Origin of the sequence: Sphaerotilus sulfidivorans (genome assembly GCF_013426975.1) — a bacterium.
GTDB classification, from domain to species: domain Bacteria; phylum Pseudomonadota; class Gammaproteobacteria; order Burkholderiales; family Burkholderiaceae_C; genus Sphaerotilus; species Sphaerotilus sulfidivorans.
The window spans coordinates 1-57,158 of record NZ_JACCPY010000009.1 but is presented as its reverse complement, the minus strand read 5'-3'; the positions used below and the strand labels follow the sequence as shown (position 1 = coordinate 57,158).

Below are 57,158 nucleotides of genomic sequence, written 5' to 3'. Positions count from 1 at the left end.
ACTACTGGCACGAGTGAGACAATCAATGGCGAGGTGGTCCACTATGAGACCTTCTACTCTGCCAACACCACGCAACTGCAGGCACTGGCCACCACCTACCGCCAGTCGCTTGATGGCGTGCTGAGTTCGTACTGGGAGTATTTCTGGGATTTTCTGGGCGGCGATACCTCGAGCTGGGCTGCTCTGGCAACCAAGACAGGTGATTCTCGTTTCAGCGAACTGAGTGCTGCCTTCACTGGTCAAGTCACCAAGCAGACGGCAGACGCGCTATCCCAGATGAAGGCCGATGTGTCCAGTTCGACCACCCTGGGCAACAAGCAGAAGACCCGCATTCAGGCGCTTTACACCGAACGCCAGAAGATCACGCTGGTCAGCCAAGGCGAGCAGGGTGCGCTCTTTGCAGACAAGGGCTTCGTCAGCGTCGGCTCGCCGACTGACAGCAGCGCGCTGCGCCTGTCGCTGGCAGCTCGGCCTGGTTCGGATACCTCCGAGCTGTCCGCCAAGATGGCCGCACTGATCACACCGACCAATGTGGAGAACAATCGAGGCTTTTTCACGGCCACCCTGTCGTGGACACTTCCGAGTTCAGTCCCGGGTGTGGAAAACGACTTCGACATGCACATCATCGAACCGGCTCCTGGTTCCAAGCATGTCCATTACACGGATGAGTCGAAAGCCAAGGGCGGTGGCGGAAGTCTGCAGGGTGATGCCGGGTACTTGGACAAGGACAGTACGACAACGGGCCCCGAGCACTACTACGTTACTTGCGATGAAAGCAAGCTCGTCGAGGGTGTCTATCAGATTTCCGTGACCCAGGAGGGTCTGGAGGTTCCGACGGGAACTTATGCGACGCTGCAAATTGCCACGGCGAAATCTGGGGAAATTTTCTCGAAGACTTTCCGTGGCGACACCGTGACGGGCTATATCCAGCCCGACAAGCTGGTGCCAACCGTCAAGGTGCAGGTGTCGAAGAACGCCGCGACTGGCAAGTGGAGCGCCAGCATCGCTCCCTGAGCGCGCGACGCATCACACACGCTGGACGAGGCCACACCGAGAGGTATGGCCTCTTTTTCATCAGAGATCCTGATCCAGAGCCCGTGCCACGCCCAGCAGCGCCGGCGACACGCTGGCGTCGATGACGAAGACCGGCATCTGCGCCAGATAGGCCTGGAAGCGCCCCTTGGCCTCGAAGCGGGCGCGGAAGTCCGAGCGGTCGAGAAAGTCGCCCAGGCGCGGCACGATGCCGCCGCCGATGTAGACGCCGCCCAGCGCGCCCAGCGTCAGCGCCAGATTGCCCGCGACGCTGCCCAGCAGCGCGCAGAAGCGCGAGGCCGCCTCGACGCTGCGGGCGCATTCGCCCGAGAGCGCGCGGCGGCTGACGTCGGCCGGCGTCGATGCGGCCGCGGCCACGCCGTCGAGCTGGCAGACGGCCTCGTACAGCGCCACCAGGCCGGCGCCGCAGATCGCGCGCTCGGCCGAGGCGTGGCCGTAGCGCTCGCGCAGCACCGCGATGATCGCCTCCTCGCGCGCGTCGCTGGCCGCCAGCGTCACATGGCCGCCTTCGCCGGCCAGCGCGACCCACTGGTCGCCGGCCGGCAGCAGGCCGGACACGCCCAGGCCGGTGCCCGGGCCGATCAGCGCGATCGGGGCCTGCGGGCGGGCGCTGCCGCCGCCGACCTGGCGCAGCTCGTGCGGCTGCAGCGAGGGCAGCGCCAGCGCCAGCGCGGTGAAGTCGTTGATCACCACCAGCCGCTGCAGGCCCAGCTCGGCCTGCAGGCCCGAGATCGAGAAGCCCCAGTGGTGGTTGGTCATGCGGATCTCGTCGCCGGTGACCGGATTGGCGATGCCCATCGCCATCGAGCCGGGCTGCCCCAGGCCGGTGCCGGCGAGATAGGCGCGCACCGCATCGGCCAGCGTCGCATGCTCGGCGCAGGGCAGGGTGCGGATCCGGTCGATCGCGGCGCCGTCATGCGCGATCCAGCCGAAGCGGGCGTTGGTGCCGCCGATGTCGGCCACGAGGCGGGGATAGGGCGAACGGGAGCTCATCTGCGGGGACGTCACTCGGGAATGAAGGGCAGGGAAAGAAGGACAGGCGCCGGCCGGAAACGACTGCGGCGCGCCATCGTAGCGCGCCGCAGGTTTCGTGCCCAGAACAAGCCGGCGGGCGGCGGCGGGGGGCTCAGCGGCCCAGACGCTTCTCGGTCTCGCCGTCGAACAGGTGGACCGCGTCGGTCGACCAGCTCAGATGCACCGTGTCGCCGACCTGCTCGGCCACATGGCCGGCCAGGCGAACCACCAGCGCGCCGGCGGCGGTCTTCACCGACACATAGGTCTCCGGGCCGGTCGGCTCCAGCATGGTGATCTCGCCGGCCAGGCCGCTGGCGGCGAAGCTGATCTTTTCCGGGCGCAGGCCGTAGATCACCTTGCGGCCGGCCGGGGCTGCCGCCTGGTGCTCGGCATGGGTGGCCAGCAGCGTGCCATTCACCGACACGCCGCCGGCGGCCGCGGTGCCGCGCAGCATGTTCATCGCCGGCGAGCCGATGAACTCGGCCACGAAGACGGTGGCCGGGCGGCTGTAGATGTCGTCGGGCGTGCCGAACTGCTGCACCACGCCGCCCTGCATCACCGCGATGCGGTCGCCCAGCGTCATCGCCTCGACCTGGTCGTGGGTGACGTAGACGGTGGTGGTGCGGGTGCGCTGGTGCAGCTGCTTGATCTCGGCGCGCATCTCCACGCGCAGCTTGGCGTCGAGGTTGGACAGCGGCTCGTCGAACAGGAACAGCGCCGGGTCGCGCGCCAGCGCGCGGCCCATCGCGACACGCTGGCGCTGGCCGCCGGACAGGGCGCCGGGCTTGCGCTCGAGCAGATGCTCGATCTGCAGCATCTTGGCCACCCGGGCCACCGCCTTCTCGCGCTCGGCCTTCGGCACCTTGCGCATCTCCAGGCCGAAGGCGATGTTCTCGGCCACGTTCATGTTCGGGTAGAGCGCATAGCTCTGGAACACCATCGCGATGTCGCGGTTCTTCGGCAGCTCGTGGGTGACGTCGCGCTCACCGATGTGGATGGTGCCGCTGGTGGGGCTGTCGAGGCCGGCGATCATCGACAGCAGCGTCGACTTGCCGCAGCCCGACGGGCCCACCAGGATCAGGAACTCGCCCTTCTCGATCTCGAGATCGATGCCCTTGAGGATGTGGATGTCGCCGCTGTAGGTCTTGCGGACGTTGCGGATGGAAAGTGCGCCCATGATGAGATCCTGAATCCTTCTTAACCCTTGACGGCGCCGGCGGTCAGCCCGCGCACGAAGTACTTGCCTGCGACGACATAGACGAGGAGCGTCGGCAGCGCGGCGATCATCGCGGCGGCCATGTCCACGTTGTATTCCTTGACCGAGCTGGAGGTGTTGGCCAGGTTGTTCAGGCCCACCGTGATCGGCTTGGAATCGGCGCCGGAGAACACCACGCCGAACAGGAAGTCGTTCCAGATGTTGGTGAACTGCCAGATCAGCGTGACGACCAGGATGGGCGTCGACAGCGGCAGCACGATGCGCACGAAGATGCGGAAGAAGCCGGCACCGTCGAGCATCGCCGCCTTGATCAGCTCGTCGGGCAGCCCGATGTAGTAGTTGCGGAAGAACAGCGTGGTCGAGGCCAGGCCCATCAGCACGTGCACCGTGATCAGGCCCCAGATCGAGTCCGACAGGCCGACCCAGCCCAGCACCTGCGACATCGGCAGCAGCACCACCTGCAGCGGCATGAACACGCCGAACAGCATGAAGGAGAACAGCAGCTCGCTGCCCTTGAAGCGCCACTTGGTCAGCACATAGCCGTTGAGCGCGCCCAGCGTGGTGGAGATCGCCACGGCCGGCACGATCATCGCCATCGAGTTCCAGAAGAAGGGCTGCAGGCCGTTGCAGTCGGTGCCGGTGCAGGCATTCGACCAGGCCTTGCCCCAGGCCTCGAAGTTCAGCCCGGCCGGCAGCGCCAGCAGGCTGCCGCCGCGGATCTCGCTCATGTCCTTCAGCGAGGTCACGAGCATCACGTAGAACGGCAGCAGGAAGAACAGCGCAAAGACGCCGAGCAGGCCGAAGATGATGAAGCGGTGGACGTTTTTCATGAGGGGACTCTCCGCCGGCGCCGGGTCAGCGGCGCTGCGAGCGCAGCTCGCTGTACAGATAGGGCACGACGATGGCCGCGACGGTGGCCAGCATCACGGTGGCCGAGGCCGCGCCCAGGCCGATCTGGCCGCGGGTGAAGGCGTGGGTGTACATGAAGGTCGCCGGCACGTCGGTGGCGAAGCCGGGGCCGCCGGCGGTCAGCGCCATCACCAGGTCGAAGCTCTTGATCGCGATGTGCGCCAGCACCATCAGCGTCGAGAAGAAGACCGGGCGCATGCTCGGCACGATGATGCGCCAGTAGATCTGCGGCAGCGTCGCGCCGTCGATCTGCGCCGCCTTGATGATCGAGTCGTCGATGCCGCGCAGGCCGGCCAGGAACAGCGCCATCACGAAGCCCGAGCTCTGCCAGACGCCGGCGATCACGACGGTGTAGATCGCCATGTCGGGGTCGACCAGCCAGCCGAAGCGGAAGTTCTCGAAGCCCCACTGCTGCATCAGGTGCTCCAGGCCCAGGCCGGGGTTGAGGATCCACTTCCAGGCGGTGCCGGTGACGATGAAGCTCAGCGCCATCGGGTAGAGATAGATCGTGCGCAGCAGGCCTTCGGCACGGATCTTCTGGTCGAGCAGGATCGCCAGCAGCAGGCCCAGCGCCATGCCGATGCCGATGAACAGCACCGAGAAGATGCCCAGATTCTTCAGCGCCACCATCCAGCGTTCCGACTGGAACAGGATCTCGTACTGCTGCAGGCCGACGAACTCGTAGTTCGGCAGCAGGCGCGAGGCCGAGACGGACAGGTAGCCGTTCCAGGCGATCAGGCCGTAGATGAACAGGAACGACAGGACGAAGCTGGGCGCCAGCACGAGGCGCGGCAGCCAGTGGTCCAGCCGGGCAGCGGCGGAAGGAGTGGACATGGTGGTGACGAGGCAGGGGAGCGGGCCCTGGAGCAGGGTCCGGAAAGCATCATGGCCGCCACGGCGGCCATGATCTGGGCGCACGGGCCGGTCGCGATACCGCAGCCGGCCCGGGGATCACGCAGGGATCACTTCGTCATCGCGGCCGAGGCGATCTTGGCCTTGGCATCGGCGACCGACATCTTGTCGCTGTTCCAGAACTGGCTGACCGCGTCCTGGATCGCGCCGGCCGCGGCCGACGGCACGGCCATGCCGTGCGCGACCGAGGGCACCAGCGAGGCCGACTTGGCGGTGTCGACGAAGTCCTTGCTCGAGAGCTTGGCGCAGTCGTCGAACTTGGCCAGATCCATGTTCAGGCGCACGGGAATGGAGCCCTTGTTCAGGTTGAACACTTCCTGGAAGTCGGTCGACATGATCGCGGCGGCCAGATCCTTCTGCGCCTTGACGTTGGCCTCGTTCTTCAGCTTGAACATCGCGAAGGAGTCGACGTTGAAGGTGAAGGCCTTGGCGGTGCCGGGGGCGGCGGCGCAGGTGAAGTCCTTGCCCGGGACCTTGCCGGCGGCGATGAACTCGCCCTTGGCCCAGTCGCCCATCAGCTGCATGCCGGCCTCGCCCTTGATGACCATCGCGGTCGCCAGGTTCCAGTCGCGGCCAGGAGCGTTCTTGTCGGTGTAGCCCTTGACCTTGCGGAAGGTCTCCAGGACCTTGTCCATGGTCGCGCTCTTCAGCGTGGCCTGGTCGAGCTGCACCAGGGCCTTCTTGTAGAAGTCGGTGCCGCCGACGCCGAGCGCCACGCTCTCGAAGGTGGTGAAGTCCTGCCAGGGCTGGCCGCCGTGCGCCACCGGGATGATGCCGGCCTTCTTCAGCGCCTCGGCCGAGACGAAGAACTCGTCCCAGGTGGTCGGCACCTTGGCGCCGGCCTTCTTGAACACTTCCGGGTTGGCCCACAGCCAGTTCACGCGGTGCACGTTGACCGGCGCGGCGATGTAGTTGCCCTTGTACTTCATGACGTTGGCCACGACCGGGGGCAGCACGCTGTCCCACTTCTCGGCCTTGGCGACATCGTCGATGTTGGCCAGCACGCCCTCAGAAGCCCATTCCTGCAGCGACGGGCCCTTGATCTGGGCTGCGGCCGGGGCGTTGCCCGAGACCACGCGCGACTTCAGCACCGTCATGGCCGAATCGCCGCCGCCGCCGGCGACCGCGAAGTCCTTCCAGCTGTGGCCCTTGGACTGCAGCGTGGCCTTCAGCGCCGAGGCGGCCTTGGCCTCGCCGCCGGAGGTCCACCAGTGCAGCACCTCGACCTCGCCGGCCTGCGCCAGGCCTGCCACGGTCAGGCCGGCCGCCACGGCCAGCATCTTGCGCGCGAAGCGCGTCGTCTTCTCCATCTTCTTCATGTCTGCTCCAGTCCAGGGGGTGGGTGGGTGTCTCGCGCAGGGTACGCACAGGTCCCCGCTGACAGGCATGAAGATTAATGATGCTTTAAAGGATTAACATTAGGTGAAACCCCTGATATCTGCCGTTCAGGTGCCGCGTTCCTGCGGCATCGCCGCGGGCAGCGGCAGGCTCACCGACATGCGCGTGCCCTGCGGATGCAGCCGGGCGACCTGCACCCGGCCGTGATGGCGCTCGACGATCTCGCGCACGATCGCCAGGCCCAGGCCGCAGCCGCGCCCTTCCTGGGTGCCGCGGAAGAAGCGCTCGAAGATCGCGCCGTGCAGCGCCTCCGGAATGCCGGGGCCGGTGTCGTCGACCTCGACGATCGCGCGGCGGCGGGCGCTGTCCTCGCGGACCCGCACGGTGATCTCGGCATGGCGCCCGGCGTAGCGGATCGCGTTGTCGATCAGGTTGGCGATCGCCTCGCGGATCAGCAGCGCATTGCCGTCGATGGCCAGCGCGGGCGGCTCCTCGCCTTCGGTGTCGCTCTCGGGCTCGTCCATGCCCAGATCGGCGCCTTCGGCCAGCGCGCGCGGCACCAGCTCGGCGGTCAGCTCCTGCACCAGCCGGCGCAGGTCGAAGCGGCTGCGCCCGATCTGCGCCACCGATTCCGGCTCGGCGCGCGCCAGCGTCATCAGCTGGTTGATCAGGTGGGCGCTGCGGGTGGCGCTCTCGTGCACCCGCCGCAGCCGCGCCTGCAGGGCCGGATCCGTGGTCTCCTTCAGCGCCAGCTCGGTCTGGGCCTTCAGACCGGCCAGTGGCGTGCGCAGCTGGTGCGCCGCATCGCCGATGAAGCGCTGCTGCGCCGCCACCGAGTCGCGCACCGCCGCCAGCAGGGTGTTGACCGCCGCGGCCAGATCGCGCACTTCCTCGGGCGCGGACTCCAGCTCGATCGGCGCCAGGTCATCGGGGCCGCGGCCGCTGACCGCCTCGCGCAGCCGTGCCAGCGGCGCCAGCCCGGTGCGCACGCCGGCCCAGACCAGCGCCGACATCGCCAGCACCAGCAGCGACAGCGGCAGCGCGGTGTCGACCAGCAGGTCGCGGGCCAGCGCCTCGCGGCTGATGCGGCTCTTGGCGACCTGCACCATCATGCGCTGGCCGCGGCCGGGCTCGCCGTAGCTCAGCACGATGGCGGCGACCCGCACCGTGACCTCGCCGTCGGTCGTGTCGATGCGGGCGTCGTAGAACGAGGGCCGCTCCGGCACCAGGGCCTCGATGTCGGCCGGTGGCGTCAGCTTGTGGTTGCCGAGGATGAACTCGCCCGGCGGGCTGCTGACCATGTAGTAGACCCGGTCGTCCGGGTCGGACTCGATGATGTCGCGCGCCGCGCGGGGGAAATCGATCAGCAGGCCGCTGTCGATCGGCTTGACCTGGCGCGCCAGCGCACGCGAGGACAGGTAGAGGCCATGGTCGATCGCGCGGTCGGCATAGCGGGCCGCGACATGGTGGGTGATGACCGCCGCGGCCAGCCACAGCACCAGCTGCGGCAGCAGCAGCCAGGCCAGCAGATGGCGGCGCAGCGAGCGGCTGCCGGGCGAGACGACCGGCAGGCGGTTGAGCAGGGACTGCGGCAAGACGGGCATGGCGACCGCGAGTGTCGCCGCACGGGCAAGGACGTGTCAGTCCTGGGTTTCGAGCAGATAGCCCAGGCCGCGCACGGTGCGGATGCCCACGCCCGAGCCCTCGAGCTTGCGGCGCAGGCGGTGGATGTAGACCTCCAGCGAGCTGGGGCCGCCGCTCTCGGAGACCTCGGTCGACCAGGCCTGGGCGATCTGCTCCTTGGTGATCACCTTGCGGCGCTGGCTCAGCAGCAGGTCCAGCAGCAGCCACTCGCGCGGCGACAGCTCGACCGGCTGGCCGGCGATGGTCGTGCGCCGCGCGTCGCGGTCGAACTGCAGCTGGCCGACGCTGACCGCGTCCGTGCCGGCCGGTGCAGCCGGCTGCGCTGCCGCACCCTGGCTGCGGCGCAGCACCGCGCGGATGCGCGCCTCCAGCTCGGGAAAGTCGAAGGGCTTGGTCAGGTAGTCGTCGGCACCGGCGTTCAGGCCGGCGACGCGGTTGTGCAGCCCGTCGAGCGCGGTCAGGATCAGCAGCGGCAGCCCCGGCTTGACCGCACGCACCCGCTGCACCACCGTCAGCCCGTCGACCAGCGGCAGGCCGATGTCGATGATGCCGACGTCGAAGGCCTGCTTCGTCAGCAGGTATTCGGCCACCGCGCCGTTGTCGGCGACCTCGACCTCGAAGCCGGCTGACTTCAGGTTGGTGCCGAGCGCGTCGGCGAGGATGGCATCGTCTTCGGCCAGCAGGGCGCGCATGCGGGGCTCTCCGGGATCAGGCTTCGGGCGTGCTGCCCATCATCACCTGGCTGAAGCCGCCGTCGACATAGCTGATCTCGGCCGTCATGCCCGCGGCCAGGTCCGACAGCATGAAGGCGGCGACATTGCCCACGTCCTCGATGGTGACGGTGCGGCGCAGCGGCGCGTTGCCGGCGAACTGGTTGAGCAGCTTGCCGAAGTCCTTGATGCCGCTGGCGGCCAGCGTCTTGATCGGACCGGCCGAGATGCCGTTGACCCGGATGCCCTTCGGGCCCAGGTTGGCGGCCAGGTAGCGCACGCTGGCTTCCAGCGAGGCCTTGGCCAGGCCCATCGTGTTGTAGTTCGGCACGAAGCGCACCGCACCCAGATAGCTCAGCGTCAGCAGCGAGCTGCCCGGACGCAGGTGCGGGAAGGCCGCCTTGGCCATCGCCGGGAAGCTGTAGGCCGAGATGTCGTGCGCGATGCGGAAGCTCTCGCGCGACAGGCCGTCGAGGAAGTCGCCGGCGATGGCCTCGCGCGGCGCGAAGCCGATCGAGTGCACGAAGCCGTCGAAGCCCTCCGGCCAGGCCTGCGCCAGGTCGGCGAAGACGCGCTCGATCTGCTCGTCGCTGCTGACATCGCACTCGAAGACGAGCTTCGAGTCGAACTCGGCGGCGAATTCGGTGATGCGGTCCTTGAAGCGTTCGCCGACATAGCTGAACGCGAGTTCGGCGCCTTCACGGTGGCAGGCCTTGGCGATGCCGTAGGCGATCGAGCGATTCGACAGCAGACCGGTGATCAGAAGGCGCTTGCCTGCGAGGAAACCCATGGATTCTCCGTGTGGTTACGAGCTGAGAGGAACGAGCTGAGGGCGTGGATTGTCTCTCACTTGCCCCAGCTGTCCTTCAGACCGGTGATGCGGTTGAAGACCGGGCGGCCCGGCGCATGGTCCTGGCGGTCGGCGACGAAGTAGCCGTGGCGCTCGAACTGGAACTTCTCGTCGGGCACGGCCTGGGCCAGCGAGGGCTCGACATAGGCGGTGATGACGCGGCAGCTGTCCGGGTTCAGGCTGGCCTTGAAATCCTTGCCGCCGGCGTCCGGGTGCGCGTCGGTGAACAGGCGGTCGTACAGGCGCACCTCGGCGGCCACGCCGTCGGCCACGCCGACCCAGGTGATCGCGGCCTTGACCTTGACCGCATCGGCGCCGGGCGTGCCGCTCTTGGTGTCGGGCACGACGGTGGCCAGCACGGTGGTCACGCGGCCGTCGGCGTCCTTCTCGCAGCCGGTGCACTCGACCACGAAGCCGCCCTTCAGGCGCACCTTGTTGCCGGGGAACAGGCGCTTGTAGCCCTTCGGCGGCACCTCGGCGAAGTCCTCGCGCTCGATCCAGACCTCGCGGCCGATCGTGAACTCGCGCGCCGGCGGCGGCGTCCGGCCCTCGGCGACATGCGGCAGGGCTGGCAGCGAGCAGGGCTCCAGGTGGCCGGCGCCCATCACCTCGTCCCAGTTCGTCAGCACCAGCCTGACCGGATCGAGCACCGCCATGCCGCGGTGCGCCTTGTTCTCCAGATCGTCGCGCAGCGCGATCTCCAGCGTCGAGTAGTCGATCCAGCTGTCGGCCTTGGTCACGCCGATGCGCTCGGCGAAGAGCTGGAGGCTTTCCGGCGTGTAGCCGCGCCGGCGCAGGCCGACGATGGTGGGCATGCGCGGGTCGTCCCAGCCGCTGACATGGCCCTCGTTGACCAGCTGCGCCAGCTTGCGCTTGCTGGTGATGACATAGGTCAGGTTCAGGCGCGCGAACTCGTACTGGCGAGGGAGCGGGCGGGCCAGCAGCCCCAGCTCGGCGAGTTTGTCGAGCAGCCAGTCGTAGAACGGGCGCTGGTCCTCGAACTCGAGCGTGCAGATCGAGTGGGTGATGTTCTCCAGCGCGTCCTCGATCGGGTGCGCGAAGGTGTACATCGGGTAGATGCACCAGCGGTCGCCGGTGTTGTGGTGCGTGGCGCGGCGGATGCGGTAGATGGCCGGATCGCGCAGATTGATGTTGGGCGAGGCCATGTCGATCTTCGCGCGCAGCACCATCGCGCCGTCGGCGTGCCGGCCGTCGCGCATCTCGCGGAAACGCGCGAGGTTCTCTTCGGGCGAGCGGGCGCGGAAGGGGCTGTCGGTGCCGGGCGTGGTGAAGTCGCCGCGGCTGGCGCGCATGGCTTCAGGCGTCTGCTCGTCGACATAGGCGTGGCCGGCCTGGATCAGCGCCTCGGCCGCGCGGTACATGAAGTCGAAGTAGTCGCTGGCGTAGTAGAGATGGCTCTCGGTCTTGCCGCCGAAGGACGAGTCCCAGCCGAAGCCCAGCCACTGCACCGCGTCGAGGATGGAGTCGACATATTCCTTCTCCTCCTTCTCCGGATTGGTGTCGTCGAAGCGCATGTGGCAGACGCCGCCATAGTCGCGCGCCAGGCCGAAGTTCAGGCAGATGCTCTTGGCGTGGCCGACGTGCAGGTAGCCGTTGGGCTCGGGAGGGAAGCGGGTGCGGATCTTCGCCGGATCGGGCTCGCCCTGGCCGTGGTGCGCGCCGTCGCCGGGCGTGCCGGCCCAGCGGCGGCTGGCGTAGCTGCCCTGCTCGAGATCGCGCTCGATGATCGCGCGCAGGAAGTTGCTGGTCTTGTGTTCCGGGCCGGAGCCGTCGGCGGGGGTGTGGTTCGCGTCGCTCATGAAGTGAGGCAGGCAGGACAGCGCAGGGCTGGCAGCAGGAGGCAGGGCAGGGCGGCCGCTGGGGCGCCCTTGCGGGATCGATCGATTGTAGCCAGCGCCGCCGGCCGCGACCGATGCGGTGACCGGCGCGCCCGATCCGCGCGGGATGTCCTCACCGGTGCAGGGGATGGCGGGGTCCTGCGGCGAGCCTGCGCGGCCTGCTGCGCCGTGGGGATCGAAAAAACTCGCAAATGCCCTGCCGGAAACGGTACTTTTTCAATCCCCGGTTCCGGCGGCTGTCGGTAACACGATGCACAATCGTCACAAGCACACACAGTTACCGGGAGCGGTCATGTTCAGACAGTCCTTCTTTTCGATGGTTTCCTCGCCGTCGATTCCCGGGCAAATGAACCGGATATCCGCAGGATCGCCCGGAAAAACCTCTCAGAATTCCGGAAATTTCATGTCTTCAGCCTGCGAACCTGCCCGCACGGGTCCGTCCACGCCCGTCGAGCCGGCCAGCGGCGAACGCCTGACCGTCTTTGCCACCCGCTGGCTGCAGTCGCTGCCGGTGCCGGTGCGCCCGGTGATCACCGCCCGGCGCCATCCGCACATCATCAATCGCATGGCCCTGGCCTGGGGCGACCATCATGCGGTGGCGGATTACTTCGACAGTCTGCTGATCAGTTCCCGCCCGGATCGTCGGGGTTTTGCGGTCGAGGTGCTCGACGAGCTGGTGGATCTCCAGCAGGCGTTCATGGATGGCCGCATCGGCTGATTCAGACGCCGATTCCCGAGGCTGATTCCGATATTCCCAGGAAACTGATTTTCTGCACCGCGCAGGCCGGCAGGTCTGCGCGGTGCTGTGCGTGCACATCGGCACGCCAGCGGACTTCTGTCACGAAAGCTTCATCCCGCCTGCCTACAGTCGTCATCATTCGCTGATCCAGGAGCGTTCGCATTTTTCGCGTTCGGCTCCGAACACACGGAAGATGACACCATGGGACGCATTCTTGTCGTCGAGGACGAAGCGGCGATCGCCGAGCTGCTGTCGATGAACCTGCGCTTCGAGGGCCACGAGGTGCGCATCGCCGCCACTTCCGACGAGGCGGTGCAGGCGGTGCGCGATTCGCTGCCGGATCTGGTGGTGCTCGACTGGATGCTGCCGGGCGAGCCCGGCGTGGCGCTGGCGCGGCGCTGGCGTGCCGACGCGCGCACCCGCGACCTGCCGATCATCATGCTGACCGCCCGCAGCGACGAGCGCGACCTGGTCCAGGGGCTCGACGCCGGTGCCGATGACTATCTGGCCAAGCCCTTCTCGACCACCGAGCTGATGGCGCGCATCCGCTCGGTGCTGCGCCGCCGTCTGCCGGAAGCGCTGGAGAGCGCGGTCGAGATCGGCGTGCTGCGCCTCGATCCGGTCACCCGTCGGGTGCGTGCCGGCCAGACCGAGGTGGCACTCGGGCCGACCGAGTTCCGCCTGCTGCGCTTCCTGATGACCTACCCGGAGCGGGTGCATGGCCGCCCGCAGCTGCTCGACCGGGTCTGGGGCGACCATGTGTTCATCGAGGAGCGCACCGTCGACGTGCACATCAAGCGGCTGCGTGCCGCGCTGCAGCCGGTCGGCTGCGCCGACATGATCGAGACGGTGCGCGGCGCCGGCTACCGCCTGACCTCGAGCGTTCCGGGGACCGCTGGCGGCCTGGCCGCCTGAAGCCTTCCAGCCGCTCAGTGGAGGTGGTCGCTGAGCATGATCGCCGGATAGGCGTACTCGATGCCGATGCAGGCCCGGGCATAGAGATAGTTCATCACCGCACGTTCGCTGAGCTGGTCCAGCGGCACCTCGCCGCGTTCGTCGCAGGGAAAGCTCAGGCCTCGGCCTTCGTTGTGCAGCGAGCGGAAGCGCAGTTCGTAGTGCTGGGCTTCGCAGGTCTTGGCAGGCATGACGGTACTCCTTGACGATGCTGGTACGGACCCGGGTTCTGGTGCGCGCGGGCGGGATCCCGATGAAATCCAGTCTGCGTGCTCCCGATGTCGGCAAAGGTAAGGCAGCGGCGAAGTCTCCTGCAGGACCGGACCGTGCAATAGCGTCGGTCTGTCGGTCGCAGTCGTAACAGCGGGGCGAAGAGCGGTCAGATCACCGCTTCGGCAAGAGGTGCTCGGCGTGTGAGGGGCCGGCAGGGGCGAACACGCCCACACCGCGTGTCACCGGCTCTCGGCTAGGATGCGTGAGAAATTCCCCGCCCGCGACAAGGAGAGAACCCGATGGCCGCTGCCAGCCTGCTTGCCCTGCTCGATGACATCGCCACCGTGCTCGACGATGTCGCGGTGCTGACCAAGGTCGCCGCGAAGAAGACCGCCGGGGTGCTCGGCGATGATCTGGCGCTCAATGCCCAGCAGGTCACCGGGGTGTCGGCCGACCGTGAGCTGCCGGTGGTCCTGGCCGTGGCCAAGGGGTCGCTGCTGAACAAGGCGATCCTGGTGCCGGTGGCGCTGCTGATCAGCGTGTTCGCGCCGTGGCTGATCACGCCGCTGCTGATGGTCGGCGGTGCCTTCCTGTGCTTCGAGGGCTTCGAGAAGCTGGCGCACCGCTGGCTGCACAGCGCCGAGGAGGACCGGAGCCACCATGCCGAGCTGACGGCCGCGCTGGCCGATCCGGCGGTCGATCTGGTGGCCTTCGAGCGCGAGCGCATTCGCGGCGCGATCCGCACCGACTTCATCCTGTCGGCCGAGATCATCGCCATCACGCTGGGTGCGGCGGCCGGGGCGCCGCTGATGACGCAGGCGATGGTGCTCTCCGGCGTGTCGGTGGCGATGACGGTAGGCGTCTATGGTCTGGTCGCCGGCATCGTCAAGATGGATGACGCCGGAGCCTGGATGGTGCGCACCGGCCGGGGTGCGGCCTTCGGCGAGCTGCTGCTGCGGGCCGCGCCGCTGCTGATGAAGCTGCTGGCGGTGGTCGGCACTGCGGCGATGTTCCTGGTCGGCGGCGGCATCCTGGTGCACGGCGTGCCGGCGCTGCACCACCTGATCGAGCCGCTGGCCGCCGCGGCCGGCACGCTGGCGCCGCTGGTGTCGGTGCTGGCCGACGGTCTGGTGGGCATCGTCGCCGGCGCCCTGGTGCTGGCCGGCGTGATGCTGGTCAAGCGGCTGCGCGGCTGAGGTCAGGTCGAGCTGGCACGCCGGCCGCACGCAGCCAGCCCAGCCCCGCCGAGGTGGCGCCTGCCACCGTGCCGCGCGCCGGACGGTACTCGCAGCCGATCCAGCCCTGCCATCCGCATTGCGTCGCCACCTCGTCGATCAGCGCGAACAGGTAGGGATAGTTCAGCTCGCCCAGATCGGGCTCGTGGCGCATCGGCACGCCGGCGAGCTGGAGGTGGCCGACGCGGCCTGTGGGCAGGGTCTGGCGGATCCGGGTGGACAGGTCGCCCTCCACGATCTGGGCGTGATAGAGATCGAACTGGACCTTGAGGTTGGGCGCGCCGATGGCCTGCACGATGCGGTGCGCCTCGGCCTGATGGTTGAGGAAATAGCCGGGCATGTCGCGCGGATTGATCGGCTCGATCAGCACCTCGCGCCCCTGGGCCGCCGCCTGCGCTGCGGCCCAGGCCAGGTTGGCCTGGTAGACCTCGAGCAGTGCGGCACGCGGCAGGTCGGCCGGGGCGATGCCGGCCATCACATGGATGCGCGGGCAGTCCAGCGCCCGGGCATAGGCCAGCGCGGTGGCCAAGCCGGCGCGGAACTCGGCCTCGCGGCCGGGCAGGCAGGCCAGGCCGCGCTCGCCGGCCTCCCAGTCGCCCGGGGGCGCGTTGAACAGCACCTGCTGCAGGCCGTGGGCCTTCAGTCGCGCGGCGATCTCCTCGGCCGGGAAGGCGTAGGGGAACAGAAATTCGACACCCTCGAAGCCGTCCGCCGCGGCGGCGGCGAAGCGGTCGAGAAAGTCGTGCTCGTTGTAGAGCATGGTGAGATTGGCGGCGAAGCGGGGCATGGCGAGGCGCCGGAGTCCACCCGGGTTCAGCTCAGCGCCGCGACTGCTGGCGCAGCGCGCGCACCGTCTCGCGCAGCATCGGCTTGAGGGTGTCGAGCGTGGCCACCGGCAGGCCGGTGCGCTGGGTCAGCGATTCGGCCTGGCGCACGCTCAGGTCGGCGGCGCACAGGAGGTAGTGGGCCGGATCGATGCCCAGGCGGTCGCGCAGGTGCAGCAGCCGGTCGACATGCGGCGCCGGGTCGCCGGTCAGGCACTGCAGCGCCAGCGGCCGGCGGCTGTCGAGCAGGAACAGCGCGTCGAGCTTGTGGCCGTCGTCCTTCGGCCAGGACAGGCCGATGTCGCGGCCGACCGAGAAGTCCGCGCCGACATTGAGCAGATGGCGCAGCGCCAGCATGAAGGACCACCACTCCAGCCAGCCGCCTTCGAAGAAGCGCCGGTTCTCCACCGAGCGGTGCAGCGACAGCCGAACCACCGGATCGCCCGGCTGCGACAGGTACTTGGCCAGCAGGCCGCCCTCGGCCAGCTCCTGGCAGAAGTCGCGCAGCGCGCAGGCGTCCTCGGGGGTGCGCCGGCTCAGGTCGAGATTGATGAAGCTGTAGTCCTGCTTCTGGGCGCTGCGCACCCGCTCGATGATCTCGCCGAGCAGGCGCGGCTGCTCGGCGATCTGGCCGGCGATCGCGTCGAAGGGCCCGGAGGTGTCGAGCGCACGCGGATCCAGGTCGACGGTGGCCTGGTGCTGGCGCAGCCAGTCCAGCACCGGAGCGACCTGCACCTTGCTGCAGAAATGGTCCGAGCTGGTCGGGTCGAAGTCCATCGGCATCGAGTAGACCGACGGTGGCGCCTCCTGGCTGCCGGCCTGGGCGGCCTCGGCCGCCTGCTGGCGCAGCGTCTCGATCTCGGCGCGGGCGGCGGTCAGGTCGCGCCGGGCGGCGAAGTAGCGGGTCAGCATCGACTGCACGAAGCGCACTGTCGGATAGACCGCGTTGTCGGTCCGGCAGGACGGGCAGGGCAGCGACGAGCCGATCAGTTCATCGGCCTGCTCGGACAGGTGCCCGCAGCGGTTGCATCGGTAGAGAGCCATGGAGTTCGGTGCAGAGCGTGAAAGCGGAGCGGGTGCCGGATTATGCGCTGCGGGGTGGGCTCTTTCAGTCCGGGCCGGCCCGGCGGATCGGTCCGGTCGTGCCATCGGTGACACTCTCGGCCATGAGCGCTCCCCGACTGCTGCTGGCCCCGATGGAGGGCCTGCTGGATTTTGTTCTCCGTGACATGCTGACCCGCGCCGGTGCGATCGAGCGCTGCGTCAGCGAATTCATCCGCGTGACCGACACGCTGCTGCCCGAGCGGGTCTTCCACCGCATCGTGCCGGAGCTGCGCGACGGCGCGCGCACGCCGGCGGGCGTGCCGGTGCGCGCGCAGCTGCTCGGCTCCGATCCGGCCTGTCTGGCCGACAACGCCGCGCGCCTGGCCGGGCTGGGTCCGGCGGGCATCGACCTGAACTTCGGTTGTCCGGCCAAGGTGGTCAACCGCCACGGCGGCGGTGCGGCGCTGCTCGACCAGCCCGAGCTGATGTGGCGCATCGTTTCGGCGGTGCGCCGGGCGGTGCCGGCCTCGATGCCGGTGTCGGCCAAGATGCGCCTGGGCGTGGATGACGACGCGCAGGCGCTCGATGCGGCGCGCGCCGCCGCCGAGGGCGGCGCCTGCGAGATCGTCGTGCATGCGCGCACCAAGGCCCAGGGCTACAAGCCGCCGGCCTACTGGGACCGCATCGCCGTCCTGCGCCAGGCGCTGCCCGCGCTGCCGATCGTCGCCAATGGCGAGATCTGGACGCCGGACGATGCCCGGCGCTGCCTGCAGGAATCGGGCTGCGACGCGCTGATGCTCGGACGCGGCATCGTCGCCGATCCGGGCCTGGCGATCGCGATCGCCAGCGGCGGCGGGCGACAGCTCGACTGGCCGGAGGTGCTGGAGCTGCTGGCCGACTTCTGGGTGCTGGTGGGCCGGCATTTCGAGCCCGGCTACCGCGCCGGCCGGCTCAAGCAGTGGCTGCAGTTCCTGCGCCAGCGCCATCCGCAGGCTGCCGAGGCCTATCTGCGGCTGCGCACCGTCACCGATTCGCGGGCGATCGCCGTCGGTCTGTTCGGGGCGGAGCGGGCGCAGGCGCTGGAGCTGGCGCTGGCGGAGTCGCGCGTGGCGGCCTGAAGCCGTGGCAGGGCGGTCCGCTCGGCCAGCGGCTGATCCTGATGCGTGGCGATGATCTCCCCGACATCGTTGGCGGGCAGCAGAAAAGCGGTCGAGCTGCTGCCGCGTCGGCGCAGCACCGCCGCCACCCGCGCCAGCAGCTCGCGCGGCGCGTAGGGACGCGAGAGGCAGTCGTCGGCGCCGGCGTCGAGCGCCTCGATGCGCGAGCGTGCGTCCGTGCCGTCGACCAGGCAGATGCGTGCTGGCCGGCTCGGCAGCCGGCTCATGCTCTCGAGCTGGGCCAGATGCTCGCTGCCGTGCAGCAGCACATCGATCTCGTCGTCGGCCAGCCGGGCCTGCACCTGCGCCAGGCCATGGACCACGCTGACGCGGTGGCCGTGGCCGCGCATCAGCGTCTGCAGTCGGGTGGTGTCGCTGAACGGCAGGCCGGCCAGCAGAAGATGCCAGGAGGCGGTGGCCGCGCCCGGGGTCAGAGCGGGCAGCGGCGACAGCGCGAAGTCATGCGTGACGGGTCGTTCCATGGCGATCGAGCCTATCGAGACGTTGACGTGACCATGCCTCGAACAGGGCCGCCCGGACCGCCCGGTTTACCTGCACTTACCTTTGCTTCACCCATGCCTGGGAGTGGGTTACGCTCGCGCCCCTTCCGTCACCGATCGATACCGGATCCGCAGCCGATGAACAACGCCGCCACCTCTCCCGTTCCGCCCGATGCCGCCGCGCTGGCGGCGCTGCAGGCCTTCCTGACGGACCTGCCGGCCGGCGCGATGACGCTGGAGCGGCTCGACGGCTTCCTGTCCGCGCTGAACTGCGCGGCCAGTCCGCCCGGGCCCTCGGTCTGGCTGGCGCAGGTCTGGGGCGAATCGGCCGAGGCCCAGGTCTCCTTCGAGAACGAGGCCCAGGCGCGTGCGATCGCCGGCACGCTGATGAAGCTGCACGAGTCGATCGGCGCGGCGCTGGAGCGTGGCGGGCGCGGCGGCGCCTCGCATCGCCCGCGTCTGGCCCTGCGGCCGGACGGCCTGCCCGGCGGCAACGACTGGGCCTCGGGCTTCGTGCTGGGCATGCAGATCGCGCCGGAGGGCTGGCAGCCGCTGCTGGCCGACGACGAGGCCGGCCAGGCGCTGGTGCCGATCATGATGCTGCACCACGAGCACGACGAGGACGAGGCGCTGCGCCCGCCGCCGATCGATGCCGCGATGCGCGCCGAGCTGCCCGAGGTGCTGGCCGATGTGCTGCTGCAGCTGCACCAGCAGCTCGCCCCGGCGCGGCGCGAGCTGCAGCGCAGCGAGCGCCAGGCGCTGACCTTCCGCCGCAGCGCGCCGAAGGTCGGCCGCAACGACCCGTGCCCTTGCGGCAGCGGGCGCAAGTACAAGGCCTGCTGCGCGCTGCAGGCCGGCTGAAGCGCCGGCCGCGCGTCAGGCCGCCGAGCGCCCCCGGGCGGCCACCAGCGTCTCCAGGCTCTGCGTGCGGATGCCGTAGAAGTCCTTGATCGCGGCGATCTGCGCGCGCACCGCCTCGGCGTGGCCGGCCGGCGTGTGGCGGCGGCGCACCGCCAGCAGCATCTTGTTCTTGTTGGTGTGCTCCAGCGAGATGAACTCGAACACCTGGGTGTCGTAGCCCTCGGCGTCGAGCAGCAGCGCGCGCAGGCCGTCGGTGACCATCTCGGCCTCCTGGCCCAGGTGCACGCCGTGCTGCAGCACCGGGCGCAGGAGCGCCGGCATCGTCATCTGCGGGCGCACTTCCTTGTGGCAGCACGGCGAGCACAGGATGACGGACGCCCCGGCGCGCAGGCCGTAGTCGATCGCGTAGTCGGTGGCGATGTCGCAGGCGTGCAGCGCGATCATCACGTCCAGGCCGGCGGGCGTGTAGTCGCGCACGTCGCCGGCGTCGAAGCGCAGGCCGCCGAGCTGGTGGCGCTCGGCCGCGGCATTGCACAGGTCCACCAGCGGCTGGCGCAGCTCCACGCCGGTGACCTCGGCGCGGCGTCCCTGGCCGGCGAGCCAGTCGTGCACCGCGAAGGTCAGGTAGCCCTTGCCGCAGCCGAAGTCGTGCACCCGCACCGGCTCGGCCGGATCGCGCCCGCCCAGGCCGGCGTCGGCCAGCGCCGAGGAGAACACCTCGACGAAGCGGTTGATCTGGCGCCACTTGCGCGACATCGCCGGGATCAGCCGCTGCTGCGCGTCGGTCACGCCCAGGTCGTGCCAGAAGGGGCGCTCCAGCGACAGCAGGCGATGCTTCTCGCGGTTGTGCTCCTCGGCGGCCGTGTCTGAGGCGGCGTCCGTGCCCTCGTCGTCGGCGGGCGCGCTGTTGCGGCCCACCCGCAGCAGGCTGCGGTCGCGGCCGCCCTTGGTCTTGACGGTGAACTGCGCCTCCTGGGTGCGGGTGTGCAGGTGCGCGTTCTCGAAGGCACCGGTGGCGATCAGGCCGTCCAGCAGCGCCGGCACCTCGGTCAGCGGGTGGTTCTTGGTGATGTCGCGGGTGGCGTGGCGCCAGACCAGCTGCAGATGCGGCTCGCCGCGCAGCAGCACCGGGCGGGCCAGCACCTTCTCGAGATCGGCCTCGGGGCCGCGGTAGCGGCCCAGCGTCAGGCGCACCAGCTGGCGCGCGGCCAGCGCGGTCTCGATCAGGCGGAAGAATCGCTCGCGTGCGGTGGGCTCCGGTGCGGGCTGCGGCGCGGCGCCGGGAATCAGGTCGGTGAACATGGGGCGGATTGTCGACGATGGCGCATCTTGATGCGGCGCAGGCTCCGTGCAAGCCGGGCCGGACAGAATCGTCCGACGTGTCCGACAACGACAGGCCCCGCCCCGCAGGAGACATCGCCCCGTGCCCAGCGCCTTCAACTTTGCCGCCTCGCCCTTCGACTGCCTGGACGCCGACGAGCGCGACCGGGTGCGCCGCAGCGTCGACATCGAGTATTTCCGCGAGGGCGCGGTCATCCTGGCGCCCGGTCAGGAGCCGACCCATCTGTTTGTGCTGATCAAGGGCCATGTCCAGCAGTGGGACGGCGACGAGCAGCAGGGCAGCTACGGCCCCGACGACTGCTTCGACGGCCGTGCGCTGGTGGCCGGCCGCGCCAGCAGCCGCTTCGTCGCCGCCGAGGAGGTGGTGACCTACCGGCTCGCGAAGGAGGCGGTCTCGGCGCTGATCGCCTCGAACGTCACCTTCGGCGCGCTGCTGTTTTCCGACCTGTCGAACAAGCTGGGGGCGCTGGCCGAGCGCAGCAGCCAGCACGAGCTGCAGTCGCTGACGATGGCCCGCGTCGACCAGGCCTTCCTGCGCCCGGCGCATTTCGTCGATGGCCAGGCCTCGATCACCGAGGTCGCGCGGGTCTTCCAGACCCAGCGCACCACCAATGTGCTGGTCGAGGACCGGGCGGGCGACGCTCCTGGCGACGGTCCGGTGCGGCTGGGCATCTTCACCGTCACCAGCCTGCCCAAGGCCATCCTGCACGGCACGCCGCTGGATCGGCTGCCGGTGCGCGAGCTGGCGAACTTCGACCTGGTGACGGTGCGTCCGGACATGCCGCTGTTCGATGCGCTGGCGCTGATGATCCGCCACCGCATCCACCGCCTGGTGGTGGCCGAGGGCGAGGGCCCGGATCGGCGCATCGTCGGCTTCCTGCAGCAGCTCGACCTGCTGAGCTATCTCTCCAACCACTCCTACCTGATCACGCTGCAGATCCTGCAGGCCGAGAGCATCGAGACGCTGAAGGAGGCCGCCGGCCAGATCACCCGGCTGATCGGGGTGCTGCACCGCAGCGGCACCCGGGTCGGCATGATCGCGCGGCTGGTGCAGGAGCTGAACGCGACGCTGTTCGAGCGCGCCTGGCAGCTGATCGCGCCGCCGGAGCTTGTCGCCAACAGCTGCCTGTTCGTCATGGGCAGCGAGGGCCGCGGCGAGCAGCTGCTCAAGACCGACCAGGACAACGGTCTGGTGCTGCGCCAGGGCTGGACGCCGCCGCCGGAGCTGGATCTTGCGGCCGTCTGCGCGCGCTTCTCGGCGGCGCTGGCCGACTTCGGCTATCCGCCCTGTGCCGGCGGCATCATGATCAGCAACCCCGAGTGGCGCGACGACGAGCAGGCCTTCGCGCGGCGGGTGCGGCGCTGGCTGCTCGAGCCCACGCCCGACCACCTGATGGCGCTGGCGATCTTTCTCGACGCCCACCCGGTCAGCGGGGATGCGGCGCTGCTGCACGGCCTGCGCGAGCAGGTCTGGGCCTTTGCCAGCGACAACGCCGGCGTGCTGGCGCGCTTTGCCGGCGCGGTCGAGGCCTTTGCGCAGCACGGCAGCGGCTGGTGGAGCCGCATTCTCGGTCTGGGCCTGGGCGAGGGCGCACGCGAGCAGCTCGACCTGAAGAAGGCCGGCATCTTTCCGCTGGTGCACGGCGTGCGCAGCCTGGCCTTCGAGCACCGCCTGACCGAGACCGGCACGGTGGCGCGCATCGAGGCGCTGATGGCCGGCGGCCACCTCGAGCCCCGGCTGGGCGCCGAGCTGATCGAGAGCCTGCACTTCTTCATGGACCTGAAGCTCAAGGCCGGGCTGCAGGCGATCGAGCAGGGGCGGGCGGCCGGCTCCGGCATCGCGGTCGAGCGGCTCGGCAGCCTGGACCGCGATCTGCTGAAGGACACGCTGGCGGTGGTCAAGCGCTTCCGTGTCCATCTGCATCACCACTACCGCCTGGAGATGCTGTGATGCTGCCCGACCTGATGGGGCGCGGCTGGCGCCAGCTCTCGCGTGAATGGCAGCGCCGGCGACTGCGCGATCCGGCGCTGGCCTTTCTCTACGAGAGCGCGCCGCCGCAGGAGTGGGTCTCGATCGACTGCGAGACCACCGGGCTGGACCGGCGCCGCGACGAGATCATCTCGATCGGCGCGGTACGCATCGTCGGCGACCGGCTGATGACCAGCGAGGCGCTGTCGCTGCTGGTGCGCCCGAGCCGGGCGATCTCGGCCGACAGCGTGCGGGTGCACCGGCTGCGCGAGCGCGATGTCGCGCAGGGGCTGGCGCCCGAGGAGGCGATGCACCGGCTGCTGCGCTTCATCGGGGCGCGGCCGCTGGTGGGCTACTACCTGGAGTTCGATGTGGCGATGCTCGAGCGCATCCTGCTGCCGATGGCCGGCGTGCCGCTGCCGCAGGAGCGCATCGAGGTCTCGGCGCTCTATCACGACTTCAAGTTCCGCCAGCTGCGCGGCCATGAGCAGGACCGCAACATCGACCTGCGCTTCGACACGCTGATGCATGACCTGGGCCTGCCGCGGCGCGATGCCCATGACGCGCTCAACGATGCGGTGATGGCCGGGCTGGCCTTCGTCAAGCTGCGCCATCTGGTGGGTCTGCCGGGCTGAAACGACGACACCCGGCCGAGGCCGGGTGTCGCGGGGGACCGGGCCGGAGGTCCGCGGACCTCGGGCGGTCAGTGCAAGGCGATCAGTGACCCGAGGCGCCGGCGGCACCCAGGCCGGTTTCCGAGCGGACCTGCTGGGCTTCGAAGGCCGCACGTTCCTGCTGGGCCTGCTTGCTGCGGTCGAGCAGCGAGAAGATCCAGATGCCGACGAAGGCGATGGTCATCGAGAACAGCGCGGGCGAGCTGTACTGGAACCAGGCCGAGCCCTTCGGATTGCCCAGCGTGACTTCCCACACCGAGGGCGACACCACGGTCAGGCCGACCGAGCTGATCAGGCCCAGGAAGCCGCCGATCACGGCGCCCTTGGTGGTGCAGTCCTTCCACAGCACGCTCATGAAGAGCACGGGGAAGTTGGCCGAGGCGGCGATCGCGAAGGCCAGCGAGACCATGAACGCGATGTTCTGCTTCTCGAAGGCGATGCCCAGCACGACCGCCAGCAGGCCCAGCGACAGCGTGGTGATGCGCGAGACCTTCAGCTCGGCAGCGCTGTCGGCCTTGCCCTTCTTGATCAGCGTGGCGTAGATGTCATGCGACACCGCCGAGGCGCCCGACAGCGTCAGACCGGCCACCACCGCCAGGATGGTCGCGAAGGCCACCGCCGAGATGAAGCCGTAGAACACGTCGCCACCGACCGACTTGGCCACCAGCACCGCCGCCATGTTGGCCGTGCCCGCGCCGCCCTTGATGACACCCTTGGCGGTGTCGGCGAACTCGGGGTTGGTCAGCACCAGGGTGATCGCGCCGAAGCCGATGATGAAGATCAGGATGTAGAAGTAGCCGATCCAGGTGGTGGCCCAGAACACCGACTTGCGGGCTTCCTTCGCGTCCGGGACGGTGAAGAAGCGCATCAGGATGTGCGGCAGGCCTGCGGTGCCGAACATCAGCGCCATGCCGAAGCTGATCGCCGAGATCGGATCCTTCACGAAGCCACCCGGGGCCATCAGCGCCTGGCCGATCTTGGCCGGGTCCATCGCCTCGGCCTTCGACGCGGCAGCAGCAGCGGCAGCCACCGCTTCCGGCGTCTGCGCGACCGCCGCGCTGGCGGCAGCGGCAGCCACCGCCGCGGTCTTGGCATTGGCGGCGATCGTGGCCTTGACCTCGACGCCCTTGGCGAAGAGTGCCTCCGGCGAGAAGCCGAACTGCGCCATCACCATGAAGGCCATGAAGGTCACGCCCGACAGCAGCAGCACCGCCTTGATGATCTGCACCCAGGTGGTGGCGGTCATGCCGCCGAACAGCACGTAGACCATCATCAGCGCGCCGACGATGACCACCGCCAGCCAGTAGTCGAGGCCGAACAGCAGCTTGATCAGCTGGCCGGCGCCCACCATCTGCGCGATCAGGTAGAACGCGACCACCACCAGCGTGCCCGAGGCCGCGAAGGCGCGGATCGGGGTCTGCTGGAAGCGGTAGCCGGCCACGTCGGCGAAGGTGAACTTGCCGAGGTTGCGCAGCCGCTCGGCCATCAGGAAGGTGATGACCGGCCAGCCGACCAGGAAGCCGATCGAGAAGATCAGGCCGTCGTAGCCGCTGGCCATCACCGCGGCGGAAATGCCCAGGAAGGAGGCGGCCGACATGTAGTCGCCCGCGATCGCCAGGCCGTTCTGGAAGCCGGTGATGCCACCGCCGCCGGTGTAGAAGTCGGCGGCCGACTTGGTCTTGGCCGCCGCCCACTTGGTGATGTAGAGCGTGCCCGCCACGAACAGGGCGAACATCGCGATGGCGGTCCAGTTGGTCGCCTGCTTGGCGGCGGTGCCCATGTCGGCACCGGCTGCCAGCGCGGCGCCGGCACCGAGGGTGCCCGCCAGCGCGAGGAGAGTCTTCAGCGTGCGGCTCACTTGGAGACCTCCTGCATGATTTCCTTGGTCAGACGATCGAACTCGTCATTGGCCCGGCGCACATAGATGCCGGTGATCACGATGGTGAAGATGATCACGCCCATGCCGATTGGCACGCCCAGCGTGGTCACGCCTTCGCCCATGCGCTGGCCAAGGAACTCCTTGTTGAAGGCGATCAGCGAGATGTAGCCGTAGTACACGACCATCATCAGCAGCGTCAGCCACCAGCCGAAGCTGCTGCGCTTGCTCTTCAGTTCCGCATACTTCGGGTTTGCCCTGATGCGGGCGACCACAGGATCTGACATTTGGTGCTCCGGATTGGAATGGTTGTTGAATATCCGGATTTCAGTCTAGGAAGTGATACTGACCAAATACTGACCGTTTGTTGATATTGATCTTGCTGGCCGGTTTAATGAGTGCTAGGGTTTTTACTAACTATTGATGGGGATCAATGGTTTTGGGGGGTCGATAGTGGCCGCGTAGTTTCTGACATTTTTCTTACTGAAATTGGTGTTTATTGGTACCGCTTTGTGTGTGGTATCTGACCTACTTCTGACAAGCCGCGCCAGCGTCGAGGAAGTCGCGGCGTCACCACGCTGGCGTGGTGGTGCGGCTCTGCCGGATCGTGCTTTTTGCACACATCATGGGGTATGTGATCGCCCCCTTGAGGTCGACCCGGATCCTTGGGCTGTCCACGGACATCTTGCTCCGCTAAAAGAGACTGTTTTTCCATTTCAGGGCGATGCTCGCGCGCCAGCATGGGGGCCTGCATCGCCTGCGGGGTGACCGAGGACGGGAAATTCTCGGTCGGTGACAGGATCAATAACAGGGTTAACCCTCATGAGCGGATTCAAGATCTCGAGTTTGGCGGGTGCCGTCAATGTGATTTCCGGCAAGGAATCAGCAGAAACCCTGACGGGTGGTGATGGCGCTGATGAAGTGTTCGGCTACGGCAGTGCCGATTCCCTGGCCGGTGGTGGCGGGGAAGACACGGTCTGGGGCGGCTGGGGCAACGACACCCTGCTGGGCGGCGCCGGTGCCGATCTGCTGGTCGGCGAGCTGGGCGACGATCTGCTCGACGGTGGCCAGGACGGTGACACCTACCGGGTCAGCGGCAACAGCACGACCGGTTTTCACGGCCACGACACCTACAAGGACAGCGGCACCGACGGCATCGACCGCATCGTGGTGCTGGGCACCGGCGACGTCGACATCGGCATCAAGGGCTTTGCGGCCACCGGCATCGAGGAGATCGACGCCCGGGGCGCGACCGGCACGGTGAGGCTGCTCGACACCAGCGCAGCCAGCCTGATCGATCTGCGCGGCGTGACGATCACCGGCACGAACCTGGTGATCGACGGCGGCAACGGCAACGACACGATCTTCGGCAGTGCAGCGGCCGACACGTTCGTGGCTGGCAGCGGCGACGATGTGCTCGACGGCGCGGGCGGCGGCGATACCTACCGGGTGACGGGCAACACCACGACTGGCTTCCAGGGCTACGACACCTACAAGGACACTGGGACCGAGGGCATCGACCGCATCGTGGCGGTGGGCACCGGCAACGTCGACATCGGCGTGCGGGGCTTCTCGGCCACCGGCATCGAGGAGATCGACGCCCGGGGCACGACCGGCACGGTGCGGCTGCTCGACACCGGCGATGCCAACCTGATCGACCTGCGCGGGGTGACGGTGCTGGGCACGAACCTGGTGATCGACACCGGCAGCGGCAACGACACCGTCTTCGGCAGCGCGGCGGCCGACCTCATCGTGGCGGGCAGCGGCGAGGATGTGCTCGACGGCGCGGGCGACGGCGACACCTGGCGGGTGAGCGGCAATACCACCAGCGGTTTCCAGGGCCACGACACCTACAAGGACACCGGCACCAGCGGTGTCGACCGCATCGCCGCCACCGGCACCGGCAACGTCGACATCGGCCTGAAGGGCAACTTCAGCGCGGCTGCCTCCGGCATCGAGGTGATCGACGGCAGCGGTGCGACCGGCACGGTGCGCATCCTGGGCGAGAGCAGCGCCAACCTGATCGACCTGCGTGGCATCACGATCACCGGCACGAACGTGGTGATCGACGGCGGCAACGGCAACGACACGATCTTCGGCAGCGCGGCGGCCGACACTCTGGTCAGCCACAACGGCGAGGATGTGGTCGACGGCGCGGGTGGCGGGGACACCTATCGGGTGACGGGCAACACCACGACCGGCTTCCACGGCTACGACACCTTCAAGGACAGCGGCACCAGCGGCACCGACCGCATCGTGGCCACCGGCACCGGCCCTGTCGACATCGGCCTGGCCGGTGCGTTCAATGCCGCGGCCACCGGCATCGAGGTGATCGACGGCAGCGGGGCGACGGGCACGGTGCGCATCCTGGGAGACAGCACAGCCAGCGTGATCGACCTGCGCGGCATCACGATCACCGGCACGAACGTGGTGATCGACGGCGGCAACGGCAACGACACGATCTTCGGCAGCGCGGCGGCCGACACCCTGGTCAGCCACAACGGCGAGGATGTGGTCGACGGCGCGGGTGGCGGGGACACCTATCGGGTGACGGGCAACACCACGACCGGCTTCCACGGCTACGACACCTTCAAGGACAGCGGCACCGAGGGCATCGACCGCATTGTGGCGCTGGGCACCGGCAACGTCGACATCGGCGTGCGGGGCTTCGCGGCCACCGGCATCGAGGAGATCGACGCCCGGGGTGCGACCGGCACGGTGCGGCTGCTCGACACCGGCGATGCCAACCTGATCGACCTGCGCGGCGTGACGGTGCTGGGCACGAACCTGGTGATCGACACCGGCAGCGGCAACGACACCGTCTTCGGCAGCGCGGCGGCCGACCTCATCGTGGCGGGCAGCGGCGACGACGTGCTCGACGGCGCGGGCGACGGCGACACCTGGCGGGTGAGCGGCAACGCCACCAGCGGTTTCCAGGGCCACGACACCTACAAGGACACCGGCACCAGCGGTGTCGATCGCATCGAGGCCATCGGCACCGGCAACGTCGACATCGGCGTGCGGGGCTTCTCGGCCAGTGGCGTCGAGCAGATCGATGGCCGTGGCGCGACCGGCACGGTGCGGCTGCTCGACACCGACGCGGCCAACCTGATCGACCTGCGCGGGGTGAGCGTGGTCGGCACGAACGTGGTGATCGACGCGAACTTCGGCAACGACACGATCCACGGCAGCGCGGGCGCGGACACGATCGTCGGTGCCGGCGGCAACGACTGGATCGACGGCGGCGAGGGCGGCGACACCTACCGCGTCACCGGCAACGAGGCCGGTGGCTGGTCGAGCTTCCACAACCACGACACCTGGCGCGACAGCGGAACGACCGGCGTCGACCGCATCGTGGCGGTGGGCACCGGCAACGTCGACATCGGCGTGGCGGGCAACTTCAGCGCGGGGCTCAGCGGCATCGAGGAGATCGATGCACGTGGCGCGACCGGCACGGTGCGCCTCTACGGGGACGGCAGCGCGACGCTGCTGGACTTCCGCGGTGTGACGCTGCAGGGCACGAACATCGTCATCGACTCGAGCCATGGCAATGACACGGTCTACGGCAGCGCGGCGGCCGACACGCTGCTGGCGAGCTGGGGCGAGGATGTGCTCGACGGCGCCGGCGGCGGCGATACCTACCGGGTGACGGGCAACACCACGGCCAGCTTCCAGGGCCACGACACCTACAAGGACAGCGGCACCAGCGACATCGACCGCATCGCTGCCACCGGCACCGGCCATGTCGACATCGGCCTGAAGGGCAACTTCAGCGCCGCGGCCTCCGGCATCGAGGTGATCGACGGCAGCGGTGCGACCGGCACGGTGCGCATCCTGGGCGAGAGCAGCGCCAACGTGCTGGACCTGCGCGGCATCACGATCACCGGCACGAACGTGGTGATCGACGGCGGCAACGGCAACGACACGATCTTCGGCAGCGCCGCGGCCGACACCCTGGTCAGCCACAACGGCGAGGATGTGATCGACGGCGCGGGTGGCGGTGACACGTTCCGGGTGACGGGCAACCTCACCACCGGCTTCCACGGCTACGACACCTTCAAGGACAGCGGCACCGAGGGCATCGACCGCATCGTTGCCGTGGGCACGGGCAATGTCGACATCGGGGTGCGGGGCTTCTCGGCCACCGGCATCGAGGAGATCGACACCCGGGGCGCGACCGGCACGGTGCGGCTGCTCGACACCGGTGACGCCAACCTGATCGACCTGCGCGGGGTGACGGTGCTGGGCGCGAACCTGGTGATCGACACCGGCAGTGGCAATGACACCGTCTTCGGCAGCGCAGCGGCCGACCTCATCGTGGCGGGCAGCGGCGACGACGTGCTCGACGGCGCGGGCGACGGCGACACCTGGCGGGTGAGCGGCAACACCACGACCGGCTTCCAGGGCTACGACACCTACAAGGACACCGGCACCAGCGGTGTCGATCGCATCGAGGCCATCGGCACCGGCAATGTCGACATCGGGGTGCGCGGCTTCTCGGCCACCGGCATCGAGGTGATCGACGGCAGCGGCGCGACCGGCACGGTGCGGCTGCTCGACACCGACGCGGCCAACCTGATCGACCTGCGCGGGGTGAGCGTGGTCGGCACGAACGTGGTGATCGACGCGAACTTCGGCAACGACACGATCTTCGGCAGCGCGGGCGCGGACACGATCGTCGGCGCCGGCGGCAACGACTGGATCGACGGCGGCGAGGGCGGCGACACCTATCGCGTCACCGGCAACGAGGCCGGCGGCTGGTCGAGCTTCCACAACCACGACACCTGGCGCGACAGCGGCACGACCGGCGTCGACCGCATCGTGGCGCTGGGCGCCGGCCATGTCGACATCGGCGTGGCGGGCAACTTCAGCGCCGCGGCCTCCGGCATCGAGGTGATCGACGGCAGCGGTGCGACCGGCACGGTGCGCATCCTGGGCGAGAGCAGTGCCAACCTGATCGACCTGCGTGGCATCACGATCACCGGCACGAACGTGGTGATCGACGGCGGCAACGGCAACGACACCATCTACGGCAGCGCGGCGGCCGACACGCTGCTGGCGGGCAACGGCGATGATGTGCTCGACGGCGCAGGCGGTGGCGACACCTACCGGGTGACAGGCAACACCACGGCCAGCTTCCAGGGGTACGACACCTACAAGGACACTGGCACCAGCGGTGTCGACCGTATCGCCGCCACCGGCACCGGCAACGTCGACATCGGCGTGCGGGGCTTCTCGGCCACCGGCATCGAGGAGATCGATACCCGGGGCGCGACCGGCACGGTGCGCTTGCTCGACACCGGCGACGCCAACCTGATTGACCTGCGCGGTGTGACGGTGCTGGGCACGAACCTGGTGATCGACACCGGCAGCGGCAATGACACCGTCTTCGGCAGCGCAGCGGCCGACCTCATCGTGGCGGGCAACGGCGAGGATGTGCTCGACGGCGCGGGCGACGGCGACACCTGGCGGGTGAGCGGCAACACCACCAGCGGTTTCCAGGGCCACGACACCTACAAGGACACCGGCACCAGCGGTGTCGACCGCATCGCAGCCACCGGCACCGGCAACGTCGACATCGGCCTGAAGGGCAACTTCAGCGCCGCGGCCTCCGGCATCGAGGTGATCGACGGCAGCGGTGCGACCGGCACGGTGCGCATCCTGGGCGAGAGCAGCGCCAACCTGATCGACCTGCGTGGCATCACGATCACCGGCGCGAACGTGGTGATCGACGGCGGCAACGGCAACGACACGATCTTCGGCAGTGATGGTGCGGACACCTTCGTCAGCCACAACGGCGAGGATGTGATGGATGGGGCAGGTGGCGGCGACACCTACCGGGTGACGGGCAACACCACGACTGGCTTCCACGGCTACGACACCTTCAAGGACAGCGGCACCAGCGGCACCGACCGCATCGTGGCCACCGGCACCGGCCCTGTCGACATCGGCCTGGCCGGTGCGTTCAATGCCGCGGCCTCCGGCATCGAGGTGATCGACGGCAGCGGGGCGACGGGCACGGTGCGCATCCTGGGAGACAGCACAGCCAGCGTGATCGACCTGCGCGGCATCACGATCACCGGCACGAACGTGGTGATCGACGGCGGCAACGGCAACGACACGATCTTCGGCAGCGCCGCGGCCGACACCCTCGTCAGCCACAACGGCGAGGATGTGATCGACGGCGCGGGCGGCGGCGACACGTTCCGGGTGACGGGCAACCTCACCACCGGCTTCCACGGCTACGACACCTTCAAGGACAGCGGCACCGAGGGCATCGACCGCATCGTGGCGCTGGGCACGGGCAATGTCGACATCGGCGTGCGGGGCTTCGCGGCCACCGGCATCGAGGAGATCGACGCCCGGGGTGCGACCGGCACGGTGCGGCTGCTCGACACCGGCGATGCCAACCTGATCGACCTGCGTGGCGTGACGGTGCTGGGCACGAACCTGGTGATCGACACCGGACACGGCAATGACACCGTCTTGGGCAGCGCGGGCGCGGACACGATCGTCGGCGGCGCAGCGGACGACCTGCTCGACGGCGGCGAGGGCGGCGATACCTTCCAGATCAGCGGCAACGAGGCGGGGGGCTGGTCCGGCTTCCATGGCTACGACACCTTCAAGGACAGCGGCGCCGGCGGCACCGATCGCATCGTGGCGCTGGGCAGCGGGCCGGTCGACATCGGCCTGCGCTCCTGGGTCGACACCGGCATCGAGCAGATCGATGCCAGCGGCGCCGCCGGCACCGTCCGGCTGCTGGGCGACACCGGCAACAATCTGTTCGACTTCCGCAGCACGACGCTGACCGGCGCCAATCTGGTCATCGATGCGAACCGGGGCCATGACACCGTCTTCGGCAGCGCCGGCGACGACACCATCGTGGCCGGTGCGGGCGACGATCTGCTCGACGGTGGCGACGGCAGCGACACCTACCGCGTCACCGGCGGCGTCTACGGCAGCACCGAGTTCATGGGCTGGGACACCTGGGCCGACACCGGCCTGGATGGCACCGATCGCATCGTCGCGATCAGCGCCGGCAGCATGGACATCGGTGTGCGCGACCTGTCGGCCGGCGGCATCGAGATCCTGGATGTCCAGGGGGTTGCGGGGCAGGCCCGGCTGCTGGGCACCAGTTCCGACGACATCATCGATCTGAGCGGCACGACGGTGCAGGGCAGTCTGCTGATCGACGCCGGTGGCGGGACCGACCTGGTGCTGGGCTCGTCCGGCAACGACACCCTCCTGGGCAGCGGTGGCGCCGATTCGCTGGCCGGCGGGGCAGGCAACGATGTCTATCGCATCGGCCGCGATACCAGCCTGGACGTGATCTGGGATTGGGACGACACCGAGGGCAACCAGGATGTGATCGAGTTCGATGCCGGCATCAGCGCCGAGCAGCTCTGGTTCCAGCGCCTGGACGGCTTCCTCGAGGTCACGATCCTGGGCACCTGGAACCGCATCTACCTGATGGACTGGGACACCGATCCGGCCGCGCGCATCGAGGTCTTCCGCACCGCCGATGGCCGCACGCTGCAGGCCGCGCAGGTCGACACGCTGATCGAGGCGATGTCGGCCTTCGCGATGCCCTCGATCGGCACGACCACGCTGCCGGCTGACCATCAGACGGCGCTGCAGCCGGTGATTGCGGGTACCTGGTCTTCCTGAATGTAAAAACCATGTCCTGAGTGATGCATGTCAGGCAGATGTTCGCCGGGCGGTCCAAGATGTCCGTGACAAACGGACGCAAGGACCGGCCGCAGGCGGCATCTGACCGCTCTTCGCGCGCTGGCCGCAAACCCCCTCGGGAGAGAAGGAGACAAGCACATGGCAGCACTCGTGCATGACGAACCCTGGGTGGACTGGATGCAGTCCTGGTCCCCGGCCGGCTGGCTGGGCATGGCGAACCGGGCACCGGCCGCCTCCGCCGATCTGGTGCGCCGGCGCCAGCGCGACCTGCTCGAGCATGCCCGTGCGCACAGCCAGTTCTACCGGCGCCATCACGGCCGCCATCCCGGCGCGCTGATGCCGGCCTGGCAGGATCTGCCGCCGGTCGACAAGACCACGCTGATGGCGAACTTCGACCAGTGGGTCACCGATCCGGCGATCACCCGCGCCGGGGTCGAGGACTTCCTGGCCGACCGCTCGCGCATCGGCGAGGACTTCCTGCGTCGCTACGCGATCTGGACCAGCTCCGGCACCAGCGGCGAGCCGGGCATCTTCATCCAGGACAGCGGCGCGCTGGCGGTCTACACCTCGCTGCTCGAGAGCCGCATGGATCGCCGCTTCGCGACCCAGCGCTGGTGGCCGATGGCCGCCAGCGGCGCCTTCGGTCCGTGGGGGCTGCAGCCGCGCAGCGCGCTGGTGGCCGCGCTCGACGGCCATTACGCCAGCGTCTCGTTCTGGCGCCGGCAGTGCCGCTTCAATCCGGTCTCCGGCAGCGCCTCGCGCGCCTTCTCGGTGACGCAGCCGATCGAGGAGATCTGCGCCGGCCTGCAGGAATGGCGGCCCGCCTTCCTGGCCAGCTATCCCAGCATGCTGGCCGAGCTGGCGCGCCAGCAGCAGGCCGGGCGGCTGCGGCTCACGCCCCTGGCGCTGTGGGCTGGCGGCGAGGGCCTGCCGGCGAGCACCCGCGACTGGATCGAGTCGGTCTTCGGCGCGCCGGTCATCAACGACTACGGCGCCTCCGAGTGCCTGAGCATCGCCTTCGAATGCCCGCACGGTCGCATGCACCTGAACGACGACTGGGTCGTGATGGAGCCGGTCGACGCCGATGACCGGCCGGTTGAACCCGGCACGCCGTCGAAGGCGGTGCTGCTGACCAATCTGGCCAACCGGGTGCAGCCGCTGATCCGCTACCGCCTGGGCGACAGCGTCACGATGCATCCGGACGACTGCCCCTGCGGCAACCACCGGCCGTCCTTCACCATCGAGGGCCGCGGCGACGACACGCTGCGGCTGCGCGACGCGCGCTCGGCCGAGGTGCGGCTGTCGCCGCTGGCGGTGACCACCGTGCTGGAGGAGGGGGCCGACCTGCACCGCTTCCAGCTGCTGCAGACCTCGGCCGATGCGCTGTCGCTGCGGCTCGACGACAGCCTGAGCAGCGATCCGGCGCGCCTGCGCGAGCGGGCGCTGGCGGTGCTGCGCGACTATCTGCGCCGCCAGGGCCTGCCCGAGATCAAGCTCAGCGTCGATGCCGCGCCGCCCAGTGTCGACCCGGCCAGCGGCAAGCTGCGCCAGGTCATCGTGATGGCGGACTGATCAGTCGCCCTTGAAGCCGCTGCTGCGCACCACGCCTGCCCAGCGGCGCGCCTCGGCCACCAGCAGCCGCTCGGCTTCGGGCCGCGAGCTGCCGGTGATCGAGAAGCCCGCCTCGCCCAGCTTCGTGCGGGTCTCCGGATGCTGGAGCGCGCCGACCGTCTGGCGCTGCAGCAGGTCGAGCAGCGCGGCCGGCGTGCCGGCGGGCGCCATCAGCATGAACCAGGCCGAGACATCCAGCGCCGGCCAGCCGGCTTCAGCGAAGGTCGGCACCTCCGGCAGCGCGGCCAGGCGCGCGGGCGCGGTGGTGGCCAGCGCGCGCATGCGGCCGCCGCGGATCTGCGCCAGGCCCAGCGCGGTCGACACGAAGGCACCGGCCACATCCCCGGCGATGACCGCGGTCACCGCGTCGCCGGTGGCCCGGTAGTGGACCGGCTCGACCGTGAAGCCGGCGGCCTCGCCGAGCATGTCGGCGGCGAAATGGCCCGGCGTGCCGGCGCCGAAGGTCGCCAGGTTGGTGCGGTCGCCCCGCGAGCGTGCAGCCTTGACGAAGGCGGCCATCGTGGCGTGCGGCGAGCTGGCCGGCACCACGAACAGGAAGTCCGAGCGCACCGCCTCGCTGATGCCCGCCAGCTCGCGGGCCGGCGCATAGGGCAGCTTCTCGAAGGCGGCCGGCGCGATCGCGATCGAGCCGACCTCGCCCAGCAGCAGCGTCGTGCCGTCGGGCGCTGCCCGCGCGACGGCCTGGGCGGCGATCTGGCCGCCGGCGCCGGCGCGGTTGTCGACGATCACCTGCTGACGCAGCTGCTCGGCCAGACGCTGCGCCAGCAGGCGCGCGACCATGTCCGGGCCGGTGCCGGGCGGAAAGCCGACGATCAGCCGGATCGGCCGGTCCGGCAGACCCTGGGCCGAAGCGATCGGCCCCCAGGCGGCGAGCGGGGTCAGGGCTGCGGCCGCCAGCAGGCGGCGGCGGGCGAGAGCGGTCATGCGCGGGTCTCCTCGGTCTGGACAGGACCGGAGTCTGTGCGCCGTGCCGCCGTCCTCCTGTCGTCCGGGAGGTCGACAGGGTCAACCCGCAGCGGCCGGTGCGGGTTCAGTGCGGCGAGTGACCGAAGCGGGCGAACAGCTCGCTGCGGAAATGCAGCCCCAGCCGCTCGAAGGCGCGCGCCCGGTAGGTCTTGACGGTCGACAGCGTGAGCCCCAGGTCGGCGGCGATGCCGTCGTGGCTCCAGCCGCGCAGCAGCCGCTCGCAGACATCGAGTTCGCGCGGGGTCAGGGCCGCGCAGGCCTGCAGCAGCCGCTGGCGCGGATCGGCGGCCGATGCCGGTGCATGGGGGCGGCGCGCCAGCGCGAGATGGCGCTGCACGCTGGAGCGCACCAGCGGCGCCAGCATGGCCAGCGTGTCCTGCTCGGTCGGCGTGAAGCGGCCCTGGTGCTCATGGTGGTAGAGATTGATCGCCAGCAGCGAGCCGTCGGGCTCGACGCTGGCCACCGACAGCCGCTCGACCACCCGGTGGCGGCGGTAGATCAGTTCGCGGTGCGCCGGGCTCGGGGCCTCGTCGCCGTGCATGCGCAGCACCTGCGGCCCTGTGGGCGATCCGCCGGGACGCAGCCGCGCGAAGCTGCGGTCCTGCCGGTACAGGCCGGCGTCCCGGTAGGCGCGAAAGCAGTCCTGCGTCGCGTCCTCCACGCCCCGGCTGGCCGACAGGTGCAGTTCGGGCGGCAAGTCCTGCGGATGCAGCCGGTAGACCGACCAGGAGGCCGCCCGCACCGTCTCGTTCAGGGCGGCCAGCGCGCGGGCGGCGAAGTCCTCGCGGCCGATCGCGTCGATCAGGCCGGTCAGGGCGGTCTGCACATGCGGGGCGGAGAGATCGGTCAAGCGCTGTCATCCTCAGGGTGGACACAAGGCCGGGGCCGGGCGACCGATGATCGGATCCCCGCCCGGACCGGAGCCCGATGATGACACCCGCCCCCTTTGCCTGCCCACCCGGCCTGACCCCGATGGCGCATCTGCGCTGCGAGGTGGGCGCCCTGGCCAGCCTCGGTGCCGCGCCGGCCGGCGAGCGGCGTTTTGTTCCGCTGGGCGCCGGCGAGGTCAGCGGGCCGGAGCTGTCGGGCACGCTGGTCGAGGGCGGCATCGACTGGCAATGGATGCGCAGCGACGGCGTGCTCGAGATCGCCGCGCACTACGTGATCCGCGCCGACGACGGCGCGCTGATCGAGGTCCGCAGCGAGGGCCTGCGCCACGGCCCCGCCGAGGTCATGGCCCGGCTGGCCGCCGGCGAGGCGGTGCCGCGCCAGGACTATTTCTTCCGCACGCTGGTGCGCTTCACCACCGGCGCGCCCGCCTGGGCGCATCTGAACCGGGTGATGGCGCTGGCCACCGGCGAGCGCCGCGCCCGCCAGGTGCTGCTGGACCTCTACCGCATCAGCTGAGCGGGCCGAGGCGCTCGGGCCCGCCAATGACATCGTCGGCGCGCAGCCGCGCGATCTCGTCCTCGCCGTAGCCCAGCTCGCGCAGCAGCGCCGGCCCGTGCTCGCCGATCGAGGGCGGCGCGTGGCGCAGCGGCAGGCGCTGGCCGTCGAGCGCAAGCGGCAGCAGCGGCAGGCGCGTCTCGACCGGCTGGCCGGCGCCGCTGGCATCGGCCGGCAGCGTGACCGGCGCCAGGCCGCCGGTGGCCGCCAGGTGCGGATCGTCGAAGAGCTCGTGCGGGCGCACGATCGGCGCGTAGGGCAGGCCGATGCGCTCGAAGCGCGCCGACAGCTCGGCCGCGTCGAAGCCGCCGAAGCGCTCGCGCAGCAGCGGCAGCAGCCACTCGCGCGCGCGCACCCGGTCGTTGTTGCCAGCCAGGCGGGCGTCGTCCTTCAGGTCGCTCCAGCCGAAGGCCTCGCACAGCAGCGTCCACTGGGTGTCGCTGACCGCGGCCAGGAAGATCTGCTCGCCCCCGGCGACCTCGAACACGTCGTACAGCCCCCAGGCGCTGATGCGCGCGGGCATCGGCGCGGCCGGGCGGCCGGTCACCGCGAACTGCATCATGTGCTGCGCCATCAGCAGCACGTTGTTCTCGAACAGCGCGCTCTGCACCTGGCGGCCGCGGCCGGTGCGCTCGCGCTGGGCCAGCGCCGCCAGCACGCCGATGGCGCCGAACAGCCCGCCCATGATGTCGTTGACCGAGCTGCCCGCGCGCAGCGGCCGCCCCGGCGGGCCGGTCATGTAGGCCAGGCCGCCCATCATCTGCACCACCTCGTCCAGCGCGGTGCGGTGCTCGTAGGGGCCGGGCAGGAATCCCTTGTGCGAGACATGGATCAGCCGCGGATTGAGCCGCTCCAGCACCTCGAAGCCCAGGCCGAGCCGCTCCATCGTGCCGCTCTTGAAGTTCTCGCTGAAGACATCGGCGCCGGCGGCCAGCCGCAGCACGATCTCGCGGCCGCGCGCGCTCTTCATGTCGAGCGCGATGCTCTTTTTGTTGCGGTTGAACATGCCGAAGAAGCCCGCGCCCGAGCCCAGCAGCCGGCGGGTGTTGTCGCCGGCCAGCGGCTCGACCTTGATCACCTCGGCGCCCAGGTCGGCCAGCACCATGCCGCAGCTCGGGCCCATCACCATGTGGGTGAACTCGATGACCCGCACGCCGGCCAGCGGCAGCGCGTCGTCGTGGCCCGGGGTCGGGGCCGCGCTCATGCGGCCTCCGGTGCGGTGGTGACGCCGGCCGGCCGGCGGCCGTCGGCGTAGACGAAGCCCGGGGGCAGTCCGGCCTCGGGCGTCATGCCGTGCAGCGGCTCGCCCGGCAGACCGGCGCGCAGCACCTCGCGCGCGGCCATCAGCCGCTCCAGGTCGATGCCGGTGTCCAGGCCCATGGCCTCGAGCATGAAGACCAGGTCCTCGGTGACCACATTGCCCGAGGCGCCCGGTGCGTAGGGGCAGCCGCCCAGCCCGCCCTGCGAGCTGTCGAAGGTGCGCACGCCCGCATCCAGTGCCGCCAGCACATTGGCCAGGCCCAGCCCGCGAGTGTTGTGCAGATGCGCGGCGCCCAGATGCCGGCCGATCGCCGCATGGACCTGGCGGAAGCGCCGGCGCACCTGCGCCGGGTCGGCCATGCCGGTGGTGTCGGACAGGCCGACCTCGTCGGCGCCGGCCTCGACCGCGGCGGCGGCCAGCCGCACCACCTCGTCCTCGGCCACCGGGCCCTGCAGCGTGCAGCCGAAGGCGGTCGACATGCCGACCTCCAGCGCCACGCCGGGCGCGACGCGGTCGCGCAGCCGGGCGATGGCGCGCAGCTCCTCGAGCATCTGCGCGCGGCTGCGGCGCACATTGGCCTGCGAGTGCGCCTCGCTGGCCGACAGCGGCAGCGTCAGCTTGTGGGCGCCGGCGGCCAGCGCCGCCTCGGCGCCGCGCAGATTGGGCACCAGTGCCATCACCGTCCAGCCGGGGCGCGTGACCGCATGGCGCACCACCTCGGCCACGTCGGCCATCTGCGGCAGGCGCGAGGCCGGCACGAAGGAGCCGACCTCGATCTCGCGCACCCCGGCGGCGTGCAGCGCGTCGATCCAGGCCAGCTTGGCGGCGGTCGGCATCACCGCGGCGAGGCTCTGCAGGCCGTCGCGCGGGCCGACCTCGCTGATCAGCACCGCCGGAGCGGCGGGAGACAGGAGGGGCATCGGGAATCCTTCGGTTGTTCTGTAGAATGAAACATGCGTTTCAATGAACGATCAGGATCATAGCCGATGCCCCGCAAGTCCACGAACCCGTCGGTGGCCGACGAGGGCGCCGCACCCGGCGGCACCGCGGCGGTCGACCGCGCGCTCAGCCTGCTGTCGGCCTTCCGGCCGGGCGACCGCGCGCTGGGCGTGACCGAGCTGGCCGAGCGCACCCGGCTGCACAAGAGCACCGCGCTGCGGCTGCTGAACTCGCTGGCGCATGCCGGGCTGCTGGTGCGCGACGAGACGGGCGGCTGGTCGCCGGGGCCGGAGATCGACCGGCTGGCGCAGGTGCGCGCGGCGGCCTTTCCGCTGGAGGCGGTGGCGCTGCCGCTGATGCGCGCGCTGGTGGCCGCCACCCAGGAGAGCGTGGCGCTGCATGTGCGCTCCGGCGCGCAGCGGCTGTGCCTGCTGCGGGTGGATTCGCCGCATCTGCTGCGCGACCATGTGCGCGCCGGCGACCTGCTGCCGCTGGAGCGCGGCGCCGGCGGCCGGGTGCTGCTGGCCTTTGCCGGCGAACCCGGCGCGCTGCACGAGCAGATCCGCCGGGAGGGCTATCTGCTGCGCACCGGCGACCGGGTGGCCGGGCTCACCGGCATCTCGGCGCCGGTGTGGCGCTCAGGCGCGGCCGGCGCCGCGCCGGTGCTGGTGGGGGCGCTGACGCTGACGGTGCCCGAGCCGCGCATGCGCCCCGAGCTGGTCGGCGCGCTGCGCGAGACGGCCGCGCGGCTGAGCGCGGCGCTGGGCGCGGGCTGAGCTTGGGAGGTGGGCGTGCAGGGCCGGCCTCAGCCGGCCACGGCCGGCCGCACCTCGATCACCCGGCGCGCGGGCCGCTCCGGTCGCTCGGCGCGGGCGCGCAGCTGGCCGCAGCCGGCGTCGACGTCCTGGCCGGCGGAGCGGCGCAGGCGGGTGAGCACGCCGCGCTGGTTGAGCCAGCGCGCCATCTCGGCGGCGCGCTCCCAGCTCGGGCGGCGGAAGCCGCTGCCCTCGACGCTGTTGAACGGGATCAGGTTCATCATCGCGTACTTGCCCGCCAGCAGCTCGGCGATGCCTTCGAGCTCGTCGTCGCCGTCGTTGACGCCCTCGAGCAGCGTCCACTGGTACTGGATCGGGTACTGGGTGGCGCGCGCGTAGTCCTCGGCCAGGCGCACCAGCTCGGCCGGGGCCAGGGCCGGTGCGCGCGGCAGCAGCTCGGCACGCAGCGCGGGCCGCGTGGTGTGCAGCGACAGCGCCAGCGCCGGCTTCACGCGCCCCTGCGGCAGGCGCTCGAACACCCGCAGGTCGCCGACGGTGGAGAACACCAGCTCCTTGTGGCCGATGTTGCCGGCGGTGCCGAGCAGCTCGATGGCGTCCATCACCTCGTCGAGGTTGTGCGCCGGCTCGCCCATGCCCATGAAGACCACGCGGCGCACGCCCTTCAGGCCGGGGCGCTGCTGCCGCGCCAGCGCCACCTGCGCGACGATCTCGGCGCTGCCGAGCTGGCGCACCAGGCCGCCCTGGCCGGTCATGCAGAAGCGGCAGCCCACCGCGCAGCCCACCTGGGTGGACACGCACACGCCGCCGCCCTTGGGCCCCGCCGGCAGCAGCACGCTCTCGACCATCTGCCCGTCGCCCAGCCGCACCAGCAGCCGCGCCGAGCCGTCCTCGCCCGGATGGCTGGCCTGCAGCCGCGCCAGCCCGGCCAGCTCCTCGCGCAGCGCGGGCAGCGCTTCGAGCAGCGGCTTCGGATAGAAATGCTCGGGCGCATGGGCGCCCCGGTCATGCGGGTGGGCCTGCGCCCAGTGGCGCAGCACGCGCTGCACATGGGTCGGTCCGGCGCCCAGGGCGTGCAGTCGGGAGGTGAGGTCGGGGAGGCGCATGGGCGTGATTGTCGATGATGCCGGGCCGCCGCCGGACCGGCGGGCACACCGGCATCAAGGACCGGTCTCGGAGCCTGCGCCTCGCAGGCTTCACTTTAAATAGAAGCCGAACAGGTTCTGAGGCGTTGCCGAATCACCGTTTGGTGCAGCGGCCGAGGGTATCTGGGTATAAGGCGTGCGAACCACCATCAGGCCCAGGCCTTGCACCGACAATTCCATGGTTCCGCCGAAGTTGTAACCTCCGCGCGGATCCTTGGCGACTCCAAGGAGATAATCGGCCGACACAGGCGTGGAACCCGGGATGGCCTTGATCATGCGATTGGTGGCTACATCATAGGAACGCCACAGGCTGGAGCCGGAATTCATCGCGATATAGTTGCCGTTGCGGTCCATCGCCCACAGGCCAGAAAACTCCGACGAACTGTTCAGGCCGCAATCGGCGGGCAGATCGACCCGGGGCAGCCACTGGCCCGAACGGCGACTGGCGAGCGTGCAGCCGCTGAACAGCAGCACGTCCCCGCTGGTGCCGTCCGGCACACGCAGCGCCCAGTTGCTGGACAGCGCCGCGCCCAGATCCGCCGAGACATCGCGGGCTGCCGCCCAGGTGCCCGAATCAGGGGACCAGACCGACAGCAGCGTGGCTCGGGTGACCGTGGCGGTCGTCTGCTGGAACGCGGCCGCGACAGTGCCGTCCAGACCGACGGTGATTCCATGCAGCGTGGCGCTTGAGGATCGGTCTTCCAGGGCCTCGGCCACGGGGGTGGCGCCGAAACCTGCCGCGACCGTGCCGCGATAGGCCACAAGGTCGGACGTGTCGCTTGTGTTGGTCTGCTCGCCGACCAGCGTGATGCGGCCCGCCTTGTCCATGCCCATCTGCACTTGCTGACCGAGCTTGCGCATCGTGCCGATCGGCCACCCGGTGAAGGACTGCACTCGGTAGCCGGCTTCGCTGGCTTGGCGCATGGCCACAGCCACATGGCCGGTGCTCACCGCTGCTTGCTGCCCGTTGAACAAGATGGCGACGTCGCCGCGGTCATTGATGACCGGAATCGCGTCACGGGCGGCGTTCTTCGACTCCAGGATCGCCACGGGCGCTTCCCATGCCGTGCTGCCCGACAGGCGGCGGGACACGTTCAGGATGTACATCGAGAGACAGCCCTCGCTCCCGGTGCAGTCACGGGAACTGGACCAGAGCACGACCGCCTGCCCATTCGGTGACACGGCCAGAGCCGGCAACTGGATGCCGGTCATGCTCGTGGAGGGCACCGTCTTCGCCGCACTGTCGATGGCCACAGGTGCGGACCAGACCGGCGCACTTCCTGCTGGGCCGGCTGCACCGTCCACGACCTGCAGCGACTCGCCGCCCGAGCCGTCCTCTTGCAGGAAGGCGAGCACCGCCGCGCCGGTATCCGACAGACCGACCCGATAACGGCTGTACAGCGTGCCGCCAATGACATCGCCGACACTCGACTCCAGCAACTGGCCTGGCTGCCATGTGCGTCCGCTCAGCACGCTGGTCGCGCTGGCTGCACAGGTGACACGCACGGAGGTCACTGCCTCCGAGGCGACGGTGCCGTTGCCCCCTGCGACGGTGCAGTTCTGGCCGGCGGGCTGCGTGCCCACCGTCACCGCATAACGGGCGCCGCTGGCCAGCCGGGTCGGGAAGCTGAAGGAGCCGCTGGTCGTGAGCGACAGCGCATCGTCACCATTGTTTTTCAGCGTGAGACTGCCTGACAGGCCCGATACCGTGCCGCCAATCGCATACGTAGTGATTCCGGGGGCAGGATTGGTGGAGTCACCGCTGCCGTCTTCGCTGTCCCCTCCGCCGCAGGCGACCAGTATTCCGGCAGATCCGGCCAAAAGGACCGTGGCCCACGAACGGAAAGCAGGATTCTTTTGATCGGACATACTGTACATTCTGCACTCCATGAAAATGCTCGCGCCTGAATTTTCGAGCAGGGGCATGTCTGACTTGCAATAGTCAGTTCATCGACTTGGCTGAAAACCTGCCGAGCTCTTGAATGCGGCCGTGATGCGAAAATAATAATTGCGGGCGGCTGGTGTGACAATGTACCGGGGAAGCAACCTGAGACCAGGAATGCACTGCCTTGGTGCAGTGGTGTGCGTTTTGACGGACTGTGAGTTACATCGTCGGCAATTTTTCTTGAAATTGAAATTCTGCGCACATCAGATCTTTCGTCATTGATGCGCATGGTGTTGTTCGAGTGAATATTCACATGGCGAGGACAAGGCTGGTAACAATCAGGCTGGAAGCGCCGCGACAGACCGCCTGCGCAGACCGCTGGCACAGCGCAGGTCGTGCATTTGTACAAGCGACCTGAGTGCTGCCTGCCGCTCTTGGCCGAGCCACTTACAACTTCATCTCCAGCCTCACCGCCCACGCCGTGCTGCTGCGGCCCCAGGTGGTCGCGGTCTGGCGGGTGGTGGCGCCGTCCACCGTGGTGGTCGAGACGCTGTCGCGGGCGGCGAGGTTGCTGGCGGAGACGCGCAGCTTCAGGTCCGGCGCGAAGGTCCACAGCGCGTAGGCGTCGATGACCTGGCGGGTGTCGACGGTGGCGGTGCGGCTGGCGTCGAGCTGCACCGCGTAGCCGGGCGTGAAGCTGATGCTGCCGCCCAGCGTCAGCGGCGTGCCGCGCACCCGCCAGTCGGCGCCGGCGCCGGCGCTCCAGCCGGGCTGGCTGTCGAGGCGGTTGTCGGGGCCGGAGAGCGATTCCACCCGCGAGCGGTAGACGCTGAGGTTGGCGCGCAGATCGACGGCGGGCAAGGGCGGGGCGTTTTCGGCGCGCGGGCCGAGCAGGGCGGCCAGCTCGGCGGCCCGGGCCTTGGCCTCCAGCTCCAGCCCGCGCGAGCGTGCGCGGCCGATGTTCTGCGGCCGCGAGACCCAGCGCAGCGCCTCGTCGCCGGTGTTCTCCAGCGTGACCTGGCTGCGGATCAGGTCGTCGATGCGGCGCTCGAAGACGCCGACGCTGAACACGCCGCCCTGCGCCAGATGCTGCTCCCAGGCCAGGTCCAGGCCGGTGGCCAGCTCCGGGCGCAGCGCCGGGTTGCCGCCGCGGTCGGGGTTGATCTCCAGATTGCTGCCGCTGGCGCGGGTGCTGCGGGCGATCATCTGCGTCAGCGTCGGCGCCTTGTAGCTGCGGGTCAGGCCGGCGCGGATCAGGCTGCGTCCGCCTTCCTCCAGCCGGTAGACCGCATGCAGCATCGGCGCGGTGACCCGGCTGCGGTTGACCCCCTCGGCCTGGCCGGCGGTGCCGGTGCTGCCGCGGGTGTCGATGCGCTCATGGCGCAGACCGGCCTGGACGGACCACTGCGGCGTGGGCGTCCATTCGTCCTGGATCCACAGCGAGGTGCGGCGGCTGCGCGACTGCAGCGCGTCGCCGAAGTCGCCGTCGAGCACGCGGGTGCTGCCGTCGGCTTCGGTCTGCAGCGTGCTGCGGCTCTCGTCGCGGCGGCCGCTCTCCAGCTCCCAGCCCAGCGCGAGCAGATGGCGGCCTTCCACCAGCGGCCGGCTGGCCTTGCCGCCGGTGCTCAGCCAGCGGTCGCGGCCGTCGCGCTCCTCGTCGATGCGGCGCAGCGGGCTGCCGGCGGCATCGGCCTCGGTGCGCCGGCTGCTGCCGTCCGAGCGCGAGCCGGTGGCGCCGGCGCGCAGCTCCAGCCGCAGGCCGTCCGCCAGCCGGGTCTGCCACTGCGCGTTGAGCCGCGCCAGCGAGAAGCCGCTCTCGCCGGAGGTGGCCGCCTGGGCATAGTCGGCGCTGCCGGCGCGGGTGAGCAGCGTGCGGCTGCCTTCGCTGACACTCTCGGAGCGCAGCAGGAAGGGCATCAGCGCGAAGCTCTCGCCCGCGCCCAGCCGCCACTGCACCCGCCCGCCGGCATGCAGCGAGCGGCGCCGCGAGCGGCTGTCGTCCACCCGGTCCTGGTCGCGCGCGAGCTGGCCGTCGGCCTGCGTGGTCTCGACGGTGCGCAGCAGGCTGCCGTCATCGCTGCGGCTCTCGCGCAGATGCACCGAGAGGTTGTAGGACAGATCCTCGATCTGCTCGGCGCGGGTCCAGCTCAGGCCCGGCTGCCATTGCCCGTCGTCGCGGCCCAGGCTCAGGTGCAGATCGTTCAGGCGCTGGCGCACATCCTCGCGCAGCACGATGTTGATGGTGCCGGCCACCGCCTGCGCGCCGGTCTCGGCGGTCGGGCCGCGGGTGATCTCGATGCGCTCGACCTGGCCCGGGGTGAGCGCGTCCAGGCTCATGCCCATCGGCATGCGCTCGCCGTTGATCAGGATCTGCGTGTAGCCGCTGCCCAGGCCGCGCAGGCGCGGATTGCCGCCGCGTCCCGGGCGGCCGTCGAGCGTCACGCCGGGCTGGCGCTTGAGCACCTCGGTCACGGTGGCGTCGCCCTGGCGTTCCAGCTCCTCGCGGCCGATGACGGTCCTGGCGGCGGTGGCCTGGCGGCGCTCGCGGCTCTCGTCGGGCCGGCTGGCACGGATCTCGACCCGCTCCAGCGTGGCCTGCGGCGGCGGCACCGGTGCGGCCGGCGCGCTGCTCTCCTGCGCCTGGACCTGCGCGGCGGCCAGCGCGGCGACCGAGGCCAGCGGCAGCAGCAGGCGCACGCCTCGCTGGCCTGGGGCCTTCGTCCGGGCGGTCGTTCGAGCGTTCCTGGGGACCTTCTTCGGAGTGTTCATACGTGGAGGGGTAGATTTTTCGGACACGGCGTTCATTGTCTGCCGCGTTGCTCGCCCGTATAGACTCGCGGCCCATGACCGAATCCACGCTCATGACCCTCGCTCCGTCCGCCCCGGGCCCCCGGGCCGATCTCGCCGGCCGCCGCATCGTGCTCGGCCTGAGCGGCGGCATCGCCTGCTACAAGAGCGCGGAGCTCGCGCGCCTGCTGGTCAAGGCTGGCGCCGAGGTGCGGGTCGCGATGACCGCCGGCGCGCTGCATTTCATGACCGCCGAGACGATGCAGGCGCTCTCCGGCCATCCGGTCGCGCTGGACACCTGGGACGCCCGCGAGCCCAACGGCATGCCGCACATCAACCTGACCCGCGGCGCCGACGCGGTGCTGGTGGCGCCGGCCAGCGCCGACTTCATCGCCCGTCTGGCGCAGGGCCGCGCCGACGACCTGCTCAGCCTGACCTGCCTGGCGCGTCCGCTGGCCAGCGGTGCGGCGGACGCGCGTCCGGTGCCGCTGATCGTGGCACCCGCGATGAACCGCGAGATGTGGGCGCACCCGGCCACGCAGCGCAACCTGCGCCAGGTGGTGGCCGACGGCGCGCTGGTGCTGGGCGTCGACGCCGGTGCGCAGGCCTGCGGCGAGATCGGCGACGGCCGCATGATCGAGCCCGAGGCGATCGTCGAGGAACTGGTGGCGGCGCTGTCGCCGAAACCGCTGGCCGGTCGGCGCCTGCTGATCACCGCCGGTCCGACCTTCGAGGCGATCGACCCGGTGCGCGGCATCACCAATCTGTCCAGCGGCAAGATGGGCTTCGCGATCGCACGCGCCGCCCGCGAGGCCGGCGCCGACGTGACGCTGGTGGCCGGCCCGGTGCACCTGGACACGCCGCGCGGGGTGACCCGCATCGATGTGCGCTCGGCACAGCAGATGCTCGACGCGGTGATGCCGCGCGCGCCGCTGCACGATCTCTTCGTCGCCACCGCCGCGGTGGCCGACTGGCGCCCGGCCTCGCTGTCGGAGCACAAGATCAAGAAGGACGGCAAGAAGGTCGCCCCGAGCTTCGAGCTGGCCGAGAACCCCGACATCCTGGCCGCGGTGGCGCGCCTGCCCGAGGACCAGCGCCCGTTCTGCGTCGGCTTTGCCGCCGAGAGCGAGAAGCTCGAGCAGCACGCGCGCGAAAAGCTTCAGAGAAAGAACATTCCGCTGATCGTCGGCAACCTGGGCCCGGCCACCTTCGGCCGCGACGACAACGCGCTGCTGCTGGTCGATGCCGAGCACAGTCGCCCGCTGCCCGAGGACGGCCGCGCCTGCGACAAGCAGACGCTGGCGCGTGCGCTGGTGGCGGAGATCGCGCGACGGCTTCACCCGTCGGCGTGATGTATCCGCAACGAAGTGAAAAATAACAGTTGCTTGACATATAGTTAATAACTATCGGTACGTTAAGATTTGTCGAGTTGGGTTTCCGATCGACAACATCCTTGACGGACTGAAATGAAGAAGAACACCAGGCTGGCGGCCGCCGCCGCACTGGCGCTGCTGCCAGTGGCCGCCGCTGCCGCCGAAGCCCTCGAGCTTTCCCGGGTCGAGGTGACCGGCAGCCGGATGCTGCGCAGCGTGGGCGAGGGCAGTGCGCCGCTGCGCACCCTGCAGCGCGCCGAGATCGAGCGCTCCGGCGCCAGCACCGTGGCCGAGTTGCTCGAGCGGCTGCCGCAGATGCAGGGCATGCTGGCGCTGTCGGAGAGCGTCGGCAATGACGGCAACGGCGTGACCGCGGCCTCCATTCACGGCCTGGGCGCGCGCTACACGCTGGTGCTGCTCGACGGCCAGCGCCTGGCACCGGCCGATTCCGGCTCGGTGGTCGATCTGGGCACGCTGCCGCTGGCCGCGCTCGAGCGCATCGAGATCCTGGGCGACGGTGCCTCGGCGCTGTACGGCGCCGACGCGATCGGCGGCGTGGTCAACCTGATCCTGCGCCGTGGCGAGCGGCCGCTGGCGCTCTCGGCGCGCGCGCTGCGGCCGCAGCAGGCGGGCGGACGCGGCTGGAGCGCCGCGCTGTCGCAGGGCCTGGGCGACGAGCTGCGCGACGGCGGCACGCTGTCGTGGACGCTGGAGCTGGCGCGCACCGAGGCGGTCCGCGCCTCGCAGCGCCCCTTCGCCTCGACCGGCCTGATCCGCTTCCGCGACGCGCAGGGGCGCGATCTGCTGTTCTTCAACGGCTCGATGCGCACCGTGCCGGCCAACGCCACCGTCAGCTACACCGACGCCGCCGGCGAGGCCGCCACCGCCTGGATCAATCCGGGCCTGCAGGCCAGCGGCAGCTGCGGCAGCCGCCACATCGAGGCCGGCGGGCTGTGCTACTACGACTACGCCTCGACGGTGGATGTGGCGCCGCAGACCCAGAGCGCCGGCCTGACGCTGGACGGCGCGCGCCGGCTCGACGCCGGCTGGACGCTGCGCGGCACCGCGCTGTGGCGCGACACCCTGACCCGCGCGACGGTGGCGCCGTATCCGGCCGATGTCTCGCTCGAGGCCGGCTCGGCCGCCTTCGCCCGCAGCCTGGCGCCGTGGCTGACCCAGGAGCAGATCGACGGCCATGACAGCACCGTGGTGAGCTGGCGCCTGCAGGACGCCGGGCCGCGGGTGGTCGACTACCGCAACCGCCGCATGCATGTCAGCGCCGGGCTCGACGGCGAGGCCGGCGGCTGGCAGCTGCGCACCCGCGCGCTGCTGTCGCTGCACGAGCAGCGCCAGAACCTGCATGATGGCTGGCTGCTGGCGGCACCCTTCCAGGCGGCGCTGGCCGACGGCCGGCTCGACCCGTTTGCCGCGCGCCAGGACGCGAGCGGTCTGGCGGCGCTGTCGGCCTCGGGCTGGCGCGGCCGCTACGACACCACGCGCACCCATCTGGCCGGCCTGGAGGCGGGCGGATCGACCACGCTGTTCGAGCTGCCGGGCGGCCCGGCCCAGCTCGGTCTGGGCGCGGAGTGGCGGCGCAGCGGCTGGAGCCGCACGCTGTCGGACACCGCGCGCAGCGGCGCGCTGCTGTCGAGCGACGCGCAGACCGCCGCTGACCTGAGCCGCGACAGCGCCGGCGCCTACGGCGAGCTGGCGCTGCCGCTGCGGCGCGACATGCGCCTGGATGCCTCGCTGCGCGCCGACCGCATCGGCCCGGTGCAGGATCATCTGGCCGACCGCAGCATCGGCCGCTCGGCCAGCGAGGCCACCGGCCGCATCGGCTGGCGCTGGCAGCCCTCGGCCGGGCTGATGTGGCGCGCCGCGGCCGGCACCGGCTTCCGGGCGCCTGATCTGCTGCAGGTCGCCCGCGCCGAGCAGGACTACGGCGTGACCGCCGGCAGCTACGCCTGCCCCTTCACCGCCGCCAACGGCCTGGGCTCGCATCCCTATGCCGCGCTGTGCTGGCCGGGCAGCAACCAGATCGACCTGCTCAAGGGCGGCAACCCGGACCTGAAGCCGGAGCGCTCCAGCCACTGGTCGGCCGGCCTGCGTCTGGAGCCCTCGGCCGATCTGGGCTTCGGCGCCGATCTGTGGTCGGTGCGCATCCGCGATGCGGTGCAGGAGATCAGCGAGCAGCTGATCCTCAACGACCCGGTGCGCTACGCCAGCCTCTACACCCGCAAGACCAGCGCCGCCACCGGCACCGAGGTGCTGGCGCTGCGGCAGCTGCCGGTCAACATCGGCCGGGTCGAGCAGCGCGGCCTGGACTGGCAGGCACACCTGCGCCACGGCTCGCCCTGGGGGCGTGTCACCCACCGCATCGAGGGCACCTGGCTGCTGCATTCGCGCTACACCGTGCCGGGCAGCGATGGCGAATGGGCCTCCAGCCTGGGCCGCTTCGGCCTCGACGACCGGGTGGCCTTCCGTCATGTGGTGGCGCTGTCGGCGGCGCTCGAGCGTGGCCGCTGGTCGCATCAGGCGCGGGTGAACTGGCGCAGCGGCTACCAGGACATGGTGCAGACCGAGGCCGGCTGCGCGGTCACCAGCGCCGACGGTCTGAGCTGCATGGCCGTCGAGCGCCGGGTGCCCTCGCACTGGACGCTGGACTGGACCAGCCGCTGGCAGCCGCGCGCCGACCTGACGCTGACGCTGTCGGTGCTCAACCTGCTCGACCGCGATCCGCCGCTGACGCTGCGCACCAGCGGCGCGCACATGATCGGCTTCGATCCGCGCTATGCCAGCGGCCAGGGCCGCACGCTGCAGCTCGGACTGGACTGGCGCTTCTGAGCCGAGGCGCCTTGGGGCCTTGGGGCCTTGGGGGGGCGGCGGATCGGCTAACCTTGCGGCATGGAACGCAATACCCGTCAGCGCATCGCCATCCGCGAGGCGATCGAGGTGGCCCGCCGGCCGCTGCTGCCCCAGGAGGTGCTCGACCAGGCCCAGTCGCTCGCGCCGGGCCTGGGCATCGCCACCGTCTACCGCAATCTGAAGGCCCTGGTCGATGACGGCACGCTGGCGGTGGTGCAGCTGCCCGGCGAGAACCCGCGCTACGAGCCGGTCAGCCGCCGCCACCATCACCATTTCCAGTGCCGACGCTGCCAGCGCGTCTTCGACGTGCACGCCTGCCCGGGCGACCTGTCCCGGCTGGCCCCGCCGGGCTTCTCGGTCGAGGACCACGACCTGACGCTGTACGGCTGCTGCGCCGACTGCGCCGGACAGGCCGCCACGCCCACCCCGGCCTGCGACGACGCCCACGCGCACGGCCACGGCCACGACAGCTGCGGCTGAACTCCCCCTCTCGTCATCCCCGCGCAGGCGGGGACCCACGCCCAGTCCCTCCGCTTCACGACCGCACAACCCCATTCCAGCAAGCTTCATTGGTAATGAAATATCATTAGCAATCGAGAATCATTCGCCGCCCGCCTTGGCGGCCCTTGCTGATGAGCCTGTCCCCTGTCGCACCGGTGTCTGCCCGGCGCCGCGGCCTGCTGGCGCTGGCCGGCCTGCTGCCTTTCACGCCCGCGCTGGCGGCCGACGAGCGACCGCTGCAGATCGTCGGCCCCTGGGAGATCACCGGCCTGCAGCCGGCGCAGAGCGGCTTTGTCTTCTCGCGGCTGCAGGTGGCCGAGACGCTGGTGGGCGCCGATGATCGCGGCGCCCTCCGGCCGGCGCTGGCGGTGCGCTGGCAGGCCGCCGCCGATGGGCTGACCTGGCGCTTCGAGCTGCGCCCGGGCGCGCGCTTCCATGACGGCTCGCCGGTGAATGCGGCGGCGGTGCTGCGCAGCCTGCAGCCGGCGCGGGTGGCGCCGGGGCTGCTGTCGAATGCACCGATCCTGGCGATGGAGACGGAGGGCGACACCACGCTGCGCATCCGCCTGAAGGAGCGCCATGCGGCGCTGCCGGCGCTGCTGGCGCATCCGAGCACGCTGGTGCTGGCGCCGGCCGCCTTCGATGCCGCCGGCCGGGTGCAGGCGCTGATCGGCAGCGGGCCCTATCGCCTGACCCGGCTGCAGCCACCGCAGCAGGCCGAGACGGTGGTGTTCGAGGGCTGGAACGGCGGGCCGCTGCCGCAGATCCGTCGGGTGGCCTATCTGGCCGCCGGTCGCGCCGAGACCCGGGCGCTGATGATCGAGAGCGGCCAGGCCGATCTGGCCTACGGCCTCGATCCGGCCAGCCTGCAGCGTCTGCGCCAGCGTCCGGCGCTGCGGGTGCAGTCGGTGATGCTTCCGCGCACCGTCTTCCTGAAGCTCAATGCCGGGCTGCCGGCGCTGGCCGATGTGCGGGTGCGCCGGGCGCTGAGCCTGCTGGTCGACCGCGCCGGCATCGCGCGGGCGCTGCTGCGCGATCCGGCGCTGGCCGCCACCCAGCTGCTGCCGCCTTCGCTGGGCGACTGGCATGACCCCTCGCTGGCACCGCTGCGCCACGATCCGGCCGCCGCGCAGCAGCTGCTGGCCCAGGCCGGCTGGCGGCGTGGCGCCGATGGCCGGCTGCAGGATGCTCGCGGCCAGGCGCTGGCGCTGCAGCTGCGCACCTTCCCGGACCGGCCGGAGCTGCCGCCGCTGGCCACCGCGCTGCAGGCGCAGTGGCGCCAGGCCGGCATCGCGCTGGAGGTCGCGGTCGGCAATGCCGGCGACATTCCACTGGGCCACCGCGACGGGCGGCTGCAGATCGGCCTGGGCGCGCGCAACTACGCCAGCACGCCCGATCCGGTCGGCACGCTGCGTCAGGACTTCGGTCCGGGCGGCGGCGACTGGGGGGCGATGGGCTGGCAGCATGCCGATGTCGGCATCGCGCTCGACACCCTGGCCCGGCTCGGGCCGGAGGCGCCGCGCGCGGCCGAGCTGCGCCGCCGGGTGGTGGCGGTGCTGCAGGACGAGCTGCCGGTCATCCCGGTCAGCTGGTACCGCCAGCAGCTGGCGGTCGGCGCGCGGGTCGACGGGGTGATGCTCGATCCGCTGGAGCTGTCCTATCGGCTGGATGCGATGCGGTGGCGGGCATGAGGGGGCTGGAGCTGCTGCTGCGTCGCCTGATGCAGGCGCTGGTGCTGGCGCTGGGCGTGGGCACGCTGTGCCTGCTGATGATGCGTGCGCTGCCGGGCGACATGGCGCTGCGGGTGGCGGCCGGGCGCTACGGCTTCGATCGGGTCGACAACGCCGCGGCCGATGCGGTGCGCGCCGAGCTGGGGCTGGACCGCTCGCTGTGGCAGGTGCTGCCGGGCTGGTGCCTCGATCTGCTGAGCCTGGACCTGGGCCGCTCGCTGGTGACGGGCGCGCCGGTGCTGGAGGAGCTGGCGCACCAGCTCGGCGCCACGCTGCAGCTGTCCGGCGCGGCGCTGGCACTGGCGCTGCCGGTCGGGCTGCTGCTGGGCCTGCGCGCCGGGCTGCGTCCGGGCGGGGCGGTCGACCGGCTGACGCTGGCGCTGGCGGTCCTGCTGCGGGTGATGCCGAGTTTCCTGCTGGCGGTGCTGCTGATGCTGGGGGTGGCGGTGGGCACCGGCGCGCTGCCGGTGGCCGGCGACCAGGGCCCGGCCAGCCTGCTGCTGCCGGCGGCCACGCTGGCGGCCGGGCTGGCCGCGGGCCTGGCGCGCATCACCCGCCAGGCGCTGCGCGGCTTTCTGGCGTCCGACGCCTGGGCCTTCGCGCGGATGAAGGGCCTGAACGAGTCCCAGGCGCTGCGGCATCACGGCCTGCGCCATGTGGCGCTGCCGGTGCTGGCCTGGCTGGGCGTGCAGGCGGTCTTTCTGGTCGAGGGCGCGGTGGTGGTGGAGTCGCTGTTCGCCTGGCCGGGCATCGGGCATGCGCTGGTGCATGCGGTCTTCGCGCGCGACGTGCCGATGATCCAGGGCACCGCGCTGTGCATGGGGCTGATGTTCGTGCTCTTCAACCTGCTGACGGATGCCGCCTCGGTCGCTGCCGATCCGCGCCGGCGTGCGCCGCAGGCCGGGGAGGGCGCATGAAGCGCGGTGCGGGCGGACTGCTGCTGGCGCTGGTGGCGCTGTTCGGGCTGGCGGGGCCGGCGCTGATCGGCATCGACGGGGCGCTGCAGGATCTCTCGGCCAGCCTGCAGCCGCCGGGCGCGGCGCATCCGCTGGGCACCGATCTGCTCGGACGCAGCGTGCTGGCCCGGCTGGCCGAGGCGACCCGGCTGTCGCTGGGCGTGGCGCTGCTGGCGACGCTGGCGGCGGCGGTGCCAGGCGTGCTGCTGGGGCTGCTGGCGGCCTGGCAGGGCGGGCGGGTCGAGCGTGCGCTGGTGCTGCTGGCCGATGCGGCGATGTCGATTCCCGGTCTGCTGCTGGTGGTGCTGTGCGCGGCCATCCTGCCCGGTCGCAAGGAGATGCTGGCGCTGGGCCTGGCGCTGGTGATGTGGGTCGAGCATTTCCGGGTCAGCCGCAGCGTCAGCCGCCCGGTGCTGGCGGGCGACGCGGTGCAGGCGGCGCGGCTGCTGGGCTTCGGGCTGCTGCATCTGCTGCGGCGTCATCTGCTGCCGGCGCTGGCGCCGCAGCTCGGCACGCTGCTGGCCTTCGGGGCGGCGCAGGCGGTGCTGGGCCTGGCGGCGCTGGGCTTCATCAGCGTCGGCGTGCAGCCGCCGGCGCCCGAGCTCGGCCTGATGATGACCGAGGCGCTGCCGCACTGGCATGAGGCGCCCTGGCTGATCGCCGCGCCGGTGGCGGTGCTGATGCTGACGGTGCTGGGCATGATGCTGCTGGTCGGCGACGAGGAGACGGGCGCATGAGCACGACATCGAGCGAGGCCCTGCTGCGGGTCGAGGACCTGACGGTGCGTGCCGGTGCCCGGATGCTGCTGAGGCCGCTGTCGCTGGCGCTGCAGGCCGGCGAGGCGCTGGTGCTGCTGGGCGAGAGCGGCGCGGGCAAGTCGCTGCTGGCGCAGGCGATCATGGGCACGCTGCCGCCGGGTCTTCAGGCGAGCGGCCAGGTGGTGATCGAGGGTCGGGCCAGCGCGGCCGACCGGCCTGCACAACGCCAGCCGCTCTGGGGACACCGCCTGGCGATGCTGCCGCAGGAGCCGGCGCAGGCGCTGGATCCGCTGATGCGGCTGCAGCCTCAGCTCGCGCTGGTGCATCGCCATCTGCGGGGCGCGGCTCCGGCCGAGGCGGCAGCCCGCGCCGAGGCCGCGCTGGCCTCGGCCGGGCTGGGGGCGGCCGCGCAGCAGTTTCCGTGGCAGGTCTCCGGCGGCATGGCGCAGCGCGCGGCGGCGGCGATCGCGCTGGCCGGCGGCGCGCGGCTGCTGCTGGTGGACGAACCGACCAAGGGGCTGGATGCGCACTGGCGCGATCGCTGCGTCGAGCTGCTGCAGCAGCTGCGCCGCGAGGGGGGCGCGGTGCTGGTCATCACGCATGACCTGCAGGTGGCGCGCGCGCTGGGCGGCCGGATGATGGTGCTGCGCGATGGCGAGTGCGTCGAGCAGGGCGACACCGCCCGGGTGCTGGCCGCGCCGGCCCATGCCTTCACCCGTGCGCTGATCGCGGCCGATCCGTCGGGCTGGCCGGACGCCCGGCTGCCGACCCGCGCCCCGGCCGGCGAGCCGGTGGTGCGCGCCGAGGCCCTGGGCAAGCAGTTCGGCGGGCGCTGGCTGTTCGACGGGCTGGATCTGGCGATCGGGCGTGGCGAGCGCCTGGCGGTGCAGGGCCCGAGCGGCTGCGGCAAGAGCACGCTGGGCAATCTGCTGCTCGGCCTGCTGGCGCCGGACCGCGGCCGGGTGCGGCGCGTCGCGGACCTCAGGCCCTGGGCGCTGCAGAAGCTCTACCAGGATCCGCAGGGCTCCTTCGCGCCGACGGTGACGCTGGCCGACGCGCTGGGCGATGTCGGCCGCCGCCACCGGCTGGACGCGGCGGCGCTGCGCCGGCTGCTCGAGGCGCTGCAGATCGATGCGGGCCTGCTGGCGCGCCGGCCGGCGCAGGTCTCCGGTGGCGAGCTGCAGCGCCTGGCGCTGGCGCGGGTGCTGTGGACCGGACCGGCGCTGCTGTTCGCCGACGAGCCGACCTCGCGCCTCGATCCGCTGACCCAGCAGCAGGCGCTGGCGCTGCTGGCGCGCGAGACCGCGCGCCTGGACTGCGCGCTGCTGCTGGTCACCCATGATGCCGACGTGGCCCGGGCGATGGCCCCGCACACCCTGCACCCGGCCCGGGCCGCGACTCCGGCGGCCTGCGCTGCGCCGGTATAGTCCGGCCCGGTTCCTTTCCTTTCCTTGTGGAGCTTCCTTCGGTGACTGAAAGCAATCCCTACGGACTGGCCGCGCTGTGGGCCGGCTCCGACCTGGTCGCCAAGCTGGTGCTGCTGATGATGGTGGTGATGTCGGCGGCGAGCTGGTATGTCATCGTCGTCAAGTGGCTGGAGCAGCAGCGCATGCTGCGCCAGGCGCGTGCGGCCGAGGCCTTCTGGCAGGCCGCCAGCATCGCCCAGGGCGCCGAGCAGCTCGAGCGCGGCAGCCCCTTGCGCTTCATCGTCCAGGCCGGCGTCGAGGCCAGCGGCAAGCACGCCGGCCTGCTCGGTCGCATCGACCTGCACACCTGGATCACGATGTCGATCCAGCGCGCGATCGAGCGGGTGCAGGGCCGGCTGCAGAACGGGCTGGCGCTGCTGGCCACCGTCGGCTCGACGGCGCCTTTCGTCGGCCTCTTCGGCACCGTCTGGGGCATCTACCACGCGCTGACCGCGATCGGCGTGGCGGGTCAGGCCTCGATCGACAAGGTGGCCGGGCCGGTGGGCGAGGCGCTGATCATGACCGCGATCGGTCTGGCGGTGGCGGTGCCGGCGGTGCTGGGCTACAACTGGCTGGTGCGCCGCAACAAGGCGGTGATGGACGAGGTGCGCGGCTTCGCCGCCGACCTGCACGCGGTGCTGCTGGCCGAGCCGCGATGACGCTGCCCCGCGGCCCCTTCGACGCGCCGCCCGAGGAGTATGCGGTGATCTCGACCATCAACACCACGCCGCTGGTCGACGTGATGCTGGTGCTGCTGATCATCTTCCTGATCACCATCCCGGTGGTGGCGACCTCGGTGCCGGTCGAGCTGCCCCAGGAGCGGCTGCAGCCGCGCGAGACCCGGCCCGACAGCATCGTCATCTCGGTCGATGCGGCCGGGCGCATCTTCTGGCACGACCTGCCGCTGGCCGGGCCGGAGGCGCTGAAGGCCCGGCTGCTGGAGGCCGCGCGTCGTGCGCCGCCGGGCCAGGCGCTGGAGGTCCAGGTGCGCGGCGACCGCCGCAGCGCCTTCGATCCGGTCGCGCAGGTGGTGCTGGCCTGCCAGCGCGCCGGCATCGCGCGCATTTCCTTCATCACCGAGCCGCAGGCGCTGCGCTGAAAGGACCGCCCCGATGGCGATGAACATCGGCCCCGGCGACACCGCCGGCGGCGACGACGAACCGCTGATGGAGATCAACACCACGCCGCTGATCGACGTGATGCTGGTGCTGCTGGTGATGCTGATCATCACGATCCCGATCCAGCTGCATTCGGCCGATCTCGACCTGCCGGTGGCGCCGGCCGCACCGCCGGTCGAGCCGCCGGAGGTGGTGCGCATCGACATCGCGCCCGACGGTGCACTGCGCTGGCAGGACGAGCCGCTGGCCGACCGCGCGGCACTGGTGGCGCGGCTGCAGGCCGAGGCGGCGCGGCCGCGTCCGGCCGAGCTGCACATCCGCCCGGCACCGGGCTCGGCCTATGCCGCCTTTGCCGAGGTGATGGTCGAGGCGCAGCGTGCGGGGCTCCGGCGCCTGGGCGTGGCCGGCCTCGAGCAGTTCGAGCCTGCGCGCTGAAACGGGGAGAGTCCGCACGATGCCGCTGCCCGAATTCGAGAACCCGTCACGCGCGCCGCGCTGGGCCGGTGCCGCTGCGGTGGTCGGTCTGCACCTGCTGGCGGGCTGGGCGCTGATGTCCGGTCTGGCGCGCCAGACGGTCGAGTCGGTGCGCCAGACGGTGGAGATGGCGATCATCGACGCGCCAGCACCGCCGCCGCCCCCGCCGCCGCCGCCCCGCCCGAAGGAGACGCCGCCGCCCGCCCCGGCGCCGAAGACGCCCCCGCCCCCGGCCGTGGCGCCGCCCCCCCCCTCGCCCAGGGTCTGGGCGCCTCAGCCCGAGATCACGCCACCGCCTGCGCCTGCCGCCGCGCCGGTGCAGGCGGTGCAGCCCGAGCCGCCTCGGCCTGTGCCACCCGCTCCGCCGGCACCGCCTGCGCCAGATCCACCTTCGCCATCGAGCGGAACAGCAGCGCCGGCACGAAGACCAGGAAGGCGAGATTGGACAGCGCGCGCAGGCCGACAGCGCCGCCGGTCAGCCCGGCGCGGGCCGCACCGAAGC

45 protein-coding genes and 1 pseudogene (1 of these 46 running past the window's edge) are annotated in these 57,158 nt (G+C 70.6%); 22 read left to right on the top strand and 24 right to left on the bottom strand.

Going from position 1 to position 57,158, the window contains the following annotated elements:
- On the top strand, positions 1 to 1,014 hold the 3' portion of the coding sequence (locus HZU84_RS07965) for a hypothetical protein (protein WP_149503801.1). 225 nt of this gene lie to the left of the window's left edge; 1,014 of the gene's 1,239 nt are visible here — the last part of the coding sequence; its start codon lies beyond the left edge, outside the window; the stop codon is at positions 1,012 to 1,014.
- Between the two features lie 60 nt (positions 1,015 to 1,074).
- On the opposite strand, the gene HZU84_RS07960 is transcribed toward HZU84_RS07965, so the two are convergent.
- The 9 genes from HZU84_RS07960 to HZU84_RS07920 all read right to left on the bottom strand — a co-directional run bounded on the left by HZU84_RS07960 (position 1,075) and on the right by HZU84_RS07920 (position 11,466).
- Complete coding sequence (locus tag HZU84_RS07960; RefSeq protein WP_149503800.1) at positions 1,075 to 2,046, bottom strand: glucokinase; 972 nt, start codon at positions 2,044 to 2,046, stop codon at positions 1,075 to 1,077.
- A gap of 133 nt (positions 2,047 to 2,179) precedes the next feature.
- Positions 2,180 to 3,244 (bottom strand): ABC transporter ATP-binding protein, encoded by a 1,065-nt coding sequence (locus tag HZU84_RS07955; RefSeq protein ID WP_149503799.1) that lies wholly within the window; start codon positions 3,242 to 3,244, stop codon positions 2,180 to 2,182.
- Positions 3,245 to 3,264: 20 nt separating this feature from the next.
- The gene (locus tag HZU84_RS07950; protein ID WP_149503798.1) at positions 3,265 to 4,113 is read right to left on the bottom strand and encodes a carbohydrate ABC transporter permease; all 849 of its coding nucleotides are present in this window, start codon (positions 4,111 to 4,113) and stop codon (positions 3,265 to 3,267) included.
- Between the two features lie 25 nt (positions 4,114 to 4,138).
- Positions 4,139 to 5,026 carry a carbohydrate ABC transporter permease gene (locus tag HZU84_RS07945; RefSeq protein ID WP_149503797.1) on the bottom strand — a complete coding sequence of 296 codons (888 nt, stop codon included), beginning with the start codon at positions 5,024 to 5,026 and terminating at the stop codon, positions 4,139 to 4,141.
- A gap of 128 nt (positions 5,027 to 5,154) precedes the next feature.
- Positions 5,155 to 6,423 carry an ABC transporter substrate-binding protein gene (locus HZU84_RS07940; RefSeq protein ID WP_375139026.1) on the bottom strand — a complete coding sequence of 423 codons (1,269 nt, stop codon included), beginning with the start codon at positions 6,421 to 6,423 and terminating at the stop codon, positions 5,155 to 5,157.
- 126 nt (positions 6,424 to 6,549) lie between these two features.
- Complete coding sequence (locus HZU84_RS07935) at positions 6,550 to 8,046, bottom strand: sensor histidine kinase (RefSeq protein ID WP_149503796.1); 1,497 nt, start codon at positions 8,044 to 8,046, stop codon at positions 6,550 to 6,552.
- Between the two features lie 36 nt (positions 8,047 to 8,082).
- On the bottom strand, positions 8,083 to 8,778 hold the full coding sequence (locus tag HZU84_RS07930) for a response regulator transcription factor (RefSeq protein ID WP_149503795.1): 696 nt from the start codon (positions 8,776 to 8,778) through the stop codon (positions 8,083 to 8,085).
- 16 nt (positions 8,779 to 8,794) lie between these two features.
- On the bottom strand, positions 8,795 to 9,586 hold the full coding sequence (fabI, locus tag HZU84_RS07925) for an enoyl-ACP reductase FabI (protein ID WP_037484509.1): 792 nt from the start codon (positions 9,584 to 9,586) through the stop codon (positions 8,795 to 8,797).
- Between the two features lie 56 nt (positions 9,587 to 9,642).
- On the bottom strand, positions 9,643 to 11,466 hold the full coding sequence (locus HZU84_RS07920; protein ID WP_149503794.1) for a glutamine--tRNA ligase/YqeY domain fusion protein: 1,824 nt from the start codon (positions 11,464 to 11,466) through the stop codon (positions 9,643 to 9,645).
- A 145-nt stretch (positions 11,467 to 11,611) separates the two neighbouring features.
- On the opposite strand from HZU84_RS07920, the gene HZU84_RS07915 reads away from it, so the two are divergent.
- Positions 11,612 to 12,223 (top strand): hypothetical protein, encoded by a 612-nt coding sequence (locus HZU84_RS07915; protein WP_180692846.1) that lies wholly within the window; start codon positions 11,612 to 11,614, stop codon positions 12,221 to 12,223.
- Between the two features lie 222 nt (positions 12,224 to 12,445).
- Entirely contained in the window at positions 12,446 to 13,159 is a 714-nt protein-coding gene (gene phoB, locus HZU84_RS07910) for a phosphate regulon transcriptional regulator PhoB (protein ID WP_149503792.1), read from the top strand.
- A 14-nt stretch (positions 13,160 to 13,173) separates the two neighbouring features.
- Here phoB and HZU84_RS07905 read toward each other — a convergent pair whose 3' ends face one another.
- Positions 13,174 to 13,389, bottom strand: coding sequence for a hypothetical protein (locus HZU84_RS07905; protein ID WP_149503791.1), 216 nt, complete (start codon positions 13,387 to 13,389; stop codon positions 13,174 to 13,176).
- Positions 13,390 to 13,710: 321 nt separating this feature from the next.
- Between HZU84_RS07905 and HZU84_RS07900 the strand changes: the two genes are divergently transcribed.
- Positions 13,711 to 14,607 carry a DUF808 domain-containing protein gene (locus HZU84_RS07900; protein ID WP_149503790.1) on the top strand — a complete coding sequence of 299 codons (897 nt, stop codon included), beginning with the start codon at positions 13,711 to 13,713 and terminating at the stop codon, positions 14,605 to 14,607.
- Here the strand turns inward: HZU84_RS07900 and otnI are convergent.
- Together otnI and HZU84_RS07890 are read right to left on the bottom strand one after the other, a co-directional pair.
- Entirely contained in the window at positions 14,588 to 15,433 is an 846-nt protein-coding gene (gene otnI, locus HZU84_RS07895; RefSeq protein ID WP_149503789.1) for a 2-oxo-tetronate isomerase, read from the bottom strand. The two genes, HZU84_RS07900 and otnI, sit on opposite strands and share 20 nt — an antisense overlap.
- Before the next feature lie 31 nt (positions 15,434 to 15,464).
- A complete protein-coding gene (locus HZU84_RS07890; RefSeq protein WP_149503788.1) occupies positions 15,465 to 16,514 on the bottom strand; it encodes a hypothetical protein in 1,050 nt (349 codons plus the stop codon).
- A 122-nt stretch (positions 16,515 to 16,636) separates the two neighbouring features.
- Here HZU84_RS07890 and HZU84_RS07885 point away from each other — a divergent pair, with 122 nt between their 5' ends.
- Complete coding sequence (locus HZU84_RS07885; RefSeq protein WP_149503787.1) at positions 16,637 to 17,632, top strand: tRNA dihydrouridine synthase; 996 nt, start codon at positions 16,637 to 16,639, stop codon at positions 17,630 to 17,632.
- Here HZU84_RS07885 and HZU84_RS20945 read toward each other — a convergent pair.
- Complete coding sequence (locus HZU84_RS20945; protein ID WP_180692845.1) at positions 17,518 to 18,153, bottom strand: response regulator transcription factor; 636 nt, start codon at positions 18,151 to 18,153, stop codon at positions 17,518 to 17,520. The genes HZU84_RS07885 and HZU84_RS20945 overlap by 115 nt on opposite strands.
- A 156-nt stretch (positions 18,154 to 18,309) precedes the next feature.
- On the opposite strand from HZU84_RS20945, the gene HZU84_RS07875 reads away from it, so the two are divergent.
- Entirely contained in the window at positions 18,310 to 19,032 is a 723-nt protein-coding gene (locus tag HZU84_RS07875) for a UPF0149 family protein (RefSeq protein ID WP_180692844.1), read from the top strand.
- Positions 19,033 to 19,047: 15 nt separating this feature from the next.
- Here HZU84_RS07875 and HZU84_RS07870 read toward each other — a convergent pair whose 3' ends face one another.
- Positions 19,048 to 20,334, bottom strand: a complete 1,287-nt coding sequence (locus tag HZU84_RS07870) for a class I SAM-dependent methyltransferase (protein ID WP_149503785.1) — start codon at positions 20,332 to 20,334, stop codon at positions 19,048 to 19,050.
- Positions 20,335 to 20,455: 121 nt separating this feature from the next.
- Here HZU84_RS07870 and HZU84_RS07865 point away from each other — a divergent pair, with 121 nt between their 5' ends.
- A complete protein-coding gene (locus tag HZU84_RS07865; RefSeq protein WP_149503784.1) occupies positions 20,456 to 22,324 on the top strand; it encodes a DUF294 nucleotidyltransferase-like domain-containing protein in 1,869 nt (622 codons plus the stop codon).
- Positions 22,324 to 22,977, top strand: a complete 654-nt coding sequence (locus HZU84_RS07860; RefSeq protein ID WP_149503783.1) for a 3'-5' exonuclease — start codon at positions 22,324 to 22,326, stop codon at positions 22,975 to 22,977. The genes HZU84_RS07865 and HZU84_RS07860 overlap by 1 nt, the downstream gene beginning before the upstream one ends.
- Positions 22,978 to 23,059: 82 nt before the next feature.
- Here the strand turns inward: HZU84_RS07860 and HZU84_RS07855 are convergent, their stop codons facing one another.
- Both HZU84_RS07855 and HZU84_RS07850 read right to left on the bottom strand, forming a co-directional pair.
- Complete coding sequence (locus HZU84_RS07855) at positions 23,060 to 24,874, bottom strand: cation acetate symporter (RefSeq protein ID WP_149503782.1); 1,815 nt, start codon at positions 24,872 to 24,874, stop codon at positions 23,060 to 23,062.
- Positions 24,871 to 25,179, bottom strand: coding sequence for a DUF485 domain-containing protein (locus HZU84_RS07850; RefSeq protein WP_037484535.1), 309 nt, complete (start codon positions 25,177 to 25,179; stop codon positions 24,871 to 24,873). Before HZU84_RS07850 ends, HZU84_RS07855 begins: the two co-directional genes overlap by 4 nt.
- A gap of 535 nt (positions 25,180 to 25,714) precedes the next feature.
- Here HZU84_RS07850 and HZU84_RS07845 point away from each other — a divergent pair.
- Positions 25,715 to 32,560 (top strand): calcium-binding protein, encoded by a 6,846-nt coding sequence (locus tag HZU84_RS07845; RefSeq protein ID WP_149503781.1) that lies wholly within the window; start codon positions 25,715 to 25,717, stop codon positions 32,558 to 32,560.
- A gap of 159 nt (positions 32,561 to 32,719) precedes the next feature.
- A complete protein-coding gene (locus HZU84_RS07840) occupies positions 32,720 to 34,153 on the top strand; it encodes a phenylacetate--CoA ligase family protein (RefSeq protein ID WP_149503780.1) in 1,434 nt (477 codons plus the stop codon).
- On the opposite strand, the gene HZU84_RS07835 is transcribed toward HZU84_RS07840, so the two are convergent.
- Positions 34,154 to 35,137: a Bug family tripartite tricarboxylate transporter substrate binding protein gene (locus HZU84_RS07835; protein ID WP_149503779.1), complete on the bottom strand. Its 984-nt coding sequence runs from the start codon at positions 35,135 to 35,137 to the stop codon at positions 34,154 to 34,156.
- 106 nt (positions 35,138 to 35,243) lie between these two features.
- Positions 35,244 to 36,029: a helix-turn-helix transcriptional regulator gene (locus tag HZU84_RS07830; RefSeq protein WP_149503778.1), complete on the bottom strand. Its 786-nt coding sequence runs from the start codon at positions 36,027 to 36,029 to the stop codon at positions 35,244 to 35,246.
- Between the two features lie 80 nt (positions 36,030 to 36,109).
- On the opposite strand from HZU84_RS07830, the gene HZU84_RS07825 reads away from it, so the two are divergent.
- Positions 36,110 to 36,586 carry a DUF3237 domain-containing protein gene (locus HZU84_RS07825; RefSeq protein ID WP_244954275.1) on the top strand — a complete coding sequence of 159 codons (477 nt, stop codon included), beginning with the start codon at positions 36,110 to 36,112 and terminating at the stop codon, positions 36,584 to 36,586.
- On the opposite strand, the gene HZU84_RS07820 is transcribed toward HZU84_RS07825, so the two are convergent.
- Together HZU84_RS07820 and HZU84_RS07815 are read right to left on the bottom strand one after the other, a co-directional pair.
- Positions 36,579 to 37,829 carry a CaiB/BaiF CoA transferase family protein gene (locus HZU84_RS07820; protein WP_149503776.1) on the bottom strand — a complete coding sequence of 417 codons (1,251 nt, stop codon included), beginning with the start codon at positions 37,827 to 37,829 and terminating at the stop codon, positions 36,579 to 36,581. The genes HZU84_RS07825 and HZU84_RS07820 overlap by 8 nt on opposite strands.
- Positions 37,826 to 38,806 (bottom strand): hydroxymethylglutaryl-CoA lyase, encoded by a 981-nt coding sequence (locus HZU84_RS07815; protein WP_149503775.1) that lies wholly within the window; start codon positions 38,804 to 38,806, stop codon positions 37,826 to 37,828. The genes HZU84_RS07820 and HZU84_RS07815 overlap by 4 nt, the downstream gene beginning before the upstream one ends.
- Positions 38,807 to 38,872: 66 nt before the next feature.
- On the opposite strand from HZU84_RS07815, the gene HZU84_RS07810 reads away from it, so the two are divergent.
- A complete protein-coding gene (locus HZU84_RS07810; RefSeq protein ID WP_149503774.1) occupies positions 38,873 to 39,601 on the top strand; it encodes an IclR family transcriptional regulator in 729 nt (242 codons plus the stop codon).
- Positions 39,602 to 39,630: 29 nt separating this feature from the next.
- On the opposite strand, the gene HZU84_RS07805 is transcribed toward HZU84_RS07810, so the two are convergent.
- The 3 genes from HZU84_RS07805 to HZU84_RS07795 form a co-directional block, all read right to left on the bottom strand.
- Positions 39,631 to 40,704 (bottom strand): RNA methyltransferase, encoded by a 1,074-nt coding sequence (locus HZU84_RS07805; protein WP_149503773.1) that lies wholly within the window; start codon positions 40,702 to 40,704, stop codon positions 39,631 to 39,633.
- 90 nt (positions 40,705 to 40,794) lie between these two features.
- Positions 40,795 to 42,669 (bottom strand): hypothetical protein, encoded by a 1,875-nt coding sequence (locus tag HZU84_RS07800; protein WP_149503772.1) that lies wholly within the window; start codon positions 42,667 to 42,669, stop codon positions 40,795 to 40,797.
- Between the two features lie 406 nt (positions 42,670 to 43,075).
- Positions 43,076 to 45,325 (bottom strand): TonB-dependent receptor plug domain-containing protein, encoded by a 2,250-nt coding sequence (locus HZU84_RS07795; protein ID WP_149503771.1) that lies wholly within the window; start codon positions 45,323 to 45,325, stop codon positions 43,076 to 43,078.
- A gap of 164 nt (positions 45,326 to 45,489) precedes the next feature.
- On the opposite strand from HZU84_RS07795, the gene coaBC reads away from it, so the two are divergent.
- From coaBC to HZU84_RS07745, 10 genes are all read left to right on the top strand, one after another.
- Positions 45,490 to 46,767 (top strand): bifunctional phosphopantothenoylcysteine decarboxylase/phosphopantothenate--cysteine ligase CoaBC, encoded by a 1,278-nt coding sequence (coaBC, locus tag HZU84_RS07790; protein ID WP_149503770.1) that lies wholly within the window; start codon positions 45,490 to 45,492, stop codon positions 46,765 to 46,767.
- Between the two features lie 114 nt (positions 46,768 to 46,881).
- The gene (locus HZU84_RS07785; protein ID WP_149503769.1) at positions 46,882 to 49,632 is read left to right on the top strand and encodes a TonB-dependent receptor domain-containing protein; all 2,751 of its coding nucleotides are present in this window, start codon (positions 46,882 to 46,884) and stop codon (positions 49,630 to 49,632) included.
- Positions 49,633 to 49,692: 60 nt separating this feature from the next.
- A complete protein-coding gene (locus HZU84_RS07780) occupies positions 49,693 to 50,133 on the top strand; it encodes a Fur family transcriptional regulator (protein ID WP_149503768.1) in 441 nt (146 codons plus the stop codon).
- A 152-nt stretch (positions 50,134 to 50,285) separates the two neighbouring features.
- Positions 50,286 to 51,845, top strand: coding sequence for an ABC transporter substrate-binding protein (locus tag HZU84_RS07775; protein ID WP_149503767.1), 1,560 nt, complete (start codon positions 50,286 to 50,288; stop codon positions 51,843 to 51,845).
- Entirely contained in the window at positions 51,842 to 52,801 is a 960-nt protein-coding gene (locus HZU84_RS07770; protein ID WP_149503766.1) for an ABC transporter permease, read from the top strand. Before HZU84_RS07775 ends, HZU84_RS07770 begins: the two co-directional genes overlap by 4 nt.
- Positions 52,798 to 53,577, top strand: a complete 780-nt coding sequence (locus HZU84_RS07765) for an ABC transporter permease (RefSeq protein ID WP_149503765.1) — start codon at positions 52,798 to 52,800, stop codon at positions 53,575 to 53,577. The genes HZU84_RS07770 and HZU84_RS07765 overlap by 4 nt, the downstream gene beginning before the upstream one ends.
- Positions 53,574 to 55,025 (top strand): ABC transporter ATP-binding protein, encoded by a 1,452-nt coding sequence (locus tag HZU84_RS07760; RefSeq protein WP_149503764.1) that lies wholly within the window; start codon positions 53,574 to 53,576, stop codon positions 55,023 to 55,025. The genes HZU84_RS07765 and HZU84_RS07760 overlap by 4 nt, the downstream gene beginning before the upstream one ends.
- Positions 55,022 to 55,723, top strand: coding sequence for a MotA/TolQ/ExbB proton channel family protein (locus tag HZU84_RS07755; RefSeq protein ID WP_375139027.1), 702 nt, complete (start codon positions 55,022 to 55,024; stop codon positions 55,721 to 55,723). Before HZU84_RS07760 ends, HZU84_RS07755 begins: the two co-directional genes overlap by 4 nt.
- A complete protein-coding gene (locus HZU84_RS07750) occupies positions 55,720 to 56,163 on the top strand; it encodes an ExbD/TolR family protein (RefSeq protein ID WP_149503763.1) in 444 nt (147 codons plus the stop codon). Before HZU84_RS07755 ends, HZU84_RS07750 begins: the two co-directional genes overlap by 4 nt.
- A 13-nt stretch (positions 56,164 to 56,176) precedes the next feature.
- Positions 56,177 to 56,617: an ExbD/TolR family protein gene (locus HZU84_RS07745; RefSeq protein ID WP_149503762.1), complete on the top strand. Its 441-nt coding sequence runs from the start codon at positions 56,177 to 56,179 to the stop codon at positions 56,615 to 56,617.
- 323 nt (positions 56,618 to 56,940) lie between these two features.
- Here the strand turns inward: HZU84_RS07745 and HZU84_RS07740 are convergent.
- Positions 56,941 to 57,158: pseudogene (locus tag HZU84_RS07740) on the bottom strand (hypothetical protein); the annotation flags it as partial.

Excerpts from the sequence above, each read along its gene's own strand:
- HZU84_RS07960 (WP_149503800.1), bottom strand. The coding sequence starts at position 2,046 with ATGAGCTCCCGTTCGCCCTATCCCCGCCTCGTGGCCGACATCGGCGGC.
- HZU84_RS07955 (WP_149503799.1), bottom strand. The coding sequence starts at position 3,244 with ATGGGCGCACTTTCCATCCGCAACGTCCGCAAGACCTACAGCGGCGAC.
- HZU84_RS07950 (WP_149503798.1), bottom strand. The coding sequence starts at position 4,113 with ATGAAAAACGTCCACCGCTTCATCATCTTCGGCCTGCTCGGCGTCTTT.
- HZU84_RS07945 (WP_149503797.1), bottom strand. The coding sequence starts at position 5,026 with ATGTCCACTCCTTCCGCCGCTGCCCGGCTGGACCACTGGCTGCCGCGC.
- HZU84_RS07940 (WP_375139026.1), bottom strand. The coding sequence starts at position 6,423 with ATGAAGAAGATGGAGAAGACGACGCGCTTCGCGCGCAAGATGCTGGCC.
- HZU84_RS07935 (WP_149503796.1), bottom strand. The coding sequence starts at position 8,046 with ATGCCCGTCTTGCCGCAGTCCCTGCTCAACCGCCTGCCGGTCGTCTCG.
- HZU84_RS07930 (WP_149503795.1), bottom strand. The coding sequence starts at position 8,778 with ATGCGCGCCCTGCTGGCCGAAGACGATGCCATCCTCGCCGACGCGCTC.
- fabI (WP_037484509.1), bottom strand. The coding sequence starts at position 9,586 with ATGGGTTTCCTCGCAGGCAAGCGCCTTCTGATCACCGGTCTGCTGTCG.
- HZU84_RS07920 (WP_149503794.1), bottom strand. The coding sequence starts at position 11,466 with ATGAGCGACGCGAACCACACCCCCGCCGACGGCTCCGGCCCGGAACAC.
- HZU84_RS07915 (WP_180692846.1), top strand. The coding sequence starts at position 11,612 with ATGTCCTCACCGGTGCAGGGGATGGCGGGGTCCTGCGGCGAGCCTGCG.
- phoB (WP_149503792.1), top strand. The coding sequence starts at position 12,446 with ATGGGACGCATTCTTGTCGTCGAGGACGAAGCGGCGATCGCCGAGCTG.
- HZU84_RS07905 (WP_149503791.1), bottom strand. The coding sequence starts at position 13,389 with ATGCCTGCCAAGACCTGCGAAGCCCAGCACTACGAACTGCGCTTCCGC.
- HZU84_RS07900 (WP_149503790.1), top strand. The coding sequence starts at position 13,711 with ATGGCCGCTGCCAGCCTGCTTGCCCTGCTCGATGACATCGCCACCGTG.
- otnI (WP_149503789.1), bottom strand. The coding sequence starts at position 15,433 with ATGCCCCGCTTCGCCGCCAATCTCACCATGCTCTACAACGAGCACGAC.
- HZU84_RS07890 (WP_149503788.1), bottom strand. The coding sequence starts at position 16,514 with ATGGCTCTCTACCGATGCAACCGCTGCGGGCACCTGTCCGAGCAGGCC.
- HZU84_RS07885 (WP_149503787.1), top strand. The coding sequence starts at position 16,637 with ATGAGCGCTCCCCGACTGCTGCTGGCCCCGATGGAGGGCCTGCTGGAT.
- HZU84_RS20945 (WP_180692845.1), bottom strand. The coding sequence starts at position 18,153 with ATGGAACGACCCGTCACGCATGACTTCGCGCTGTCGCCGCTGCCCGCT.
- HZU84_RS07875 (WP_180692844.1), top strand. The coding sequence starts at position 18,310 with ATGAACAACGCCGCCACCTCTCCCGTTCCGCCCGATGCCGCCGCGCTG.
- HZU84_RS07870 (WP_149503785.1), bottom strand. The coding sequence starts at position 20,334 with ATGTTCACCGACCTGATTCCCGGCGCCGCGCCGCAGCCCGCACCGGAG.
- HZU84_RS07860 (WP_149503783.1), top strand. The coding sequence starts at position 22,324 with ATGCTGCCCGACCTGATGGGGCGCGGCTGGCGCCAGCTCTCGCGTGAA.
- HZU84_RS07850 (WP_037484535.1), bottom strand. The coding sequence starts at position 25,179 with ATGTCAGATCCTGTGGTCGCCCGCATCAGGGCAAACCCGAAGTATGCG.
- HZU84_RS07845 (WP_149503781.1), top strand. The coding sequence starts at position 25,715 with ATGAGCGGATTCAAGATCTCGAGTTTGGCGGGTGCCGTCAATGTGATT.
- HZU84_RS07840 (WP_149503780.1), top strand. The coding sequence starts at position 32,720 with ATGGCAGCACTCGTGCATGACGAACCCTGGGTGGACTGGATGCAGTCC.
- HZU84_RS07835 (WP_149503779.1), bottom strand. The coding sequence starts at position 35,137 with ATGACCGCTCTCGCCCGCCGCCGCCTGCTGGCGGCCGCAGCCCTGACC.
- HZU84_RS07825 (WP_244954275.1), top strand. The coding sequence starts at position 36,110 with ATGACACCCGCCCCCTTTGCCTGCCCACCCGGCCTGACCCCGATGGCG.
- HZU84_RS07820 (WP_149503776.1), bottom strand. The coding sequence starts at position 37,829 with ATGAGCGCGGCCCCGACCCCGGGCCACGACGACGCGCTGCCGCTGGCC.
- HZU84_RS07815 (WP_149503775.1), bottom strand. The coding sequence starts at position 38,806 with ATGCCCCTCCTGTCTCCCGCCGCTCCGGCGGTGCTGATCAGCGAGGTC.
- HZU84_RS07810 (WP_149503774.1), top strand. The coding sequence starts at position 38,873 with ATGCCCCGCAAGTCCACGAACCCGTCGGTGGCCGACGAGGGCGCCGCA.
- HZU84_RS07805 (WP_149503773.1), bottom strand. The coding sequence starts at position 40,704 with ATGCGCCTCCCCGACCTCACCTCCCGACTGCACGCCCTGGGCGCCGGA.
- HZU84_RS07800 (WP_149503772.1), bottom strand. The coding sequence starts at position 42,669 with ATGCCCCTGCTCGAAAATTCAGGCGCGAGCATTTTCATGGAGTGCAGA.
- coaBC (WP_149503770.1), top strand. The coding sequence starts at position 45,490 with ATGACCCTCGCTCCGTCCGCCCCGGGCCCCCGGGCCGATCTCGCCGGC.
- HZU84_RS07785 (WP_149503769.1), top strand. The coding sequence starts at position 46,882 with ATGAAGAAGAACACCAGGCTGGCGGCCGCCGCCGCACTGGCGCTGCTG.
- HZU84_RS07780 (WP_149503768.1), top strand. The coding sequence starts at position 49,693 with ATGGAACGCAATACCCGTCAGCGCATCGCCATCCGCGAGGCGATCGAG.
- HZU84_RS07775 (WP_149503767.1), top strand. The coding sequence starts at position 50,286 with ATGAGCCTGTCCCCTGTCGCACCGGTGTCTGCCCGGCGCCGCGGCCTG.
- HZU84_RS07770 (WP_149503766.1), top strand. The coding sequence starts at position 51,842 with ATGAGGGGGCTGGAGCTGCTGCTGCGTCGCCTGATGCAGGCGCTGGTG.
- HZU84_RS07765 (WP_149503765.1), top strand. The coding sequence starts at position 52,798 with ATGAAGCGCGGTGCGGGCGGACTGCTGCTGGCGCTGGTGGCGCTGTTC.
- HZU84_RS07760 (WP_149503764.1), top strand. The coding sequence starts at position 53,574 with ATGAGCACGACATCGAGCGAGGCCCTGCTGCGGGTCGAGGACCTGACG.
- HZU84_RS07750 (WP_149503763.1), top strand. The coding sequence starts at position 55,720 with ATGACGCTGCCCCGCGGCCCCTTCGACGCGCCGCCCGAGGAGTATGCG.
- HZU84_RS07745 (WP_149503762.1), top strand. The coding sequence starts at position 56,177 with ATGGCGATGAACATCGGCCCCGGCGACACCGCCGGCGGCGACGACGAA.